Raw genomic sequence first — 57,671 nt, forward strand, 5'->3', positions numbered from 1 at the left:
CTAAATATTCTTCAGCTTTTTCGAGAGAAAGGATGTCGTCATAAGCTTTTAATGCCACATCCTGACCGTACTTGTTTTTAAGAGCAGTTGTTAGAAGACGATAGGCTAATCTAGCATTACGTGACAAGATTGGGCCATGGAAATAACTGCCATAGACATTTTTATAGTGGACACCTTCTGTCCCATCTTCTTTATTGTTACCATGACCATAAACAACTTTACCAAGTGGTTTTTCATCATCCGATAAAAAGGTGCGCCCTTGATGATTTTCAAACCCATAATAGGTTTCGTTAAATTCGTCATTGTGGATTTTAATATCACCAATAAAGCGATTATTTTTTTGATTCAAGGTGTAGTGGTTCATAACACCAATACCATCAATCTTTTCACCATTAGCTTGTATATAATATTGACCTAGCAGTTGAAAGCCACCACAGATGGCTAACAAGACTTTATCTTCTTGGATGAAGCGATCAATTTCTTTTGCCTTAGGCGGTAAGTCTTTAGCAACAATGGCTTGTTCATAATCTTGCCCACCACCAAAGAAGACAATATCATAATCATCAGCATTAAAAGAGTCTCCTAGAGAAACCACATCAAATGACATTTTCGCATCTAGTTTCTCACCAACATATTTTAACATGAGGATGTTTCCATTATCACCATAAGTATTAAGCAAATCACCATAAAGATGAGCAACTTTTAACTCATAACGAAACGCTTTATCACTAGGGGATTCAATTGTTCTATAAACCATTATTTCATCTCCTTTTGCACAGCTTTTTTATTGGCTAGAATTTCTCTAAACTCAAGCATAGCAGTATAGGTTGCAAGAATATAGGCATGTTCGGTTTCTTGATTTTCTAGTTTTGAAATCAACTCTTCAAGAGAAGACACAGAAGAAATGTTTTCTTCTGGGAAACCAGTCACGCGCAAGCGTCTTGCAATTTCAGACTCTCTAATTCCTCCAGTGAAAATTTGAGGGATGGTCATTTCTGTTATACTTTCAAAATCAGCATCCCAGATCCAACTGGTATCAATGCCATCAGCGTAGTTGGCATTGAGAAGAACAGAAAGTGTGAATGGATAAGGCGCTAATTTAATCATCTCTAAAGCTTGACTCGCACCAACTGGATTTTTAATCAAGACAAGCGTACAAGAAGTGTTGCCGATCTTGAAAGTTTCTTGACGACCAAAGACTGCCTTACTTTTTTCAAACCCTTTTTTAATCTTCTCAGCAGGAACATCTAAATATTCAGCCACAGCCACTGCAGCTAAAGCATTATAAATATTGTAAAGACCACCAACATTAATTTTATAGTCTTGATTGTCAATGACAAATTGAGAAGATGTATTTGTTATGTTTGTTAATTCTGTTAAAGAGTAATCCAGTTTGGGTCTCTTAAAGCCACAGTTTTGACAAATATAATCCCCCAGATTAGCATAGGTATTTAGGGTGAATTTTAAGATGTGTTGGCATCTAGGACATAAAATCCCTTCTGTATTGTAATGTGCTAATCTTGGCTCATGTTTTTGCGTGTCAAAACCATAGTATTTGATTGGATTAACAATTGTTTTAGAGTGAAACAGCGGGCTATCGCCATTAGCAATAATAGTTGCGTTTGGTGCCTTATTAGTACCATCAAGAATCATTTGATAGGTAGTGTAAATTTCACCATAACGGTCCATTTGATCACGGAAAATATTGGTAAAAACAAAAAGACTTGGTGTCAAATACTCAGTGATTCTAGGAAGGCTAGCCTCGTCAATTTCTAAAACAGCAATCTTCTTACCAGATTTCCCTTTTTTTGCACTCAAAAAGGTTGATGTTATGCCGGTAATCATATTAGCACCACTAGTATTTGTAACAACCTCACCAAAGGCTTCTTTTAATATTCCTACAGTTAAAGCCGTGGTCACTGTTTTACCATTGGTTCCAGTCACAACAATGACCTCATAATCACTAGCTAGTGTTTTTAAGATGTCTTTGTCAAAATGAAGAGCTATTTTACCAGGTAAAGTAGACCCTCTTCCCAATCTATTTAAAATATATTTACTTGTTTTTCCTGCAGTCAACGCTGCCAAAGTTTTTAGTTTCATTCCTATATTTTAACATAAAATTTAATTTTCCAATAAAGAAAAATACTTGAAAAAATGGTATAATGAAAAAGAATTTGAATTTAGATAAGATTGAGAGAATCGTTGATGAGTAGTTTATTTAATATAGATGCTAATTTTTTTAGAAGTCTTTTCGATAGTCCTCTAGCTATTATCGTCAATATAGTTGATATATTGATAGTCTCTTGGCTAATTTATCGTTTCATCAAGGCTTTAGCAGGGACCAAAGTAATGTCGTTAGTGCAAGGTGCTGTCTTGTTTGTCATTATTCGCTTTATTTCGGGATTGATTGGCTTTAGCACTCTTACTTATTTAATGAATCAAGTCATTACCTATGGTGTTATTGCTGGTGTTGTTATTTTTGCTCCTGAAATCCGTTCAGGTCTTGAGCGTTTTGGACGTACGCCACAATCGTTTATCCAAACCCAGACTCTAACGGATGAAGAAAAGTTAATTTCTGCTTTAATGAGGGCAGTCAAATATATGAGCCCTCGTAAAATTGGTGCGCTTATAGCCATTGAAAACACTCAAATACTAAGAGAATATATTTCAACAGGCATTCCTCTTGATGCTGATATTTCAAGCCAATTATTAATTAATATATTTATTCCAAACACACCATTACATGATGGTGCAGTTATCATTAGTGGTAATAAAATAGCGGCGGCTTCTTGTTATTTACCCTTGACGGATTCAAAGAACATTTCAAAAGAGTTTGGGACACGCCATAGAGCAGCCATTGGCCTTTCTGAACGATCAGATGCTCTTACTGTTATTATTTCTGAGGAAACTGGTGCTATCTCTATCGCCTATAAAGAAAGATTAGAACACGACCTTTCTTTAGATGAATTTGATAAAGAATTACATTCTATCTTTTCTCCAAAAGTTAAAAAGACTCGTTTCAACTGGAGAAAATTTTTAGGAGGTGAGAAATCATGAGTAAACGAATTTTTGTGAAGAAATTAAGTTTAATTTTAGTTTCAATTTTCTTTGCACTATTCTTGTTTTTAACAGCCAAATCAAGTAATTATAACAATACAACATCTCAGATTAACAGATTTACAGAAACTTACACACATACGTTAGAAAATATTCCAATAGATATCAAATATGATAGTGATGAGTATTTTATTAGTGGCTATTCTTATGAGGTTGAAGTCTATTTAACGTCAACGAATCGTGTTAAGCTTGATTCAGAAATTAATCCATCAACTAGAAGTTTTCAAGTGGTGGCTGATTTATCCAATCTAAGTGTTGGTCAAACAAAAGTTCCTTTGCAAATTAAAGACATGCCATCTGAAGTGACTGGACAAATTTCTCCAGCAACGATGGAAGTAACAATAGGCAAGAAACAAACTAAAAAGTTTGAAGTTATACCAACCATTAAAGATGAACAATTAGCAGAAGGCTATGAACTTAAAAATATTAAAGCTAATATCAAAGAGGTAGAGGTTACTAGTGATGAGGCAACTATTGATCAAATTGATCATGTGGTAGCTTCCTTCCCAGATGATTTTGAGTTATCTGATGACCTAGAAGAAGATGTTATTCTTCAAGCTGTGTCTGAAAATGGCACAATTCTACCAAGCATTATTGATCCAGTAAGTGCTAAACTATCGGTTGAGTTAAAACGATTAAGTAAGACAGTGCCTGTTGTTATTGAATTGACTGGTGAGCTTGATAGTAGTCTTAAAAATATTCGTTACGAACTAGAAAGTAGTGAAGCCTTAATTTTTGGTTCTCAAGAAGACTTAGACAACACAACTGAAATCAGAGTTCCTGTTGATATTTCAAATGTTAAGAAAAATACAATTAGGACAATTGAATTACTAGATGATAATGTTTCAGTTGTACCGGAAACGATGAAACTAACCTTGACGGTTGAGAAAAAATAGTTTTGCTAGAAGGAAAACAAAGAAGGAGGAGAGTGAGCAATCACTAGATTATTATGGGAAAATATTTTGGAACAGACGGTGTTCGTGGTGAAGCGAATGTTGAATTAACACCTGAATTAGCTTTTAAATTGGGACGATTTGGTGGTTATGTACTAAGCCAACACGAACAAGGGACACCAAAAGTCTTGGTAGCAAGAGACACACGTATTTCTGGTGAAATGCTTGAAGCGGCCTTGGTTGCTGGTCTTTTATCAGTTGGTATTGAGGTTTACAAACTTGGCGTTTTAGCAACGCCTGCTGTTTCTTACCTTGTAAGAACTGAAGGTGCTAGTGCTGGTGTTATGATTTCTGCCAGCCATAATCCTGCTTTAGATAATGGGATTAAGTTCTTTGGTAATGACGGCTTTAAATTAGACGATGAGAGAGAATTAGAAATCGAAGCCTTGTTGGATAAAGAAGACGATACTCTTCCACGTCCAAGTGCTGAAGGATTAGGGAAATTGGTTGATTTTCCTGAAGGCTTAAGAAAATATGAGAAGTTTCTAGTCTCTACTGGCGTAGATTTAAAAGAGATGAAAGTAGCACTAGATGCAGCCAATGGTTCAGCAAGTACGTCTGCAAGACAAATCTTCTTAGACTTAAATGCTGATATTACTATTATTGGAGAACAGCCAGATGGATTAAATATCAATGACGGTGTAGGCTCAACTCATCCAGAAGCTCTTCAAAAACTGGTTATTGAAAGTCAATCAGCTATTGGTTTAGCTTTTGATGGTGATAGTGATCGATTAATTGCTGTTGATGAAAAAGGTGAAATTGTTGACGGTGATAAAATCATGTACATCATTGGTAAATATCTTTTTGAAAAAGGTGAATTAGCCAAAAACACCATTGTGACAACGGTCATGTCAAATCTTGGTTTTCATAAAGCGCTTGATCGTGAAGACATCCATAAAGTCGTGACAGCTGTCGGTGACCGCTATGTTGTGGAAGAGATGAGAAAGTCAGGTTATAATCTTGGTGGTGAGCAATCTGGTCATGTTATTATCATGGATTACAATACAACAGGTGATGGTCAACTAACCGCCATTCAGTTAACCAAAGTGATGATGGAAACTGGCAAGTCACTGTCACAATTAGCTAGCGAGGTAACTATTTACCCTCAAAAATTAGTTAATATTCGTGTAGAAAATCAAATGAAGAATAAGGCTATGGAAGTGCCTGCTATTTCAGAAATTATCAAAAAGATGGAAGAAGAAATGGCTGGTAATGGTCGTATTCTTGTGCGTCCTAGTGGCACAGAACCACTATTACGTGTGATGGCTGAAGCGCCAACTCATGAAGAAGTGGATTATTATGTTGATACTATTGCAGAAGTTGTTAAAGCTGAAATAGGAATTTAGAAGAATGCATCGTTTAAGCGATGCATTTTTCACTCATTAGTTTCCTTAAAAGCCACTGATTAGCTATATAAGAAAAGATATTTGTTTTTTATCATTTAAAAATGTTAAAATAGTCCTATGCAAAATAAACCAACGTCAGCTTACGTACATATCCCTTTTTGTACACAAATTTGTTACTATTGTGATTTTTCTAAAGTCTTTATAAAGAATCAGCCTGTAGATGACTATCTAAAGGCTCTTACTCGTGAATTTGATTCTTATGGTATTAAAAAGTTAAAAACGCTCTATATTGGTGGGGGAACGCCAACTGCCATCGATGCTTATCAGCTGGATTATCTATTACAACACTTACAAAAGCATTTGGATCTTTCTCAGCTATCAGAGTTCACCATTGAAGCAAATCCTGGAGACCTTACAAAAGATAAGATTGCTGTTTTGAAAAATTCTTGCGTTAATCGTGTGTCCTTAGGTGTTCAAACCTTTAATAATAAACACTTGAAACAAATTGGTAGAGGACACAATGAAAGTCAAATCTATGAAAGTATTGATAGTTTAAAAGCAGCAGGTTTTGATAATATCTCGATTGACTTAATCTATGCACTTCCTAATCAAACCATGGATGATGTTAAGGAAAATGTTGCAAAAGCTCTCAAGCTTGACATTCCGCATCTTAGTCTTTATAGTTTGATTCTCGAAAACCACACCGTTTTTATGAATAAAATGCGTCGTGGTAAGTTACCATTGCCTACTGAGGATTTAGAAGCAGAAATGTTTGACTATATTATTGCTGAGATGGAAAATCATGGATTTGAACATTATGAAATCTCCAATTTTTCCAAACCCGGCTTTCAAAGTCAACATAATTTGATGTACTGGAATAATGATGAGTACTACGGCTGTGGGGCTGGTGCATCAGGTTACCTTGATGGGATTCGCTATAAAAATCATGGGCCAATTAGGCATTATTTAAACGCTGTTGAAGAAGGGTCAACAAGAGTCACAGAAGAAGTTCTCAGTCTAAAAGAAAAAATAGAGGAAGAACTCTTCTTAGGGCTTCGAAAAAAATCAGGGGTTTCAATAAAACGCTTTGAAGAAAAATTTAATCTTTCTTTTGAAGAACAGTATGGTGACGTTGTTTCAAAACTTTACCAAGATGGCTTGTTACAACGAACAGGCGATCGAGTTAGAATGACGAAAAAAGGACTATTTCTTGGAGATAGTGTTGCAGAAAAATTTATTTTGGAGTAATTTTATGGGGAAAAAATATAGTGTCTCTCTTCGTGTACCGTTTTATGACGTTGATCTTAACCAGAATATGAAATTATCACATCTCCTTGCAAGATGTCTCTATGTTTCTGGTCTCCAATCAAAAGAACTTGGTGTTTCTGATCAAAAAATATTTGCTGATTATCACTTGGTTTGGGTGATTACTGACTATGATATAACTATTAATCGTCTTCCTCATTACGATGAAGAAATTACCATTGAAACGCAAGCGCTCAGTTATAATCACTATTTTTGTTACCGCCAATTCAAAATTCTTGACCAAGATAGCAACCTTCTTTTAACAATTATGGGCAGTTTTGTCTTGATTGACTATAGAACAAGAAAATTGAGTTCTGTAGTAGACGAAATTGTAGCTCCTTATGAATCTGAGAGAACAAAAAAACGACTTAAGGGTCCTAAATATCCAAAACTTGATGAGAGCATAGAGACGCAACTGCCTATCACGTTTTTTGACTATGATTTGAATGGTCATGTGACTAATAGCCAATACCTCAATTGGGTCTATGATAGTCTTTCATTTGAATTTTTGAAAGAGCATACGCCAAAACAGATTAATCTACGCTTTTTAAAAGAAATTACTGGTGAAGGGGCGATTTCTTCAAAAGTTCAGTTTAATGACAATACGTCCTATCACGAAATACAATATCATGACGCTGTTCATGCCCAAGCTATTATCGAATGGAGAAAAAATGACTTATAAAGCTTATATCATCGATCTTGATGGCACAATCTATAAAGGTAAAAATCGAATTCCTGAAGGGGAAAAATTTGTTCACCACTTACAAGAACGACAAATCCCCTATCTTTTCTTGACCAATAATACAACAAGAACCCCTCAAATGATCAAAGACATGCTTTCTCAACAGTTCAATATCAACACAGGCTTAGAAACAATTTATACGGCCTCTTTAGCCACACTTGATTATATGAATGATTTAGGAAAAGAAAAAACAGCTTATGTTTTAGGTGAAGAAGGCTTAAAATCAGCCATTTATGATGCTGGTTATGTTGAAGATACAAAAAGTCCTGCCTATGTAGTGGTTGGCTTAGATAGAACACTCGATTATGAAAAGCTCTCAATTGCAACGTTAGCCATTTTAAACGGTGCAACCTTTATCGGTACAAATCCTGATTTGAATATTCCAACCGAAAAAGGTTTACAACCAGGTGCAGGAGCTCTTTTAGCCTTTTTAGAGGCAGCAACACGTGTTAATCCAACGATTATTGGTAAACCTGAAGCCATCATCATTGAAAAAGCTTTAGCAATTTTAGATGTTGACAAAAAAGACGCTATTGTTGTAGGCGATAATTATAAGACAGACATTCGTGCTGCTATTGATAACGGCATTGCAAGTCTTTTAGTGACAACTGGTTTTACCAAGCCTGAGGAGGTTAGGAGCTTACCTATCAAACCTGATTTTGTATTAAACAGTTTAGCGGAGTGGTCGTTTGATGAAAAATAAAATATTAAGCCTATTTTCAATCATCTGGCTACTATCACTAGCGATTTTAGTCACTATTTATTTGGTTTGGCTTAGCTACCCATTAGCGATTGACTATTTTAGTCTGGGAGATATCGTCGCTCTACCAGTTAAAAGAATTGCAAATAATTTTAATGATTTAATGTTTTTTTTGACCAATCCTCTAAAATTAGAATTACTGATGCCTGATTTTCCAACCTCTGAAAGTGGTCTTAAACACTTTTTTGATGTTAAATGGTTATTTCATCTCGCACAAGCAGTCGCTATCGTTTTAGCACTTCCAAGCTTATCGTTTTTTAAAGAAGCTTTTAAAAAACAAAGGTTATGGTATTATCAAAGATACTATTTATTTGCTCTTATTTTACCAGTGTTAGTAGCTGGTTTTGCTTTTTTTATCGGCTTTGACAATTTTTTTACACTCTTTCACACGCTTTTGTTTCCAGGGGATTCATCCTGGTTATTTAATCCACAAACAGATCCCGTGATTTTAATACTGCCAGAAGAGTTTTTCCTAGCTTGTTTTATCGTCTTTTTTATTCTCTATGAAGCTATCATGTGTCTTTTTTATTTGATGGCAAGACGTTCTCTTTTTAATAAGCTTTCCAAAAGGTCAAAGAATTGATTATAAGAATCTGGCTTTACTAGCCATCTACTTCCATGAAAGGACAGGACATGATTTATTTTGATAATGCGGCAACGACAATGCCTTATCCAGAGGTTTTAAAAACCTATCAAGACGTTGCCCAAAAAATTATTGGTAACCCATCTAGTTTACATCAACTAGGTTCTCAAGCTTCAAGAATTTTAGAGGCTGCAAGAAAACAAATCGCCGATTTAATTGGTAAGAAACCCGAAGAGATATTTTTCACATCAGGTGGAACAGAAAGTGATAACTGGGTGATTAAGGGAGTTGCTTTTGAGAAGATGAGTTTTGGAAAACATATTATCATCTCAAGCATTGAACATCCAGCAGTGACTGAATCAGCCAAAGCACTTGAAAAACTTGGTTTTGAGATTGATTATGCGCCTGTTAATAAACAAGGGTTTGTTATTGTTGAGCGTTTAGAAAAAATGATACGAACAGATACGATTTTAGTTTCTATTATGGCTGTTAATAATGAAATTGGCGCCATTCAGCCCATTCAAGAAATTGCTGAAGTTTTAACAGCTTGGCCAAAAATTTCTTTTCATGTGGATGCTGTTCAAGCTATCGGTAAAATAGATACAAGTGTCTTTCTACCTGAACGTGTTGACTATGCTAGCTTTTCTGGTCATAAATTCCATGCCATGCGTGGTGTTGGTTTTATTTATAAAAAAGATGGTAAGATGATCTCACCGCTCTTATCAGGAGGGGGACAAGAAAAACAATTACGAAGCACAACTGAAAATGTGCCTGCGATTGTTGCTATGGCAAAAGCTCTTCGTTTAGTCATGACACAAAGAGATACTGTCAATCAACGTTTAACACAAATGAAAGAGACTATTTACCAAGCATTGATAAAAAATAAAGATGTTGTTCTCTTTTCAGAAAATACGGATGACTTTTCACCCCATATCCTTACTTTTGGTATTAAAGGAATTAGAGGAGAAGTTTTGGTACATGCCTTTGAAGAACATGATATCTATCTCTCAACGACAAGCGCATGTTCATCACGTGCAGGTAAAATTGCAGGGACCTTAATCAGTATGGGAGTTGAAACCAGTTTAGCTCAGACAGCAGTAAGAATCAGTCTAAATGATAGTAATAATATGGCAGAAGTGGAACAGTTTTTAACAATTTTCAATCATATTTATGAAAAAATGGAAAAAGTGAGAGGTTAGAATGGAATATTCAGAAATTATGATTCGCTATGGGGAATTATCAACTAAAGGTAAAAACCGTATGCGTTTCATCAATAAATTAAAGCAAAACATTCAAGATGTGTTATCAATTTATCCCAAGGTCAAGGTCACTGCTGATCGTGATCGGGCTCATGTGTTTTTAAATGGGACAGACTACCAACCAGTAGCAGAGTCGCTCAAAGAAATCTTTGGTATTCAGGCTTTCTCACCTTCTTATAAGGTTAAAAAAGAAATGCCAGCAATCAAACAAGCTGTTCAAGATGTTATGACACACATCTATCAAGAAGGGATGACCTTTAAAATCACTAGTAAACGTAGTGATCATGAGTTTGAACTAGACAGTCGTGAGTTAAACCAAGTTTTAGGAGATGCTGTTTTTGACGTTATCCCTGATATCAAGGTTCAAATGAAAAAACCAGACATTGATTTGAAGGTTGAAATCAGAGATGAAGCAGCTTACTTATCTCATGAAAATATCAAAGGTGCAGGTGGCTTGCCTGTTGGGATTTCTGGTAAAGGCATGTTGATGCTATCTGGTGGGATTGATTCACCCGTTGCAGGTTACTTGGCACTTAAAAGAGGGGTGTCAATTGAAGTTATTCATTTTGCTAGCCCACCTTATACAAGTCCAGGTGCCCTAAGAAAAGCGCATGAATTGACGAGAAAGTTAACGAAATTTGGTGGGAATATTCAATTTATCGAGGTGCCATTAACTGAGATTCAAGAAGAGATAAAAAACAAGACACCAGAGGCTTACCTCATGACCTTAACCCGTCGTTTTATGATGCGAATTACTGATGCCATAAGAGAAAAACGTCGAGGGCTTGTTATCATCAACGGGGAAAGTCTAGGCCAAGTAGCCAGCCAAACGTTAGAGAGTATGCAGGCTATTAATGCTGTGACCTCAACACCAATTATTCGACCTGTTGTGACTATGGATAAGTTAGAAATCATTGAATTGGCTGAAAGAATTGATACTTTTGAAGTGTCTATTCAACCTTTTGAAGATTGCTGTACGATTTTTGCACCTGATCGTCCTAAGACAACTCCAAAAGTTAAAAAGGCTGAATTTTATGAAAATCGTCTAGATGTAGAAGGATTAGTGGCGCGTGCTGTAGCTAATATGAAAGTCATTGAAATCACTCCTCAAGTGGAAAAAGATGATCTGTCACAATTGATTGATGATTTTCTCTAAAAAGGAAACTAGGAAAAGTCTATTCTTTTTCTAGTTTTTATTTTTACTTATCAAGTATTGTAAAATAGAGTATAATAGTTGTAAGGAGAAAATGGTATGTTTAAATTAAAAAGAGAAACATTATTACTACTATTATCAGTTATATTGTTATTAGTCATTACCTTTTTAGGTGTCCTGCTTAATCGGTCACAGTTAACATCGCCAAAACCTGTTCCAGAGGCAGCGAAGAAAACCGATAACTCAGTGAAAACAGCTCGTGTTGTTGCTAACGGAGATATTTTGCTACACGATATTTTATACACTAGTGCTAAAAAAGCAGATGGTAGTTATGACTTTACACCTTACTTTGAGTATGCTAAAGATTGGATTGATGATGCCGATTTAGCTATTGGCGATTATGAGGGAACTATAAGTCCTGATTTTCCACTAGCAGGCTACCCTTTATTTAATGCTCCAAGTGAAATTGCTGAAAATTTAAAAAGTGTCGGCTATGATGTGGTTGACTTAGCTCATAATCATATTCTTGACTCACAACTAGCTGGTGCGCTTAACACAGTTGATGTTTTTCAAGACCAAGGGATAGACACAGTTGGTGTCTACAAAACAAATCGTGAAAAAGAACCCTTTCTAATCAAAGAAGTCAATGGTATTAAAATTGCTATCTTAGCTTATGCTTATGGCTATAATGGCATGGAAGCCAACTTGACTCAAGAGGAATACGAAAAACACTTGTCTGATTTGGATGAAGAAAAGATTCAAGCTGAAATTGAAGAAGCAGAAAAGAAAGCTGACGTCACTATTGTCATGCCTCAAATGGGTGTTGAGTATCAAAGAGAACCGACACAAGAACAAATTGATCTTTATCACAAAATGATTGATTGGGGAGCAGATGTTGTTTTTGGTGGTCACCCTCATGTGACTGAGCCATCTGAAGTACTTGAAAAAGAGGGAGAGAATAAATTAATCATCTATTCTATGGGCAATTTTATTTCTAACCAACGACTAGAAACGGTTGATGATATTTGGACTGAACGTGGTGTTTTAATGGATGTCACCTTTGAAAAAAAAGGAGATAAAACTGTGATTAAAACTGCAAAAGCTCATCCTACGCAAGTATGGTCTTGGGGTAAGGGAGAGTACGGCATAGAAGGTTATGAGTATCGTGATTATCGCGTTTTAATTTTAGAAGATTTTATCGCAGGTGGTAAAAACAGGGATACAATAGATGATACGATGAAAGAAAAAGTCGATATCGCCTATAAAGAAATGAATGAATTGGTGGATTTAAAATGGCCGAGCAATTAACTAAAAAGAAAGTCACCCTATTTTCAAAAGCCTCTAAAGACGTTAAAGAATTATACTTATCTGCTTTCCCGAAAGTTGAACGTTTTCCGTATATTCCTTTACTTTTAAATGCATATCGTCGTGATATCGAATTTACTTCTTATTACGATGATGAGAAATTTGTTGGCTTATCCTATATTGTTTTTTCAAAACACTTTGTTTTTCTCTTATTTTTGGCGGTTAACCCCTTGCATCGTAATCAATCCTATGGTAGTCGTTTATTAAATACGATAAAGGCCTCTTCCAAAGGACGCCCAGTAGTTTTAGCCATTGAAGAAATGGATGAGACTGCTTCCAACTACCAACAACGTTTAAATCGTCTTGCTTTTTATGAGAAAAATGACTATCATATGATTCCTCATTTTTATTACGAAATGGGTGAAAAGTATCAATTACTAGCTACTGAAAAAACAGTGGATATGGGTGAATTTAAAAAAATGCTGAGAAAAATATCATACGGTATTATTCCGATTGATATTGATTAAAAAATGAAGAATAATTGTTTAAAACACTTGTCAAAGAGTGAAAATAGTGATAGAATTGTAATGTTGACTAAATGCACATCCAGTGCAACCGCGCGACTATTGTTTTAAGTAGATCTTATCTCACAATACAAGGCGAGTCTTCACAAAAAATTATAGGAGGTGCATCATGAGCACATATGCAATCATTAAAACTGGTGGCAAACAAGTTAAAGTTGAAGTTGATCAAGCAATTTATATTGAAAAACTTGACGTTGAAGCAGGAGCAGAAGTTACTTTTGACGAAGTTGTTCTTGTTGGTGGCGAAAAAACAGTTGTTGGAACACCATTAGTATCTGGCGCAACAGTTGTTGGAACTGTTGAGAAACAAGGGAAACAAAAGAAAGTTGTTACTTTCAAGTATAAACCTAAAAAAGGTAGTCACCGTAAACAAGGTCACCGCCAACCATATACAAAGGTTGTTATTAAAGCCATTAACGCTTAAAAGGAATAACACATGATTAAAGCAACCATATCAAAATTATCTAATGGGCAACCTGTCCACATTAAAATAACAGGTCATGCTGGTAGTGGAGAATATGGGCATGACGTCATGTGTGCAGCCGTTTCGACCCTATCGATTAATTTTATCAATTCGTTAGAGCAACTGGCAGCCTATGTTCCAGACTATCGTATCAATGATGTTACGGGTGGTGAGATGATTATTGATTTTTCAAATCTCGATACCACAACTAATAAAGAAACTGTTCAGATTTTATTCGAATCGTTTCTACTTGGGATGACAACTATTTCTGAGGATTCACCAGAATATGTCAAAACAAGGGTTATGACAAACTAACAAAAGAGAGGAAATAGCATTATGTTAAAAATGAATCTTGCTAACTTACAACTTTTCGCCCACAAAAAAGGTGGAGGATCTACATCAAACGGACGTGATTCTCAATCTAAACGTTTAGGAGCTAAAGCAGCTGACGGTCAGACTGTTACTGGTGGCTCAATTCTTTATCGTCAACGCGGAACTCACATCTATCCAGGTGTGAACGTTGGTCGTGGTGGAGATGACACCCTTTTTGCAAAAGTTGAAGGTGTTGTTCGCTTCGAACGCAAAGGACGTGACAAAAAACAAGTTTCTGTCTATCCAATTGCAAAATAATTAGTGATTAATAAAACTTCTTCTATTATTAGAAGAAGTTTTTTAATGCTCGAAAAATCATAATTTTTTTCATCACTTATCTTATGGTATAATGTGGTAAGATATAAAAAATGATAGTTTCTAGGAAAGGTTTTTAGAATAGATAAATGAAGAAAACATATATCGTTATTATGGGTATTGCCCTTATTGTTTTAGACCAATTGAGTAAGTTATGGATTGTTTCTAATATTTCTCTTGGAGAAGTGAAGCCATTTTTACCGGGGCTATTTAGCTTAACGTATTTGCGTAATCATGGTGCTGCTTTTTCAATTCTTCAGAATCAACAATGGTTTTTCTTTGTGATAACCTTAGTTTTTCTAGGAGCTGCTAGTCGTTTCTTTTTGAAAACTAGAGAAGACCAAGTCATTACTCGAATAGGACTCTTATTAATTATAGCTGGTGGGATTGGTAATTTTATTGATCGTTTACGCTTAGGTTATGTGGTTGATATGATTCATCTTGACTTTATGGATTTTGCCATATTTAATGTTGCCGACTCCTATCTGACAATAGGTGTTCTTGTCCTTGTTTTAGCATTATGGAAAGAAAATTAAAATGAAATTAGTTATTAAAGAAGCTGGTAGCCGGCTAGACAAAGTATTAGCTGACTTCACAGAACTGTCGCGCGCCAAAGCCAATGAAGAAATAAAAAAAGGAGCTGTTCTTGTTAATGGTGAAAAAGTAAAACCAAAGTATGCCGTTAAAGTTGGTGATATAGTGAATTATGAAATACCTGAGGAGACTATTTTAGATTATGTAGCTGAAGATATCCCCATTGAAATCATTTATGAAGATGATGATGTGGCGGTGGTGAATAAACCTCAAGGAATGGTTGTCCATCCTTCTCACGGTCATCCATCAAAAACACTTGTTAACGCTTTGTTGTTTCATATTAAGAACTTATCAAGCATTAATGGGGTGATTAGACCAGGTATCGTTCATCGAATTGATAAAGATACTTCAGGCTTGTTAATGATTGCAAAAAATGATACTGCCCATCAGCTTTTGGCTAAAGAGCTTAAAGATAAGAAATCTTATCGTCACTATCTTGCCATTGTTCATGGCAATTTACCAAATGATCGAGGGATTATTGAGGCACCGATTGGCAGAAGTGATAAAGATCGAAAAAAACAAGCAGTTAAAACGGGTGGCAAGCCAGCTTTAACCAGATTTGAAGTTCTGGAACGCTTTGGCGATTATAGCTTAGTTTCCTTGACATTAGAAACAGGTCGTACTCATCAAATTAGAGTTCATATGGCTTACATAGGACATCCTATTGCAGGCGATCCCTTATATGGGCCAAGAAAAACCTTAAAAGGGCATGGACAGTTTCTTCATGCTAAAACGATTGGTTTTACCCATCCCAAAACTAATGAAACCATGACTTTTTCTGTTGAACCACCAGAAATTTTCCTAAAAACTTTGCAACAATTGAGAGAATCAAACGATTAGGTTTTTAACTTACTTATTAATTCTAATAAATCATAAAAAAAGACTTGTTAAAAGTACAATAATGTGGTATCCTTTTATAAAAATAAGATCCTTTAAAATTGTCCCGTGAGGCAATCAAGGTGAGCATAAAAAAAGCATTGGTATTCTTTTCCTTAGATTTTTTTCTGTGGTCTCCTTGTAAAAGGAGACTTTTTTAATAGAAAAAAGGAGAAATAAGGTGAAAAGCAAAAAAATTGTTGATGATCTGACAATGCAACGAGCCATTACTCGAATCACTTATGAAATCATTGAACGCAATAAAGTCTTAGACAATATTGTTCTCGCTGGGATTAAAACACGTGGTGTTTATATCGCTCAACGCATCCAAGAAAAATTGAAGCAACTTGAAGGGATTAGCCTTCCAGTTGGGGCAATTGACACCAAAGCATTTAGAGATGATATCAAAGTTGAAGAAGATACCACAAAAATGCCAGTTGATGTGACTGACAAAGAGATTATTTTAGTCGATGATGTCCTCTATACCGGTCGCACGATACGAGCAGCAATTGATAATCTAGTTAGTTTAGGACGTCCTTCAAGAATTGCTTTAGCAGTACTTGTCGATCGTGGGCATAGAGAATTACCGATACGAGCAGATTATGTCGGAAAGAATATTCCAACAAGTTCAAAAGAAGAAATCATTGTTAAAATGATTGAAATTGATGATGAAGATGCAATTATTTTAAATGACCCAAGTTAAAAAGGAGACAATAATGGAAGAAATTAGATATGACGTTCACGACATGCCAAAACCAAGCTTACTTGTAGGCTTATCCTTTCAACATCTTTTTGCGATGTTTGGAGCAACTGTACTCGTTCCAATTCTTGTTGGTATAGACCCAGCTGTTGCTCTTTTTTCAAGTGGACTTGGAACTTTAGCACACTTATCTGTGACAAAATATAAGATTCCTGCTTACATGGGTTCAAGTTTTGCTTATATTGGTGCCATGCAGACACTTTTAAAAACGGATGGTATTGGTGCAGTGGCACAAGGTGCGATTACTGGTGGACTAGTTTATTTTGCAGTAGCACTCATTGTTCAAAAATTAGGCAATGATTGGATTGATAAGATTTTGCCACCTGTAGTGGTGGGACCAATCGTTATGGTTATTGGTCTTAGTCTTGCCTCAGTTGCAGTTAATGACGTTATGTTAAAAGATGGCACTTACAATGTTAGTTATGTTGTTATTGGCTTATTTACCTTATTTGCTGTCATTCTCTTTAATATCTTTGGTAAGGGTATTATTGGTGTTATCCCAATCCTTTTAGGACTTATTTCAGGCTATTTATTCTCACTATTATTCGGTTTGGTGACGGGGCAAGAAATTGTTAGTTTTGCAGAAGTTCAGTCAGCAAATTGGTTTGGTTTACCTGCTTTCAATATTCCTTTTTTAAACTATAGTCTAAAATTCTACCCAAGTGCTATATTTACTATGGCCCCAATTGCCTTTGTCACAATGACTGAGCATTTTGGTCATGTGATGGTCTTAAATAGTCTAACTGGTAGAGATTATTTCAAAGAACCAGGTCTTGACAAAACCTTAGCAGGAGATGGACTTGCTCAAGTTCTTGCAGGATTGTTTGGTGCACCACCAGTAACTTCCTATGGTGAAAACATTGGTGTTATGGCACTGAATAAGATTTACTCGGTCTATGTTATTGCAGGTGCTGCTGTGTTTGCCATCCTTCTCAGTTTTATCGGTAAAATTTCTGCTCTAATTCATTCTATCCCAACACCGGTTGTTGGAGGAATTTCCCTAGCTCTTTTTGGTGTTATCGGTGCTAGTGGTCTTAAAATTTTAATCGAATCAAAAGTAGACTTAGATAACAAAAAGAATCTGTTTATTACTAGTGTTATTTTAATCTCTGGTATTGGTGGTTTAATCATTCAAACCCCATGGCTTCATATTCCTGGGGTAGCAGTGTCAACTATTTTGGGTATTCTTCTTTATCAAATATTGCCAGAAAACAACAGCTAATCTTTTTGAAAAATAAATAAAAACCCTTGAGCCAAAGTGCAAACTTGCCATTGACTCAAGGGTATTTTAATGATTCATGCTTGGCTTTTGATAAATAAAGCTTAAGACATCAACAAATAGAAAAATTGCAATGGTCACTAAAACGGCTGAAACAACTGAGCTAACGTTTAGTGGTGAGTTCCATAAGAAGTGAAGAAAGACTGGTAAGATAGTCCATGTGATGATTTTTTTCTTAGGAATGTCATTTGATTTGGTAACTAAAAGAAAAATACCAAGAGTGAATACAGAGGTGTAGAGATAGTGTGATGAAAGAGCACCAGACATTCTTGAAAGTGCTGTTCCTATACTAAAGTCAATATGTTCTGTCGCATCTGTTAGGATATAGGCAAAATCCTCAACAATTTGAAAGCCAAAACCAACAGTCAATCCTGTCATAAAAACAGTTTCTTTTTTAAAGGCTTTGAAGAAATAGATAATGGCAAATGTCATTAAAGCTTTGATGGATTCTTCCACAAATGGTGCCGTTAAAGCAGCCTCCCAATCTTGTAGGAAGTAACTGTCAAAACCGATTGATTGTAGTAACGAATAGACAAGCCCATTGCCAATACTTGATAACCAACCAGTGATTAAACCACCAGAAATGAGGGCAATGATAAGAAATTTATTAGGCGTTTTCAAGTGATTTTTTAAAAATCGAATGGCAAGAGACATTGGAAAAATGTAAATGCCAAGAAGTAGTGTGCTAAATAAAATAATCACTTGGTTAACGGCTGATCCATCGTAGTTAATGAGTGGAAATAGTTCAAAATCAATTCCGTAGACAATTAAAAAAAGCCAAATAGCAACTAGCAATTTTTGTTTTTTTGTTATAATAGGCATCAGTTTTCTCCTTAATAGATTAAGATACAGTTTAGCAATATCTTAGTTTTTTGTCAATCTGTCTAGGTCCAATTTTTTCACAAAAACATAACCATTTTTTATCAGTTTATGATTGACTTTTATTTTTAAAAAAAGTATACTTGTATTAAATAAACAATACAAAGGAGACAGATATGTCAAGAAAAAGTAAAGGCGGTTCTAAAAAGAAGAAAGTCCTTTTTATCTTATTACCAATTTTAGTTTTAGTAGTCATTTTAGCAGCCTATTTTTGGAGTAACTCTCAAAATCCTGTCGTTAATAATGATGAAAAGCCTCCTTATACACTTGCTGAAGTGACTGAAGGTTCAATTGCTTCAAGTACTTTATTATCTGGTACGGTAAAAGCTTTAAATGAACAATACGTTTATTATGATCCTTCTAAGGGCGAGGTTGCTTCTTTTGATGTCGCGGTTGGAAATACGGTAGAACCTGGACAAAAATTGCTACAATATGATATTACAGCAGCCCAAGCTGAATATGATCAAGCCGTTAGAGCCTTAAATAAAGTAGGTCGTCAAATTGAAGAGGTTAGGACAGGAGCAGCTAATGCACAAACCATCGAAGGTGTTGAAGGGCAAGAAAGTGGCTTAGCTGAAAGATCTGTTGAAAGTCAACTTAATGATTTATATGATGCTTATGCAGATGCGCAAGCAGTCGTTAACAAAGCCCAAGAAGCACTAAATCAAACCATTATTGTTAGTGATGTTAGTGGAACAGTCGTTGAGGTCAATACATCAGTTAACCCTTCCAAACAAGGTGGACAAGTTTTGATTCATATCGTTAGTGAAGGGCAATTACAAGTAGAAGGTAGTTTAACTGAATACGATTTAGCCAATATTAAAGTAGATCAAGAGGTTAAAATCACATCAAAAGTGTTCCCAGATCAATCCTTTACCGGGAAAATAAACTATGTTTCAAACTACCCAACAGAAAGCTCTGCTGGTGTTGGTGATCAACCATCAACGTCTTCAACTTATCCTTTTAAAGTTAATTTCACAAGTAATGCTGATAGTTTAAAACAAGGCTTCAAGGTGAGTATTGAAGTTATCAATAATGACAAGAATAAACTTGTTCCTGTGACTGCTATTGTCGCTGAAAAAGATAAAAACTATGTTTGGGTTTACGACAAAAAAACCAGTAAAATTTCAAAAGTTGCAGTAACTCTTGGAAAAGCTGATGCCATTTCCCAAGAAGTGACTGGTGGCCTTGAAGTTGGACAGGTCGTTGTTGACTATCCTTGGGATGACTTTAAAGAAGGTCAAACCATTGATGGCGACATCGCTGTACCATACGATGATGAAGTAGAGGAGCAGCCAAGTGAGTAAAGAAAATATCCTTATTAAATTACATAAGATTATAAAGAGTTACCACAATGGTGATCAAGAATTACAAGTTTTAAAGGGCATTGATTTAACAGTTGAAAAAGGTGATTTTTTAGCCATTATGGGGCCATCTGGTTCTGGGAAATCGACTTTGATGAATATGATTGGTTTATTAGATAGACCGACCTCAGGCGAATACGAATTAAATGGTCAATACGTTGATGATTTATCAGAAAAAAAACTAGCAGAGGTAAGAAATAAAGAGTTGGGTTTTGTCTTTCAACAATTCTTTTTACTCTCAAAATTAGATGCTGTTCAAAATGTTGAACTACCACTTATCTATGCGGGTGTTTCATCAACAAAACGTAAAAAAATGGCTGAATCATTACTTGAGAAGGTAGAACTTTCTGATCGAAAACGCCATTTGCCTTCGGAATTATCAGGTGGACAAAAGCAAAGAGTTGCTATTGCTCGTGCGCTCGTGAATAATCCTTCTTTGATTTTAGCTGATGAACCAACGGGTGCACTAGACACCAAAACGGGTGAGCAGATTATGGAATTATTGACAGAATTAAACAATGAAGGAAAAACCATCATCATGGTTACTCACGAGCCAGAAATTGCAGCATATGCGAAACATACCATTGTTCTTCGAGATGGTGAAATTGTTGAAGAGTGGTCGAAACAAGAAAAAGTGAAGGAGGAGTAAATTATGGAACATTGGAAATTTGCTCTGACTTCCATTTTAAGTCATAAAATGAGATCTCTTTTGACTATGCTTGGTATTATTATTGGTGTGACATCTGTTGTTATCATTATGGCACTTGGGGAAGGGATGAAACAACAAGTAACAAGCATTTTCACTTCTAAACAACAAGATCTCCAACTCTACTATGAACCAGATTCGTTTGATGAATTACAAGAAAATTTTCAAGACTATAAACCTCCTCAAGTTAAAGAAGAATGGTTACAACAAATAGTTGATGAAACTGAAGGTATTGATAATTACTATGTCACAAATTCGACTACTTCTGACATTAATTTTAAATCAAAAAAAGCAGAAAGCATTAATGTGACTGGTGTCAATCAGACTTATTTTGATGTGAAAGAATTAGAAATTGTAGCTGGTCGTTCTTTTCAAATGATTGACTTCCAAAAATTTTCTCGTATTATAATGATTGATACTAAACTGGCCGAAAAACTGTTTGGTGATCCAGAAAGTGCTTTAAATCAGGTTGTTTCTGTTGGTGAAAAAGCTTATCTGGTTGTTGGTGTCTATAAAGAGCAGGTTGATGAATCAGGAATTGTTATGGGGATTCCAACTGACGGAGCAGCTATTATGGCCAATACCCAATTATCTGCTGAGTTTAATGTAGAAGACGTTTCTATGATTTACATCCATGTGGATAATGTCCAAAATGGAACGGTGCTAGGTGAACAAGCCGGGCAAATGTTGACCAAATTATCGGGTGCTCAAAATGGTACTTACAAAACCTATAATTTAGAAGAAGTCTTAAATGATATTAATGACGCTTTTGGTGTCATGACAACAGTTATTGGTTCAATTGCTGGTATCTCTCTATTAGTCGGTGGTATCGGTGTTATGAATATTATGCTAGTTTCTGTGACAGAAAGAACTAGAGAAATTGGTCTTAGAAAAGCTTTAGGAGCAACCAGAGGCAATATATTAACCCAATTCCTGATTGAGTCTATGGTATTAACCATGCTTGGTGGCTTGATTGGTCTAATTATTGCTTACGCAGTGACAGCTATTATTGATCAGTCATTACCTGATATGCACCCAAGTGTTTCTTTAGCGGTGGCTATTGGAAGCATTCTTTTCTCAGCACTTATTGGTATTATTTTTGGAATTCTTCCAGCTAATAAGGCAAGTAAACTAGATCCAATTGAGGCTTTAAGATATGAATAACCTAACAAGAAAACAAAAAAAATATGATAAATTAAAAAAGTTTTTCCATGTCTTAGGAATTATTTCAATCATTTTTTCAATTGCTCTTGTTATCTATCTTGTTAAAGGACTTGATATTCTAAATAATCCAGATGCCTTGGCACAAATGATTAAAGACCATCTTTTTTGGGGCTCAATTGTATTTTTTATCATCCAGATTGTTCAAGTTGTTATTCCGATTATTCCTGGGGGAGTGACAACAGTTGTAGGCTTTATTGCATTTGGTCCAATTGTTGGTTTTATTCTCAACTATGTAGGTATTATTATTGGTAGTATCATTTTATTTGCGATTACAAGAACTTATGGACGTAAATTTATCTTATTATTTGCTAAGGAAAAACAATTAAAGTACTATGAAGAGAAATTATCATCGCCGACCTACGAATATTTTTTTATCTTGAATATGCTCTCACCTGTTTCACCAGCTGATATTCTTGTTATGGTGACAGGTTTGACTAAGATGAGTTATCGTAAATTTATAACGATTATTCTAATCACAAAACCTGTTTCAATAGTTGCTTATAGTTATTTCTGGATATACGGTGGTAGTCTATTTAAAAATTTTTTCTAAATTCAAAAAGGTGTCAAGATTTTTTCTTGACACCTTATTTTTTTATGCTATAATAAATAAAGATATTGATTAAAATATTAAAAACAAAAAAGAAAAGAGAGAAAAAATGGCAGTTAAAATTCGCTTAACTCGTATGGGTTCTAGAAAAAAACCTTTTTACCGTATTAACGTTGCTGACTCACGTGCACCACGTGATGGTCGTTTTATTGAAACAGTTGGAACATACAATCCACTTGTAGCAGAAAACCAAGTAACACTTAAAGAAGACCGTGTGCTTGATTGGTTATCTAAAGGTGCTCAACCTTCTGATACTGTTCGTAGCATTTTCTCAAAAGCTGGAATTATGAAAAAATTCCACGATTCTAAATTTACGAAGTAAGGCCTATGGATACAATAGAAAATCTTATTATTACAATTGTGAAACCTCTTATTTCACATCCTGATAATTTCTCTATCAAGATTGAAGATACTCCTGAGTTTTTAGAGTATCATCTTGATTTAGATCCAAATGATGTTGGTCGCATTATAGGCAGAAAAGGGCGTACAATTACTGCAATAAGATCAATTGTCTATTCTGTCCCAACACAAGGTAAAAAAGTTAGAATTGTTATCGATGAAAAGTAGTAGCTTGTCTACTGCTTTTTATTGTGATTAAATGCGTAATCATTATAAGATTATCCTATTAGTAGTTAATCTTGTTTATTACATTCTAAAATGATAGAATGAATAAAACAAGATAATTGGAGTAAGTATGAACTATTTTAATGTAGGTAAAATTGTAAACACACAAGGATTAAAAGGCGAAGTACGTGTATTAAGTGTGACTGATTTTGTCTCTGAAAGATACAAAGTAGGTAGTCAATTAGCACTTTTTGATAAGAAAGATCAGTTTGTTCAAACGCTTGAGGTGGCTAGCCATAGGCAACACAAAAATTTTGATATCCTTAAATTTAAAGGCCTTTATCACATCAATGAGGTTGAAAAATTTAGAGATTTTTCTTTAAAAATTGCTGAGGATTTATTAACACCTCTTGAGTCTGATGAATTTTACTATCATGAAATTATTGGCCTATCTGTTTATGAAAACAATCAATTAATTGGTGTGATTAAAGAAATTTTACAGCCTGGTGCTAATGATGTTTGGGTGGTTCAAAGAAAAGGTAAAAAAGACTTACTGCTACCATATATTCCTTCTGTTATTTTATCGGTTAACTTACCAGATAAAAGAGTAGATGTTGACATTTTAGAAGGGTTAGATGATGAAGATTGATATTTTAACCTTATTTCCTGAGATGTTTGCCCCTTTGGAACATTCAATAGTTGGTAAAGCTCAAGAAAAAGGTTTAGTTACTATTGATTATCATAATTTTAGAAACAATGCCGAAAAAGCGAGGCATGTTGATGATGAACCCTATGGTGGTGGTCAAGGAATGCTTCTAAGGGCTCAGCCTATTTTTGATACGATGGACACTATCGATACAGATAATGCGCGTGTTATTTTATTAGATCCTGCAGGACAAAGAATGTCTCAGTCCTATGCTGAGGAATTAGCTAAAGAAGGGAAGTTGATTTTCATTTGTGGCCACTATGAAGGATACGACGAAAGGATTAAAACACTGGTTACTGATGAAATTTCACTAGGAGATTTTGTTTTAACAGGTGGTGAATTAGCCGCAATGACCATTATTGATGCGACGGTTCGTTTGATTCCTGATGTGATTGGTAAAGAAGCTAGTCATCAAGAAGATAGTTTTTCTTCAGGTTTATTGGAGTATCCGCAGTATACTCGTCCTTACGAGTACAGAGGCATGACAGTTCCAGATATACTCATGAGCGGTCATCATGAAAATATCAGAAAGTGGCGCTTAAAAGAAAGTTTAAAAAAGACTTATCAAAGACGTCCTGATTTATTGGAGCATTATTCATTAACTGAAGAAGAAAAACAGATGTTAAAAGAAATTAAAGAAGACAAACTGTCATCAGACTAGTCTAGTAAAGAAATGTGAAGTTAAATACATTTGGTGGAGAAAAAATGACAACAAAAGAAAACATATATGATATTACCATTGTTGGTGGGGGTCCAGTTGGGCTTTTCACTGCATTCTATGCTGGATTACGTGGGGTTCGGGTTAAACTCATTGAAAGTTTATCAGAGCTAGGTGGTCAGCCAGCCATTTTATACCCAGAAAAAAAGATCTTTGATGTGCCGGCCTATCCAGCGATTCAAGGCAAGGACTTAGTCGCTAATCTTATTAAACAGTTAGATTTAGTAGCAGATAAAGTTACCGTCTGTCTAAAAGAAGAAGTTCAAACTTTTGAAAAAGAAGACGATATTTTTGTGATAAAAACGTCAAAAGCCAGTCACTATTCAAAAACAATCATTTTTGCTTGTGGTAATGGGGCCTTCTCAGCAAGAAAATTAGGATTAGAAGGTGAAGAGCACTATGAACAAAAAAATCTTTTTTATCATGTTAAATCCATTGAACAATTTAAAGACAGAAACATTGTCATTTGTGGCGGTGGAGATTCAGCTGTTGACTGGGCATTGGAGCTAGAAAAAATTGCTAGTCAAGTGACACTTGTTCATCGTCGTGACCAATTTAGGGCACATGAACATAGTGTAGAACTTCTAAAAAAATCATCAGTTAAAATAATGACTCCTTTCATTCCAGTGGGCTTTGAAGATAAAAATGGCAGTATTAGCCAACTCACTATTCAAAAAGTAAAAACAGATGAATTCGTTAGTCTTCCCCTCGATGACTTAATTGTTAGCTTTGGCTTTACAACATCAAATAAAAATCTTAAAAATTGGTCGATTGAGAGTCAAAGAACTAGTATCAAAGTCTCTTCAAGTTTTGAATCAAGCCAAAAAGGCGTTTTTGCTGTTGGTGATGCAGCAGTCTATGATGGCAAACTAGATTTGATTGCAACTGGTTTTGGTGAAGCACCTTTAGCTGTTAGCCAAGCTATTAAACTTATTTACCCTGATAGAGACAATCGTGTGGTTCACTCAACTAGTCTGATTAATGATTAATTGATGCGATTATATGATTTACAATATTAGGTAATAACTTTAAGAACTGCTTTTATTATGCTATAATAAACAGTAATTGTTAGTAAGGAGAAAAAGATGGAAATTGTTCGTCAAAAAGAATTTGTAAACCAATATCATTACGATGCTCGCAATTTAGAGTGGGAAAAAGAAAATGGTACGCCTGAAACAACAGTCGAAGTAAAATTTAAGTTAATTGAAAAAGATATGAAAAATAAACAAACTACTATTGTTTCAACCCTTCAATTCATTATTGTTCAAGAAGAGTTTGTTGTTAGCGGCATGATTTCTCAGCTAAATATGATTAAAGATCGTATCGTTAATCAACCAAATGAATTTTCGCAAGAAGAGGCTAAAGATTTGGCATCTCCTTTACTGGATGTTCTTAAAAGATTAACCTATGAGGTATCAGAGATTGCTCTTGATAGAGCTGGTTTAAATTTGGAGTTTTAATTAATGAAATTAGCTGTTATTACAGACTCGTCTGCTAATTTAGATGAGCATTTTAAGAAGAAAGATAATGTATTTGTCTTAGATATACCGGTTATTATTGATAACGAAACCTTTATAGAAGGCAAAAATTTAACTATTGATGAATTCTATGAAAAAATTGAAAAGGCTAAAGACTTTCCAACGACTAGTCAACCAAGTCTAGCTGATTTGGATGATGTATTGGCTTATCTTTCAAAGGAAAACTATACTCATGTGATTGGTCTATTTTTATCGAGTGGTATTTCTGGCTTCTATCAAAATATTCATTATTTAGTTGATGAGTATAGTCATTTAACGATTCGTTTTCCTGACACTAAAACATCTAGTTTTCCGCTTAGAATGCTTGTTGAAAATACCATTGCTTCTTATGAGGCTGGTCATTCATTTTCAGTTATTGAAGAGGATTTAATGCAACAAATTCCTGAGACGGGAGCATATGTTGTCGTGGATGACTTAAATCATCTCGTAAAAGGTGGACGTTTGTCAAATGGTTCTGCTTTAATTGGTAATCTTTTAAGCATTAAACCAATCATCTACTTTAATAATGGCACTTTAGAACTTTATGAAAGAGTTAGAACCGAGAAAAAAGCGCATAATCGTTTGATTGAAATTTTAAATGAAGCCACTTTACATGGTCATTTTGACGTTTCAATCGTTCACTCAGATGCTATAGAAAAGGCAGAAAAATTAAAAGAATTACTTTTAAATTCTAATTTTTCTGGCGAGGTGTCAGTAACTACTTTTAGTAGTGTCATTGCTGCTCATTTAGGAAAAGGCGCTGTTGCTATTGCATTTTCTCCAGTTTCTAAGTATAAATAAAAATTATTAGTAATAATCTTTTTATTGTAACGCATTTATTTAATCATTAAAAGATAGTTGGGAAAAATGATGAGATTAAAAACGTTGCCTTCTGAATTTCAGAAGGCTTTACCTATTTTATCTAAGATTAAAGAGTCTGGATATGAAGCCTATTTTGTCGGAGGCAGTGTTAGAGACGCTATCTTAGAGCGACCGATTCATGATGTTGACATCGCAACAAGTGCTTATCCTGAAGAAATTAAAAAAATTTTTTCTAGGACAGTTGATGTTGGTATTGAGCACGGTACAATTTTAGTGCTTGAAGAAGATGAAGAATATGAAATAACAACATTTAGAACTGAGGAAGCTTATGTTGACTATCGTAGGCCAAGTCAGGTTCATTTTGTGCGCTCTCTTAAAGAAGATTTGAAAAGAAGAGATTTTACTGTCAATGCTTTTGCATTAAATCATACATCAGAAGTCATTGATTTATTTGGTGGACTAAAAGATTTAGAGGAAAAAACGTTAAGAGCTGTTGGTGATGCCAAAGAGCGATTTAATGAAGATGCCTTACGAATCATGAGAGGACTTCGTTTTATGGCTAGTTTGGGCTTCTCCATTGAAGAGAAAACACTAGCAGCAATGATAGACAATACTTTCTTACTGGAAAGAATTTCTGTAGAACGGATTTTCATTGAACTCGATAAATTACTAATGGCCCCTTTTTGGCAAAAAGGCTTAGCACAACTAGTTTCAAGTAATGTCTATCAGTTTTTACCAGAATTAAAAAATAGTAAAAAACAGTTAGAGGTTATGCTTAATGATCTGCCTTTTCATTTTCACTTTGAGAGTTCTGAGCAGGCCTGGGCTTATTTATTGATTAGTCTTAACACAAAAACGATTAAACCCTTTCTTAAACAATGGAAAACGTCAAATGACTTCCAAAAAACTGTAGAGAATCTGGTAACTGTTTATCAAATTCGTCTTGAACGTGAGATTTCAAGACAAGATGTCTATCGTTTCGGTAAAGAAATCATTAAACAAGTAGAATCCTTGCGTGAAGCAAAAGGCTTATCATTTAACTACGACAAAATTGTTGAAATAGATCGTCAACTAACCATTCATAACAAAAGAGAAATTCTTGTAAATGGTAGTCAACTAATGGCATTGTATCAACTAGAACCAGGTCCAAAACTAGGAAAACTCTTAAGTGAGATTGAAAGTCAAATGGTTGCTGGCCATTTGGATAATACTGAAGACGCTATTTTAAGCTTTGTTGAAAGGAGATTAGCAGGTGAGTGATTTTTTAGTTGATAACCTTACAAAAACAATTGGCGATAAAACGGTTTTTAAAGAAATCTCTTTTATGATTCACCCTCTTGATCGGATAGGGATTATTGGAGTCAATGGCACAGGAAAAACGACACTTTTAGAAGTTCTCTCAAGGAACTTGGGTTTTGATGGCGACACCTCACCTTTTTCACATGCTAATGGTTATCAAATCGCTTATCTCAAACAAAATCCTGTATTTGAAGAGTCGAAAACCATTCTTGATACGGTGTTATCAGCTGATTTAAAAGAAATGAGATTGATTAAAGAATATGAATCCCTTATGATGGACTATTCTGAGGCTAATCAAGAACGTTTGGAAAAAGTAATGGTTGAAATGACCGCTAGTGATGCCTGGTCAATTGAAAGCGATGTTAAAACGGTTTTGTCAAAACTTGGCATTAACAATCTCACGCAAACCATTAATAATCTCTCAGGGGGACTGAGAAGAAGGGTTCAGCTGGCTCAAGTACTGTTATCAAACAGTGACCTGTTATTACTAGATGAGCCGACAAACCATCTTGATATTGATACCATTTCTTGGTTGACAGATTATCTAAAAAATAGTCGAAAAACAGTTCTTTTTATTACCCATGATCGTTATTTTCTAGATGCGATAGCTACTCGTATTTTTGAATTAGCCAATGCCAAGTTAACGGAGTATCAAGGGAATTATCAAGATTATGTTCGCTTAAAAGCAGAACAAGACGAAAGAGAAGTAAGTACTCTTCACAAGAAAAAGCAACTCTACAAGCAAGAACTGGCTTGGATGCGTACGCAACCACAAGCGAGAGCGACAAAACAACAAGCACGAATTAATCGTTTTGAAAAACTTGAAAAAGAAGTTAAAAACGATTTAACATCAGATAGCCTAGAAATTAATTTTGATACGAGTCGTATTGGGAAAAAAGTTATTTCCTTTGAGAATGTCTCTTTTTCCTATCCCGATAAACCGATTATTAACGACTTTAATTTATTAATCCAAAATAAAGATAGGATTGGTATTGTTGGTGACAATGGTGTTGGGAAATCAACCCTTCTTAACTTGATTTCAGGTGACCTTGTACCAAATTCGGGTAATCTTTCTATTGGTGAAACGGTGAGAATTGGTTACTTTTCTCAGCAGATTAAAGGGATGAATGAGAATAAACGCCTTATTAATTATCTTCAAGAAGTTGCTGATGAAGTGAAAACAAAGGTTGGTGTGACAAGTGTTAGTGAACTGTTAGAGCAGTTTTTATTCCCAAGATCTAGTCATGGCACCTTGATTTCAAAATTATCTGGAGGTGAAAAGAAGCGTTTGTACCTCCTAAAACTATTAATTGAAAAACCAAATGTTCTCTTACTAGACGAGCCGACCAATGATTTAGATATTGCAACCTTAACTGTTCTTGAACGCTTTTTACAAGGTTTTAGTGGCCCAGTTATTACTGTCAGTCATGACCGTTACTTTCTTGATAAAGTGGCAACTAAGATTTTGGCTTTCGAAGAAAATACCATCAAAACGTTTTTTGGTAACTATACTGATTATCTAGATGAGAAAGCTTTTCAGAATCGTTTAAGAGAAGACAACTCAAAAGAGACTAAAGTAAAAACTGTATCTGATACAGCTACAAATAAAGAGAAAAAGCGTCTATCGTACTTTGAAAAACAAGAATGGGAAAGTATTGAAGAAATCATTGAAGAACTAGAAACAAGTATCACTGAGATAGAAAAACAAATGCTTGAAGCATCTAGTGATTATAGTCAACTCGCTAGTCTTCAAAAAGAGTTAGATGAAAAAAATGAGTTATTATTAGAAAAATATGAACGCTATGAGTATCTTAGTCAGTTCGACCAATAACAAGCTTATGGTTAATCGCTCAATTCTGATTATTTCAGCCCACTTAGTGGGCTTTTTTGCTATAATAATAACTAAGAAAGTTAGAGATAGGTGACCAAATGAAATTATTATACACCGATATTTATAATGATATGTCTGACGTTTTAGCCAAACAAGCGCATGATTATGCGTTGAAAGGGAAAAGAGTTTTTTATATTGCACCAAACTCTCTTTCCTTTGAGAAGGAACGTCGTGTACTGAGTTTACTACCTGAACAGGCTTCTTTTGCTATTACGATTACGCGCTTTGCCCAAATGGCACGTTATTTTACGCTTAACACCACTGTTAGATCAACAAGCCTTGATGATATCGGTCTTTTTATGCTTTTTCAAAAGGTCTTGTCTCATTTTAATCAAGAAGACTTACCGATTTATGGCCTACTAAAAAAAGATCCCAATTTTATAGAACAATTAGTTACTCTTTATCAAGAATTCAAATCAGCCAATATGAGTTTTTATGAGTTAACTGAGATCGATAATCTTAAATTCAAAGACTTGATTGCTATTTTTACTGAATTGGAAAAAGAGCTTCAAGAAAATCAATTTGAAATGTTATCACCAATCACTCACTTCTCTAATCAAGTCCTATCGGGTTTTCTTGATGATGCTTTAAAAGATGTTGTTCTCATTATTGATGGCTTTACAAGATTTTCGGCAGAAGAAGAATTTCTTGTTCAGTTATTAGAGGAAAAGACAAGTGAGATTGTTATTGGCACTTACGCTAGTAAAAAGGCTTATCGTTTGAACTATTCAGAAGGAAACATTTATCAAGCTGGGGTTGATTTTTTAAGACATTTAGCTTCTGTTTTTTTAGTCAAACCTGCTTACATAGCGAATGAATCAAACACTTTTTTTGCAAACCTTTCAAAAACTGTTGAAAGTTACCATGATTTTTCTAATACACCTCTAACTCTTGAAGTTCCTGAGGAGTCCCCTCTTACTATTTGGGAAGTCTCCCACCAAAAAGAAGAAATTGAACAAGTAGCCAAAGCCATTCGTGCGAAACTTCATGCGGGCTACCGCTATAAGGATATACTGGTTCTTTTAGGTGATGTGGATAGTTACTATCTCTCCATTAAAACTATTTTTGACAAGTATCAGATTCCTTTCTATCTTTCAAAACCTGAGTCGATGAGTCATCATCCTCTTGTTCATTTTGTCGATGCTCTTGAGCGATTAAAACGTTATCGTTTTCAAGCTGAGGATTTACTTAATCTTCTTAAATCAGGCTTGTATGGTCAATTTTCACAAATGGAAATAGATCTTTTTGAGCAGTATATCAATTATGCCGATATCAAGGGGAAAGCTGCTTTTTCACGTTCCTTTACTTATGATAATGGTGGTCAGTTTGACCTTTCTCAGTTAAATGATATTAGAGAAAGAGTCATGGCACCTCTTTTAACCTTCTTTAATAGCCAAAGTAGGACCGCAAAAGGATTATTGAATAATCTGATTAAACTATTAACTGATCTTGAGCTAAACAGCCATCTAGAAAAGATTGCACTGTCATCAAGCCAAGAAGAAGCTGAAAAACATGAAGAAGTCTGGAAGACCTTCCTTCATATTTTAGAGCAATTCCAAACCATCTTTAAAGATGAAAAATTAAGTCAGTCAGAGTTTTTAGGCTTTCTTAGAACAGGGATGTTGTCAGCTAATTATCGTATCGTACCAGCTACTTTAGATGTTGTTAATGTGAAGTCCTACGATTTAATTGAACCACACACCAACCAATTCATTTTTGCCATTGGTCTTAGTCAATCCCATTTCCCTAAAGTGTCTAAAAATACAAGTTTGTTAACAGACGAAGAACGACTTATTATTAATCAAACAACCACAAAAATCGCCCGTTTTGATATTGCTAGTCAAGAAATGCATAAGAAAAATCACTTGGTAGCACTTTCTTTGATGAATGCTGCAACAAAAGAATTGGTCTTATCTAGCCCAAGTGTGATTAATGATAATCAAGAATTGATGTCACCTTACTTGCAACTTCTTAAAAAGATTGGTCTTCCAGTCATTGAAAAAAATAAAGAAACAACAGCTATCAATCCGGATGATCTAGGTAGCTATAGCGGTCTTTTAAGTCGCCTTGTTGATTTTTACCAAGATGACATTCAAAAAGAAAGTTTTAGCAAAGAAGAAGCAACCTTTTGGTCTGTTGCTGTGCGTGTTTTAAAACAAAAACTGGCAACTGATGGCCTTTTCTTACCTACTCCTCAGGAAGATTTAGCGGTTACTCCTTTGGCAGAGGAAACTTTAGCTGTTCAATTTCCAAAAGATAAGCCTCTGCAATTATCAGCTTCTGCACTAACAGATTTTTATGAGAATGAATACAAGTACTTCTTGAAGTATGTGCTTGGTTTGAAAGAACCTGCCTCTATTCATCCTGACGCCAGTCAACATGGGAACTTTCTTCATCGAATTTTTGAATTGTTTATGGATGATAAGAGTTCAGATAATTTTGATAGGAAACTTTCTTTGGCGATTGAAAAAGCAAGCCTTGAACCAATTTTTCTCTCCCTTTACCAACAAGATGCCCAAAGTCAGTTTTCAAAAACGATGCTAAGGACGATTGCTCAAGCAACAGCAACAATTTTAAAAAATAATCCTGCTATAGAAGTTGTCGCAGAAGAACTCGTTTTTGGTAATGACAACCAAAATACTCTTGACTTAGGAGATGGTAGAAACCTTAATATCAAAGGAAAAATTGATCGGCTTGATTACCTATCAGCAACTGACAGTTATGGTGTCGTTGATTATAAATCAAGTGATAAAAAATTTCAGTTAGCTGATTTTTATAATCGTCTAAGCCCTCAACTCATCACTTATATAGCGGCTTTAAGAAATACAAAAGAGTTTTCAAAAATGAACAATATTTTTGGAGCCATGTACCTGCATATGAAGAACCCGATTATTGCTCTTGACAAAACAAAATCAGTTGATGATGTCTTGTCCCAATCCTTACAAGAATTAAAGTACAAAGGATTATTTTTAGAAGACAATACTCAAGGATTAAATCATCTTTATGCTAGTAAGCGTTCAACTTTTTCTAATGAGGCGTTAGAGCTAATGCTAGCTTACAATGAAAAACTATACAAAGAAGCGGCTAAGAAAATTTTATCAGGTCATTTTGCCATTAATCCATACACCAAAGATAATAAATCAGTCACAGGTGAACAGTTTAAGGCTATCACTCGTTTTGAGGCCAATCAGCATCTATCAAACGCTCGCCAATTAAAAAGCTTCCCACGTGCTGAGCAACAAAAAATTATTCTAGAACAAATGAAAGGAGAGATTGAGCAATGACACACCATCCTTTTTTAACAAAAGCTGAAATAACGGCTCTTCAAAAAGAAGAAATGCTTTCAGACAAAACACAAAAAAGAACAAAAGAACAAATTGAAGCCATTTACAGTCATGGCCAAAATATTTTAGTCTCAGCCTCTGCTGGTTCTGGAAAAACATTTGTTATGGTTGAGCGCATTATTGATAAATTAAAAAGAGGAGTGGGGATTGATGAACTCTTCATTTCAACCTTTACGGTTAAGGCAGCTAGTGAGCTAAAAGAACGTTTAGAACAGAAATTGACCCAAGAGATTAAAGAAACAACTGATAATGCTATCAGACGCCACTTGTCACTACAAATTGCTGCCTTACAACACGCTGATATTGGTACTATGGATGCTTTCACTCAAAAAGTAGTGAGTCAATATGGTTATTTACTTGGTATTTCCCCTCAATTTCGTATTCTTCAAGACAAAAGCGAACAAGATATCATTAAACATGATGTTTTTGATCATTTATTTGATCGCTATATGAGCAGTGAAAAAGCAGAACTATTTTCAAAGGTGGTCATTAATTTTTCAGGTCAAAGAAAAGATGCCAAGGCTTTTTACCAGGTGGTTGATACCATTCATCAATTTATCCAATCAACTAGTGATCCACTAAATTGGTTAGAAACAACTTTTGATCAGGGAGCAAAAAAATATGTGACAAGTCATGATTTGCCTTCTACGATGATTGAAAAATTCCTTCAAGAAATGCAAAATGTGGCCAATCAGCTTGAAGAGTTAACACAACTTCCCGATTACAAACAAACCACTAAACAAGGAAGTCCCACAGCGACTTATAAAAAACACCAAAAGATTTACACGTTTCTAAGAGAAACTGCTCAGGAACTTGAAGGTGCTTTTGAGACTGTTAACATCTCCCAGCTTGCTTTAAATCTTGAAGAATTATTACCAGCAGGAAACGATGTCACTGTTGCTGGGCAAAAATATAGCCTGTATGGGCAACTACATCAGTTAATCAATCAATTCAAGCATATTGAAACCATTGTTTACTACCAAAAACAAGCACTGCCATTAATTGACCTCTTAAAAGACTTCATGGCAGATTTTCATCAAGAATATCTGGCACGAAAAAAACAAGAAAATGCTTTTGAATTTGCTGACATTGGGCATTTTGCTATTCAAATTTTAGAAGAAAACAACGCCGTTAGGCAAGCATTTCAAACGAAATATCATGAAGTAATGGTTGATGAGTACCAAGACACCAATCATAGTCAGGAAAAAATGCTTGAGCTTTTATCATCAGGTCACAATCGTTTCATGGTGGGTGATATTAAACAATCGATTTATCGTTTTCGTCAAGCGGATCCACAAATTTTTAATCAGAAATTTAAAGATTATCAAGATAATCCCGAAAATGGGTGTCTTATTTTACTTAAAGAAAATTTCCGTAGTCAGATTGAAGTATTAGATGCAACAAATGCTATCTTCAAACGTTTAATGGATGAAGAAGTAGGCGATATTGATTATAATGATACTCATAGTCTTGTCGCTGGTAGTGATAGGCAACTCACAACTGATAGTGACAATAAGACAGAGTTCCTTATTTATAATACTGATAGTGTCCAAGATGAGACTGACACTGAAGATGAGCTGACCACTTTTGAAGTTGAGCTCGTGGCAAAAGAGATAATTAAGCTTCACAAAGAGAAAAAAGTTTCTTTTAACGATATCACACTTCTTGTCTCCTCAAGAACACGTAACAATGCCATTATTAGAACCTTTGAACAACATGGCATTCCCTTAGTATCAGATGGCGGGGAACAACACTATCTTCAATCTGTTGAGGTTATGGTGATGTTGGAGACACTAAGAGTGATTGATAATCCTTTAAATGATTATGCTTTGGTTGCTCTTTTACGATCACCAATGTTTTCCTTTGATGAGGATGAAATGACGAGGTTATCTCTTCAAGTTAACAATAAAAAAGAAAAGGCCTATTTGTATGAAAAACTATTATTGACCCTTGATAAAAAAGGGAGTCATCCTGAACTGATTAGGACTAAGGATTATGAGAAAGTTAGTCGTTTTTACAAGCAGCTCGAAAAATGGCGTACATATGCAAAAACGCATAGCCTATATGATTTAATTTGGAAAATTTATCAGGAACGTCATTATTATGATTATGTTGGTCTTTTACCAAATGGTGAGCAAAGACAAGCTAATCTCTATGCGCTTGCAACTAGGGCTGATCAGTTTGAAACAACAGGCTTTAAAGGATTGTCTCGTTTCATCAGAATGATTAATAAAATTATTGAGACTGAAAATGATTTGGCTGATGTAGAAGTGGTTGCTCCAAAAGAAGCGGTTAGCCTTATGACCATCCATAAAAGTAAAGGGCTCCAATTTCCTTATGTTTTTCTACTAAATATGGACAAACGTTTTGATAAGAGAGACGAAACAGCCCCAATGATTTTAAGTCGGGACCATGGTATCGGTATTAAATTATTAGTTGATATGAAAGAAGCATTTGCTGATAAGAGTAAGCTTCCTCATGTCTTAGTGTCAATGAAGACCCTAGCATACCAACAAAATCAGCAAGAGCTCACTCTAGCTAGTTTATCCGAGCAGATGCGGTTACTCTATGTCGCAATGACTCGTGCCGAGAAAAAACTGTATCTGGTTGGAAAAGGCAGTCAAGAAAAATTATCAAATCGCTACGATGGCCAAGAGAAATTTGGTAAGTTGACAACTGCTAGTCGAGAACGTCTTGCTAGTTTTCAAGACTGGGTATTAGCAGTCAAAGAAGCCTTCCCAAATACCTTAACAACTTTTTCTGTGAGATACGTTGATCAATCAGAACTTAGCCCAGATAAAATTGGTAAACTAGATCAAACAAATCCTATTCCAACTGAGGATTTGACAGACAACAGACAAAGTGATGATATCAAACGGGCTCTTGAAATCATGGAAAACGTTGATAAGCTAAACAAGCAATACCAAGCCGCGATAGAGCTACCAATGGTTAAAACGCCTAGTCAACTAAAAGCATTTTATGAACCTGTTATGGAAAAAAATGAGATGGCCGTTATGGAAACATACCAAGCGCCATTTGATTTTAGCTTTCCTGATTTTACCAACCAACAAAAAGTCTCACCAACACAAATTGGTTCAGCAGTTCATGAATTGATGCAGCGTTTGCCAATCACTAATCAGGTGACAACTGAAATGATTAAAGAGACGCTTTCTTATGTTGATGCTTCAAATGCGGTGAAAGAAAAAATTGATCTTTCAAAAATTCTTAGCTTTTTTAACACAGAGCTTGGACAACTCATTCTTGAAAATACTGACAAGTTGTATCGCGAAGCTCCCTTTGCCATGTTAGAAATAGATCCCTTAAGTCAAGAACCATTTGTCATCAGAGGAATCATTGATGGGTTTATCAAATTGGATGATAAAATTATTCTCTTTGACTATAAAACTGATCATTATAAAGACGCAGCAGTGATAAAACAACGGTATCAACAACAAATGAGTCTATACGCTAAGGCTTTAGAAAAGTCTTATCAAGTTGAAACAGTTGAAAAATATTTAGTTTTATTGGGTGGAAAAGAGCTGGAAGTCGTGAAATACTAAAAAGAAGTTGCTAATGCAACTTCTTTTTTTAAAGTTTTAATTCGGAATAAAACAAATCAAGTGATTTAGCGACTGATTCATTGGTTAGTAAGCCCTGATAGATATTAACACCTTTAAAAAGTGCTTGATTATCTTTTATTGCTTGTTGGACGCCTTTATTAGCAATTTCAATCGCATAAGGAAGCGTAACGTTAGTTAAAGCGATAGTGGAGGTTCTTGGTACTGCACCAGGCATATTAGCAACAGCATAGTGTGTGACTCCATTAACCACATAAACAGGTTCATCGTGTGTTGTGGAATGATCTGCAGTCTCGATGATTCCTCCTTGGTCAACGGCAACGTCAATCACAACAGATCCTTTTTTCATTGAAGCAATCATCTCACTTGTGACTAATTTTGGAGCGCGTGCACCTGGAATTAAGACTGCACCGATAAGAAGATCGGCGTCTTTAACTTCTTTAGCAATATTAAGTGGGTTAGACATTAAGGTTTGGATACTGTTACCAAATTGTGTGTTGAGTTCAGCTAAGCGTTTAGGATTAACATCTAAGATGGTGACATCTGCTCCTAAACCAACAGCCATTTGCGCGGCATTTGTTCCAACAACGCCACCACCTATGATGACAACTTTTCCTTTTTTTACACCTGGAACACCACCAATTAAGATCCCTAAACCATCATTGATTTTAGTAAGATAATGCGTTCCAATTTGTACAGCCATACGGCCAGCAACCTCACTCATTGGATTGAGAAGAGGTAAGAGTCCATCTTTTTCAACTGTTTCATAAGCAATAGCAATAATATTGCTCTCTAAAAGTGCTTTTGTCAATTCAGGAGCAGGGGCCAAGTGAAGATAGGTAAAGAGAATGAGACCTTCCTTGAAAAATTCAAATTCTTCTTTAAGAGGTTCTTTCACTTTAATCACAAGGTCAACATCCCAAGCTTCCTTGGCAGATTGAACAATTTTTGCTCCCTGTTCAAGGTATTCTTCATCGCTAAAGCCAGAGCCAATACCAGCAGTTGTTTCGATGACTACTTCGTGGCCATGTTGTTTTAATGAGAGGACCCCAGCTGGTGTTAGTCCGACGCGGTTTTCATGTGTTTTAATTTCTTTAGGAACACCAATAATCATATGATCATCCTTTCTTATTTTTCTCTATGTCAATATTTTACACTTTCTCTATTATCCGTCAACTAAAAATAAGTTCGCTTAACTGAACTAAGCAGATTTATTGAAGAGAATATTGAAAAGTGAAGCCATGTTAAAAGCAATAGTTTGCAGTTTGAAAAGTTGCTATATCTCTTAAAAAAAGGTATACTGCTAAGTGACTATTTTAATGAATGAGGAGAAAATTTTGTCAGATAAAATAAGAGTACTACTATACTATAAATACACACCAATTGAGAACGCGCAAGAATACGCAAAAGAGCATCTTGCTTTTTGTAAAAGCATTGGCTTAAAAGGACGTATTATTATCTCTGATGAAGGAATTAATGGAACAGTTTCAGGGGATTACGAAACTACTCAAAAATATATGGACTATGTTCACAGTGATGAACGTTTTGCTGATTTGTGGTTTAAGTATGATGAAGAAAGAACTGATGCTTTTAAAAAGATATTTGTCCGCTACAAACGTGAAATTGTGCATCTAGGTCTTGAAGATGATGTTGATCCCCTTCAATTAACAGGGAAATATTTATCTCCAAAGGAGTTCAAGGAAGCTATTCTTGATGAGGATACTGTGGTTATTGATGCTCGTAATGATTATGAGTATGATCTTGGTCATTTTCGTGGTGCCGTTAGACCAGAAATCAGAAATTTTAGAGAATTACCCAAATGGATTAGAGACAACAAAGAAAAATTCATGGATAAAAAAATCGTTACTTACTGTACAGGTGGTGTTCGCTGTGAAAAATTCTCGGGCTGGTTATTACGTGAAGGCTTTGAAGAAGTAGGCCAATTGCATGGTGGTATTACTACTTATGGTAAGGATCCTGAAGTTAAGGGTGAACTATGGGATGGTCAAATGTATGTTTTTGACGAACGTATTGCTGTTCCTATCAATCAAGTAGATCCTAAAATTGTTGGTGTTGATTGGTTTGATGGGACACCTTGTGAACGTTATGTGAATTGTGGCAACCCATTTTGTAATCGCCAACTATTGACTTCTAAAGAAAATGAAGACAAGTACTTACGTGGGTGCTCTAAGGAATGCCGTCGTCATGAAAAAAATCGCTATATTACTGAAAATGGCTTAACTAGACAAGAGTGGGAAGAAGCTCTTAATAAGATTGGTGAGTCATTAGAAGTTAGTGCTTAATCGTTTTAAAGAAACAAAAAAAGCAGGATTCAGATGAATCCTGCTTTTTCAAGTTATTTCATTAGCGTGAGACACGTCTACGTGCAGCTTTTTTACGATTTTCTTCAATAAATGCAGCCTTTTTTTCTTCTGGTTCAATAACGGTTTTTTTAACAGCAAATACTGCACCAGCAACTGCTAAAGCAGTACCAGTAACACCAGTTGCCACGCCCTTCAAGAAACTATATTTTTTTGACATAGGGATTCTCCTTTTTCTTATGTTATAATATATACTAACGAAAAAAGCTTAAAAATTCAAGGAAAAGGTATGAAAACAAAAATTATTGTTATTCTTGGTCCAACCGCTATCGGAAAAACAGCTCTAGGAATTAAACTTGCCAAAAAATATAAGGGTGAGATTATTAGCGGTGATAGCCAACAGGTCTATCGACAGCTGAATATTGGTACAGCAAAAGTGACTAAAAAAGAACAAGAAGAAGTGAAACACTACTTAATTGATGAGGTTGATGCGTCTGATAATTATTCTGTTTTTGACTTTGTGACAGCTGCCAAAAAAGCTATTCAGTCAATTTCAGAAAAAGGCAAAATACCAATCATTGTCGGTGGGACAGGTCTCTATCTTCAAAGTTTACTTGAAGGGTATCATCTAGGTGGTGAGATCAATCAACAAGAATTGAGTGAGTATCGTCGCTATTTATCAGAGTTTAGTGATGATCAGCTATTTTCAATGGTTGAAAAGGAAAATCTATCCATTCGAGAATTGAATCGTAGGAGAGCCATCAGAGCATTAGAAATTGCTAAGTTTGGACAAGACCTAGAAAATCAACCTCCTCAATATGATGCCTTACTTATTGGGCTTAATGATGAACGTGAAAAACTCTATGAGCGGATAAATCAGCGAGTCGATCAGATGATGTCTCAAGGGTTGTTAGAAGAAGCTAAGTGGCTTTATGATACCTATCCAAATGTTCAAGCAACCAAAGGAATTGGTTATAAGGAATTCTTTCCTTACTTTGAAGGAAAAGAATCGTTAGATGATGCTGTTAATCATTTAAAACAAAATACAAGAAGATTTGCAAAACGTCAATTAACCTGGTTTAAGAATCGTATGAATGTTTCTTTTTTTCAAGTGAATGACAACAATGTCTTTGAACGTATAGAGCAAGAAGTAGAAGACTTTATAAATCAGAAAGAGGCCCCTTAATGCCTCTTTTTAGTTAGGAAATCATCCGCTTTTTATGGTATAATAAAAAGATGATTAAAAGACAGGAGGCAACTAATGATTGAAACCAAGAAAGAGCAAGAACGAGTGATATTATTAGGAGTGTCCTTGCCTGATGAGAAAAATTTTGAGATGTCGATGCTTGAGCTAGAACAATTAGCACAGACAGCCGGTGGACTTGTTATTGAACGTCACTTTCAAAAAAGAGAAAGATACGATACTAGCACCTTTATTGGAAAAGGCAAACTTGAAGAGATTAAGCAAATAATTGATGCTCAAGAAATCGACACTGTGATTGTTAATAATCGCCTAACACCAAGACAAAATATTAATCTTGAAACAAAACTTGGAGTTAAAGTGATTGATCGTATGCAATTGATTTTAGACATCTTTGCTATGAGAGCAAGAAGCCATGAGGGAAAGTTACAAGTGCAGCTTGCCCAACTAAAATATTTATTACCGAGATTAGTTGGCCAAGGAATTATGTTGAGTCGTCAAGCTGGTGGAATAGGAAGTCGTGGACCAGGGGAGAGTCAATTGGAATTAAACCGCCGGTCCATTAGAAATCAGATTACTGACATTGAACGAAAGTTAAAAACAGTTTCCAAGAACCGCCAAACAATTAGGGAAAAACGGGTTCGGTCAACGTCATTTGATATCGGCTTGATTGGCTATACCAATGCTGGTAAATCTACTATCATGAATCTTTTAACTGAAAATAATCACTACGAGGCAGATGAGTTGTTTGCGACCCTAGATGCAACAACAAAACAAATTTACCTTAAAGACAGATTCCAAGCCACATTGACTGATACGGTTGGGTTTATCCAAGATTTGCCAACAGAGCTAGTTGCTGCATTTAAATCAACTCTAGAAGAAAGTCGTCAAGTAGACTTATTACTTCATGTCATTGATGCCAGTGACCCCAATTATCTTGAACAAGAAACAATTGTCTTAGAGTTATTAAAAGAGCTTGATATGGCTAATATTCCGAGACTAGCCATTTATAATAAAATGGATTTAGTCGATAATTTCGTGCCAAATCTTCATCCAAGCGTTATGGTTTGTGCTAAATCAGCTAAAGCTGCTCAAACAATTCGATCTGTCATTATTAGTGAAATCAAAAAACATTTTCAACCCTTTGAACTGACAATTTCATTAGAACAAAACCATCAGATCTTTGAGCTAAGTCAATTAGCACTAATTGACGAAATAAGTTTAGCAGAAGATAAGCAACAAATTAAAGGGTATATCTCGGAAAAAAATAAATGGAAAATTGAGGCACTCTATCATGGATTATCTTAAATTGGCAATGACTTATGGTGGTTTTACCAGTCTTGATCATAATTACTTAAAGCAAGTCTTTAACCACTTAGATGAAAAAGACATTATTTCCTTTATTACGCCACCACCAAGTGTGATCAATGCTTATTTTTCTGAAATTTATCAAAAACAATCGCCTAAGGCGGCTACTGATTATTATTTTCAACTAAGCAAAGCACTTCATTTGTTTAATGAACATCCAAGCTTTGAAGAGAAAACCCCTTTTGTGCGCTTAAATCTATCAGGAGAAGCTTATGGTTTTTCTTATGAAAACGAGAAGGAAATTGCCCAAGTTTTTAGTGAACAACCGACAGAGATTACTGAGAAATTACTATTAAAGATTGCCCAAATCTTCCCTCACTATAAAGTGTTTGTGGAAAATAATATGATTAAAATGATGGCAAAAGAATTTGATGAAACAGATGCAAAGCTCGTTTCTCAAACAGAATTCTTAGTTACTGATATTAAGCAATTGAAAGATAATGTTATTGAAATTGCAAGTTTTAATGAAGATGAGTTGTTAGAAGCTGCTCAAGCTTATTCAGGAAAAAGATATTACCAATTTAACCAAAGACAGGCAATTGTTTATATTGACACCAATTATTAGTAAAAATTAGAAAGTATAGAGATGTATGGAAATTCAATTTTTAGGTACAAGTGCTGGTCAGCCCTCAAAAGCAAGAAACGTTTCTAGTCTTGTTTTAAAGTTACTCGATGAAATAAATGAGATTTGGATGTTTGATTGTGGTGAAGGCACTCAAAGACAAATTTTAGAAACAACGATTAAACCGAGAAAAGTAAGGAAAATTTTTATCAGTCACTTGCATGGCGATCATGTTCTTGGTCTTCCAGGTTTTTTATCGAGTCGTGCTTTTCAAGCAAACGATGAGCAAACAGATATCGATATTTTTGGTCCAGTGGGTATTAGAAGTTATGTTCTATCTAGCTTACGTGTGACAGGTTCTCGTCTCCCTTACCGGATTCACTTCCATGAATTAGAGGAAAAACAATTAGGTAAGATATTTGAATCTGAAAAATTTATCGTTTTTGCCGAAAAACTTGATCATAGTATTCTTAGCATAGGGTACCGCGTTATGCAAAAAGATTTAGAAGGCACACTAGATGCGGAAGGTCTAAAAAAAGCAGGTGTTCCTTTTGGACCATTATTTGGACAAATTAAAAACGGGAACAATGTCACACTTGCTAATGGTGAAATCATTTATGCTAAGGACTATCTATCAGCTCCTAAAAAGGGAAAAGTGATTACTATTTTAGGCGATACAAGAAAAACCGATGCCAGCATTCGATTAGCCTTAGGCGCTGATGTTTTAGTCCATGAGTCAACCTACGGTAAGGGTGATGAACAAATTGCTAGAAATCATGCCCACTCAACCAATATGCAAGCTGCCCAAGTGGCTAAAGCAGCTGGTGTCAAACAATTATTATTGAATCACGTGAGTGCTCGTTTTTTATCAAAGGACATTCGTCAATTAGAAAAAGATGCCAAAACGATTTTCGAAAACACCCATGTGGTTAAGGATTTAGAAGAGATTAGAATCAAATGAATAAAACACAATCAAGAGTTATTGTCATCACAGGTGCCAGCGGTGGATTAGCACAAGCTATTGTTCATCAATTACCGACTAGTGACAAATTGATTTTACTAAGCCGTCAGAAAGAAAAACTCCATCAAATTTATGGTGAATCGAATCACCTTTTTTTCAAGTCCCCTAATATTCGTGATGACCATGCTATTAAGGCGATTGTAGAAGAGATTTATCAAGAGTTTGGTCAAGTTGATGTTATGATAAACAATGCAGGCTTTGGTGAATTTAAAAACTTTAACGCTTTTGAAACTAATGAAACAAGAGAAATGTTTGATGTTAATACTATTGCGACCATTCAATTTTCGAGATTAGTCGGTGAAAAAATGGCTCAAAAAAAGCACGGCCATATTATCAATATTGCCAGTATGGCGGGGCTTATTGCGTCAAACAAATCAAGCGTTTACTCCGCAACAAAGTTTGCTGTGATTGGTTTTTCAAATGCGCTTCGACTTGAACTTGCTAACGATAAAGTCTATGTGACTACTGTTAATCCAGGGCCAATTGAGACCAATTTTTTTGATAGAGCAGATCCAGATGGTAGTTATTTAAAAACGGTGGAAAAATTTACTCTAAAACCTGATAAAGTGGCTTCAAAAATCATTAAAATCATGGGAACCAATAAACGTGAGCTAAATCTACCATTCCTTTTAAACATTGCTCATAAATGTTATGTCTTGTTCCCTAAACTATCTGATATGTTAGCAAGGAAGGTTTTTAATTTTAAATGATCACACCTAAATATAATTGGCTATTACCACAAGAAGAGTCTTTGAATGATACTAGTAAGCTTTTTAAAAAAGAAGGTCTTAGTTTATTAGCTGGTCAAATTCTCTATCGTAGAGGAGTTAACACTCAAGAAGCATTAAGAGACTTTCTATCAACAGATATCTCACAGCTGCATGATCCCTACTTATTAAACGATATGAAAAAGGCAGTTGATCGGATTCGTCAAGCTGTTGAAACCAATGAAAAGATTTTGGTTTATGGTGATTATGACGCAGATGGGATGACTGCTGCCTCAATTTTAAAAGAAACCTTCGAAGCCATGGGTGCTGAAAGTTTGATTTATTTGCCTAATCGTTTTGTTGATGGTTATGGCCCAAATAAAAGCATTTATCAGTATTATATCGAACAAGAACAAGTCACACTTATTGTGACAGTTGATAATGGCGTATCTGGTCATGAAGCTATCTCTTATGCTAACGAGGTGGGAGTTGATGTTATTGTGACGGATCATCATAGCATGCCACCTGAACTTCCTGACGCCTATGCTATTATCCATCCAGAACATAAAGGTGCAGACTATCCTTTTAAATACTTAGCAGGCTGTGGGGTGGCTTTTAAACTGGCTTGTGCCCTTTTGGAAACTATTCCAGCCGAATTGTTAGACTTAGTAGCGATTGGAACCATTGCTGATATGGTCAGCCTAACTGGTGAAAACCGAACCCTCGTTAAAATGGGTTTAAGTGTTCTAAAAGATACTGAGCGTTTAGGGTTGTTAGAATTGCTTAACTTAGCTAATGTTGAAAGAGACAGTATCACCGAAGAAACGATTGGCTTTGTTTTAGCACCTCAATTAAACGCTTTAGGAAGACTGGATGATCCAAATCCTGCTATTGAGTTACTTACTGGTTTTGATGAAGAAGAAACCCAGCAAATTGCTCTAATGATTCAAGAAAAAAATGAAGAGCGAAAAATCCTAGTACAATCTATTTTTGATGAAGCGATGCAAATGGTTGATCCTTCAAAGCCTATTCAAATTTTAGCAAAAGAAGGCTGGCATCCTGGAGTGCTTGGGATTGTTGCCGGACGGATTTTAGAAAAAATTAGCCAACCAGTTATTGTTCTCACCATTGATGGAGACACAGCAAAAGGAAGTGGTAGAAGTCCTGATAGTTTTAATCTCTTTGAAGTATTAAACAAGCAAGGTGATTTATTTATTGCCTTTGGTGGCCATAGTGGTGCGGCCGGCATGACGATTGCAGTCAGTCAACTAGAGTCTTTAACAAAAGCAATAATAGATGATATCTATGACAATAACCTTCAATCCTCTCAAAAAAATACACTTGATATTGATGGCGAGTTAGATCTTGCCAGTATTGATTTTCCCTTGTTGAAAAGTTTTGACCAATTAGCCCCTTTTGGCATGGATAACAAAAAACCAACTTTTTTGATTAAAGATTTTGTAGTCAAATCTGTTAGAACAATGGGAGCTGGGAATAGTCACCTTAAACTAAGAATTACTCAGGCCAATGTTGACTGTGATGTGGTTGCCTTTCAATTAGGTCATTTAGCACAAGAATTTCAGCAACTACAAAATATTGAGATGGTTGTGACATTATCCGTTAACAAATGGAATGGCAACACCACCATTCAGTTGATGCTTGTTGATGCAAGAGTTGAAGGGGTTCAACTAATTGATATAAGGGCTAAAAAAGCTTATTTGCCTTCTGATGTTCCAAGTATTAATGAAACACCTGATAGTAAGATAGTGCTTGTTGCTGACATTCCTGAGCAGGAAGAGACTCTAAAAGATTTGTTTATCAAGCATGATTATGAGGCAATTTATTTTAAAAATACGATTAAAAATCCTTATTACCTGACAGGGTATGGCACACGAGAACAGTTTGCTCACCTCTACAAAACAATTTTCCAGTTTGAAAGCTTTGACATTCGTCATAAACTTAATCAATTGTCAGAATACTTAACAATTCCTAAGATATTACTGATTAAAATGATACAAATATTTGAGGAACTTGACTTTGTCACTATTTCAGATGGCGTGATGACTGTTAACAAAACAGCTCGAAAACGTGGCATTGCTGAAAGTAAGATCTATCAAGAGTTGAAAAAAACAGTCAAGTTTCAGGAACTAATGGCTTTAGGAAGTCCTGAAGAAATTTATTACTATTTGAGAGGAAAGTAACATGAGACTATGGCACGAAGCATTAATTGCTAAACTACCAAGGCAACAACTCTTAGGTCAACATAGGGAATGCGCAGCACTAAGAGGTGCTGGTTGGGGAAAGAAACACGCAACAGTAAACTATGTCTTTACTCACAGTCCTTATAAATTGTTTCAATACCATCAGTTGATTATGACAGAGATGCAAAAAAGAGGCTATAAGCCTGATCTTCTTTGGTGTGATCCATTATATAGAGGAAAAAACGTCCCATCTTATGATAGCTTAGATGAAGTGGCACTAAGTCATCCCATTTATCCTGAGCATGATGCGACTTATCTTGACGAGTGTTTAAAAAACCTTGAAAGCAAAGATATTTTTTTATAACTTGCTAAATTTACCATTTACGCATTTCGTGGTATAATATAGCGTAAACTATTTTTTGGCAACTGCCCTAGAAAGATTTAAAATGAATTTAAAAGATTATATTGCAACAATTAAAGATTACCCAAAAGAAGGTATTGAATTTAGAGATATTAGTCCCTTAATGGCTGATGGCAATGCTTATAGCTATGCTATTCGCGACATTGTTCAGTACGCTACTGACAAAAAAATTGACATGATTGTTGGGCCAGAAGCGCGTGGTTTCATTGTTGGTTGTCCAGTTGCTTTTGAACTTGGTATTGGTTTTGCACCAGTTCGTAAACCTGGCAAATTACCTCGTGAAGTCATTTCAGCTGACTACGAAAAAGAATATGGTATTGATACTTTAACCATGCATGCTGACGCTATTAAACCAGGACAAAGAGTTTTAATTGTGGATGACTTATTAGCCACTGGTGGTACTGTTAAAGCTACCATCGAACTCGTTGAAAAAATGGGTGGTGTTGTTGCAGGGTGCGCCTTTTTGATTGAATTAGACGAATTAAAAGGACGTCAAGCCATTGGTGATTACGATTATAAAGTATTGATGCATTTTTAATCACTGAAAAAGAAGTTGTTTGCTTAAAAGTAAAGGATTGTGTTGTCATGAGTTTTTCAAAAGCCTTTGATTCTGGTACATTGGTGCTACCAAGTGAGTTATTATTTCATTTTCATGAGATTTTTGAAAATGTTGATGATTATTTAGTCTGGCAATTTTTCTATCTGCAAAATACATCAAAAATTGAAGAAATTGCTCCAAGTCATATCGCTAAAGCTATTGGTAAAACCGTTCTTGATGTCAATCGTTCTATTTCCAGTTTAAAAAATGCTGAACTATTAGAGATTAGAACGATTGAACTTGCTGGAGATAGTGAAATTATTTTTGATGCTAGTCCGGCTTTAAAGAAACTAGACGAGCTCTTTCAAACACAAGATGTTTCTTTGCTTGAATCAGATAGCCAAGAACCGACTAACATTATCAAACCACTAGTTGAGAGTTTTGAAAAAGAACTTGGTCGTATGCTTAGTCCTTTTGAATTAGAAGATTTAACCAAATTGGTCAATGAAGACAAGACTGATCCTGAGATTATTCTTGCTGCTTTAAAAGAGGCAGTGTTTAACGGCAAAACCAATTGGAAATACATTCAAGCTATTCTTAGAAATTGGCGTAGAGAAGGAATAACCACTCTTCGTCAAGTAGAAGAAAAAAGAAGAGCAAGAGAAGAAGCAGACCCTAAAAATGTTGCCATTTCAGATGATTTTAAAACTGCTTTAAATTTATGGAGTGATTAATGAGAATTGGTAGAGAACGCTTAAAGAAAGTTTTAGCCATTATTGGTGAGCTTTTTCCCAATGCTCATGGTGAACTAACCTATAATACCCCTTTTCAATTATTAGTAGCAGTCATCTTGTCTGCACAAACAACTGATAAAGCTGTTAATAAGGTAACTCCAAATTTATGGGAACGTTACCCTGAGATTACTGATTTAGCACAGGCAGATATTACTGAAGTTGAAAGTTATATCAAACATATAGGTTTATACAAAACAAAAGCAAAAAATATTGTTAAAACTGCTCAGCTGGTTTTAGAAAAGTTTGATGGAAAGCTTCCTAAAACACACAAAGAATTAGAAAGCTTACCTGGTGTTGGTCGAAAAACAGCTAATGTTACTCTGGCTGAAATATACAAAATACCTGCCATTGCTGTTGACACCCATGTCGCAAGAATCGCTAAAAGATTGAATATTTCGTCTCCTACAGCAGATGTTGTAGAAATTGAGCAAGACTTGATGAAAAAAGTTCCAAAAAAAGATTGGATTGTTACTCACCATCGCTTAATCTTTTTTGGTCGCTATCATTGTCTTGCTAAAAACCCTAAATGTGACATCTGTCCTGTTCAACAATATTGCAAGTATTATAAGGAAACTTATGGAAGAAATTAATCTCTCAAAACGCTTAAAAGAAGTCGCAAGCTTGGTACCTGTAGGTAGCAAGCTTCTTGATGTTGGAAGTGATCATGCTTACTTACCTATTTACCTTATCCAGCAGCAAAAAATAAGAAGTGCTATTGCTGGTGAAGTGGTTCAAGGTCCCTTTGAATCAGCTTTGTCAAATGTTAAAGCCAATCATTTAGAAGGTTTTATAAGCGTTAAATTGGCTAATGGTTTAGATGCTCTTGAGATTACTGAACAAGTGTCAGTTATTACTATTTGTGGCATGGGAGGTCGTTTAATTTCTAGCATTCTAGAAAATGGTAAAGAAAAACTGGCTTCTATCACACAATTAATCTTACAACCAAACAATCGTGAAGAGGAATTGAGAAATTGGTTGGTTAATCATCAATTCACAATTATTGCTGAGAAGATTATTGAAGAAAATGGTAAAATTTATGAAATTATGGTAGCTAGACCAGGTCATTCACATTTAAACGAACAAGAAAAACAATTTGGCCCTTTTCTTTCTCTCGAAAAATCGCCTATTTTTAAGAAAAAATGGCAAAAAGAGCAAAGAAAGTTGTTACTTGCTCTTGATCAAATTCCTCAAAGCTATCAAAGTGAAAGAGAGCAACTCTCTAAAAAAATTGAAATGATTAAGGAGATATTGGATGAAAGCTAAAGCCATTATTAATCGCTATGAAGTATTTTGCCCACAAGAATTGTCCCTTGAAGGTGATATTTCTGGTCTACAGATTGGTCGTTTAGACAAAGAAGTTTCTAAAGTAATGATAGCTCTTGACGTTAGAGAAACAACTGTTGCTGAAGCCATCGAAAAAAAGGTCGACCTATTGATTGTTAAACATGCGCCAATTTTTAAACCCTTAACCAATTTAATTGCCAGCCCTAAAAATAACATCTATCTTGATTTGATTAAACATGATATTGCTGTGTATGTCAGTCACACTAATATTGATGTTGTTGAAGATGGCTTAAATGATTGGTTTTGTGAGTTGTTAGATATTCATGATACTAGCTATCTAAGTGAGACTAAAGAGGGCTATGGGATTGGACGCGTCGGTGAAATTACGCCAATCTCTTTTGAAGACTTAGCTAGAAAAGTATCTCATGTTTTTGACTTGGATAGTGTGCGTTTAGTCAGTTATGATCATGATAATCAGATGATTTCACGTGTGGCCATTTGCGGTGGAAGTGCCCAAAATTTCTATCAAGAAGCCATCGCTAAAGGGGCACAAGTTTATATTACAGGTGATATCTACTATCACACAGCTCAAGAAATGTTAACGGAAGGTCTTTTAGCCATTGATCCTGGACATCATATAGAAGTCTTGTTTGTTAAAAAATTACATGAAAAATTTGAAGCTTGGAAGAAAGAAAACGATTGGGCAGTAGATTTTATTGAAAGTCAAGCCAATACTAATCCGTTTTATCATCTCTAGGAGTTAACTATGAAAATTGCTATTATTGGTGGAGGGATAGTCGGCTCAACAGCTGCCTACTATCTCGCTAAAGAAAAAGATATGACCGTTGTTTTATTTGACGATGGCAATGGTCAAGCAACAAAGGCTGCAGCTGGTATTATTAGTCCTTGGTTTTCTAAAAGACGCAATAAAGCTTGGTACAAAATGGCACGTCTGGGGGCAGACTTTTACCAAAAATTACTAAAAGACCTTGAAAATGATGGTTTTGAAAACGACTTCTATCAACAATCAGGAGTCTTTTTATTTAAGAAAAAAGAAGAAAAACTTGAGGAACTTTTTGAATTGGCTAAGACTCGAAAACAAGAAGCGCCCTTAATTGGGGAAATAGCCTTAAAATCCTATGAGTCTCTAAAAGACAACTACCCTAATTTATCTGGATTTGAAAGAACGTTATTTGCTTCAGGAGCTGCAAGAGTTGATGGCGATAAACTGGTCAAAAGACTTCAATCAATTAGTCAGCTGACTCTTATTCGAAAAAAAGTCGGTTTGAAGAAAACAGACAATCATCAATACCTCATTGATGGTATGGTATTTGACAAGGTTATTTTAGCTAGTGGGGCTTGGTTACCTTCTATTCTTGAACCGCTTGGGTATCAGGTTGATGTTAGACCTCAAAAAGGACAACTAAAAGATTATTATTTTTCAAAAAATGTTTTCAATCATTATCCTGTCTTAATGCCAGAAGGTGAAGCTGATATTATTCCATTTTCCGACGATAAAGTTAGCGTTGGGGCCAGCCATGAAAACGAAATGGGCTATGATTTATCAGAAGATAAAAGTATTCTTGACGCTATTGAAAAAGAAGCTCTCCCGTACTTTACTGCGTTAGAACAAGCTGATGCCATTCACACAAGAGTTGGGACAAGAGCCTATACTAGTGATTATTCTCCCTTTTTTGGCCAAGTCCCAATGTTGCCAAATGTTTATGCTGCAAGTGGGCTTGGATCATCAGGTTTGACAACAGGTCCTTTAATTGCCTATCAATTGGTTCAGTTAGTTCTTGATAACCCCTTGGCCTTGAAAGCGACTGACTATCCTATTGCAAATTACATTCAAAAACAGAAAGCTGATGACACAATGCATAAAAAATGATAGAATATAGGATGAATAAACGACAAAGGAGTCTATTATGAAAGGTATTATCTTAGCAGGCGGATCTGGGACACGTTTGTATCCACTAACAAGAGCTGCTTCAAAGCAACTCATGCCAATCTACGACAAACCTATGATTTATTATCCGCTATCTACCCTAATGCTAGCTGGTATAAAAGAAATTCTCATTATTTCAACACCTGTTGATCTTCCTCGATTTGAAGAATTACTAGGTGATGGCTCAGAATTTGGTATTTCACTATCATATGCTGTTCAACCAAGTCCAGATGGACTAGCACAGGCCTTTATTATTGGTGAAGACTTTATTGGCGATGATAATGTTGCTCTAATCTTAGGTGACAATATCTATCACGGCGCTGGTTTAACAAAAATGCTTCAAAGAGCAGCGGCAAAAGAAAATGGTGCAACTGTTTTTGGTTATCAGGTCAAGGACCCAGAAAGATTTGGTGTTGTTGAATTTGATAATGAGATGAATGCAATTTCTATTGAAGAAAAACCTGAAAAACCTAGATCTAATTATGCTGTGACAGGCCTTTATTTCTACGATAATGATGTTGTTGAGATTGCTAAAGGGATTAAACCATCTGAAAGAGGCGAGCTAGAAATTACTGATGTTAATAAGGCTTATCTTGAACGTGGTGATTTATCTGTAGAACTTATGGGCCGTGGCTTTGCTTGGTTGGATACTGGGACCCATGAGAGTCTCCTAGAGGCTGCTCAATATATTGAAACGGTACAACGTCTACAAAATGTTCAAGTGGCTAACCTAGAAGAAATTGCTTACCGTATGGGTTACATTTCAAAAGAACAAGTCCGTGCACTTGCGCAACCGCTTAAGAAAAATGAGTATGGTAAATACTTACTACGTTTGATTGGAGAAGCTTAATGTCAGAAGATTTTTTTGGTAAAACCTTATCAGCAAAAAAAATAGACAGTATTCCGGGCCTCATTGAGTTTGATATCCCTGTCCATGGTGATAATCGAGGCTGGTTTAAAGAGAATTTTCAAAAGGAAAAAATGCTACCACTTGGTTTCCCAGAAAGCTTTTTCAAATACGGAAAATTACAAAACAATGTCTCTTTTTCAAGAAAACATGTTCTTCGTGGCTTACATGCTGAACCTTGGGATAAGTATATTTCTGTGGCTGACGATGGTAAAGTTTTAGGCACATGGGTTGATCTTCGTGAAGGTGACACGTTTGGTCATGTTTATCAAACAGTCATTGATGCTTCAAAAGGGATCTTTGTTCCACGTGGTGTTGCCAATGGTTTTCAAGTTTTATCTGAGACAGTTTCATACAGTTATTTAGTCAATGACTACTGGGCACTAGAACTAAAACCAAAATATGCTTTTGTTAACTATGCTGATCCTAGTCTTGCTATTTCATGGGAGAATTTAGAAGAAGCTGAAGTATCTGAGGCTGATAAAAATCATCCGATGCTAAAGGATGTTAAGCCTTTGAAAAAAGAAGATTTACAATAGTATTGAAATTACTAAGGAGAATTTAAAAACATGTCAGAATTCAAAAATATCATTGTGACGGGGGGCGCAGGATTTATCGGCTCAAACTTTGTTCACTATGTTTATAACAATCATCCAGATGTTCACGTTACCGTTTTAGATAAATTAACCTATGCAGGTAACGAGAACAATATTAAGTCAATCCTTGGCGATCGTGTCGAGTTGGTTGTGGGTGATATTTCAGATAAGGAATTGGTCGATAAACTAGCTAGTAAGGCGGATGCTATTGTTCACTATGCAGCTGAAAGCCACAATGACAATTCACTTAATGACCCAAGTCCATTTGTTTATACAAACTTTATTGGTACTTACACTCTTCTTGAAGCAGCTCGTAAATATGATATTCGTTTCCATCATGTTTCAACAGATGAAGTTTATGGTGATTTGCCACTTCGCGAAGACTTACCAGGTCATGGAGAAGGGCCAGGTGAAAAATTCACAGCTGAAACCAACTACAATCCAAGTTCACCGTATTCATCAACCAAAGCGGCATCTGATTTGATTGTTAAGGCATGGGTTCGCTCTTTTGGTGTTAAGGCCACCATTTCAAACTGTTCAAATAACTATGGTCCTTACCAACACATCGAAAAATTTATTCCACGTCAAATTACTAATATCTTAAGTGGTATCAAGCCTAAATTATACGGTGAAGGAAAAAATGTTCGTGATTGGATTCATACCAATGATCACTCAACTGGTGTTTGGGCTATTTTAACCAAAGGTCGTATCGGTGAGACTTACTTGATTGGTGCTGATGGTGAAAAAAATAATAAGGAAGTCTTGGAATTAATTCTTGAAAAGATGGGACAACCTAAAGATGCCTATGACCATGTCACTGACCGAGCAGGGCACGACTTACGTTATGCCATTGATTCAACAAAATTACGTGAAGAACTTGGCTGGACACCAGAATTTACTAACTTTAGCCAAGGTCTCGAAGAAACGATAAAATGGTACACTGATAACGAAGATTGGTGGAAAGCTGAAAAAGAAGCAGTTGAAGCAAAATACGCTAAAACACAAAAAGTGATTAAATAATAATAAAACCTGTCAATGACTAATTGATGGGTTTTAAAAATCAATAAAATATTAATCTTAAGACTCAGTTTTAAATTATTGATTTTTTTAACCAAAAAACTAAAAATCTACCATAAAAAGCTTGACCAGTCTAAGGATTTCAAGTATAATGACTAAGAACGTGAAAATGTTACTTTGAAATTGAGGGGAGTGAAAATAATGTCAAAAACAGTAGTGCGTAAGAATGAATCACTTGACGATGCTCTTCGTCGTTTCAAACGTTCTGTTACTAAAGCTGGTACTCTTCAAGAATCACGTAAACGTGAATTCTATGAAAAACCTTCTGTTAAGCGTAAACGTAAATCAGAAGCAGCTCGTAAACGTAAGAAATTCTAATAAATGATTAAGCTTTGCTTACATCAGTAAACAAGATTACTAAGTTACAAAATCCTTAGTAGTCTTTTTTTATCAAAAGACTGATTACTTAATCATACTTATATGAATAGAAATAAAAGATTCAAGGATAGTAAAATGAATTATAATGAAGCTGTTTCATGGATACATGGTAGACTTAGATTTGGTATTAAACCAGGTATTAAGAGGATGAAATGGGTCTTAAATGAACTTGGGAATCCTCAAAATTTTGTGAAAGGTATTCATGTTGTTGGAACAAATGGCAAAGGGTCAACCGTTAACTATTTAAAAGATATTTTTAGTGATGCTGGCTATAAGGTGGGGACCTTCGTCTCACCTGCCCTAGAAAACTTTAGAGAGAGAATTAGTATTAATGGTCAAATGATTCCAGAAGCTGATTTTCTAAAACTTGTGACTATTGTTAAGCCAATCGTTGAGCGACTTCCTAAAGAAACTGATCTTGAAAATGCAACTGAATTTGAAGTTATCACTGTTTTAATGTTTCTTTATTTTGGCAAAATTAATCCTGTTGATATTGCAATCATTGAAGCAGGACTTGGAGGATTACATGATTCAACTAATGTATTTAACCCTTTAGCAGTTATTGCCACTTCAATAGGCTTAGATCATCAAAACATTTTAGGTCAAAGTTACCAAGAAATTGCGCAACACAAGGTGGGAGTTTTAAAAGATAAGGTACCTTTTATTTTCGCCTCAGAATTACCTGAAGTTAAAACTGTTTTTTATCAAAAAGCAAAAGAAACAAATAGCCCTGTTTACGAGTTAAACAAAGACTTTAAGGCTTTTGGTACCAGTACTTCCTTTGACTTTTCGTGGAAAAATCAAGAAATCACATCGATTTCACTAGCTATGAGTGGTCAACATCAGGTTTATAATGCTAGTTTGGCCATTATGTCTTCTTTATTATTAAAAGATCATTATTTAAAAATTAATGAATCAGGCATTAAAGAGAGTTTAAAAAATAGCCGTTGGGCTGGAAGAACAGAAGTAGTAGGTAAGTCTATTCTAATTGATGGTGCTCATAACAATGAAAGTGTTTCTGCACTCATTTCTGTCCTTAAGGAAAGCTATCAGGATAGAAAAATTCACGTCTTGTTTGCTGCGATTGATACAAAACCAGTTGACAGTATGCTTAAACAACTGTCTGTTTTTGAAGATATTACTGTCACAAGTTTTAAATTTTACAATGCCATAGCTCTTGATGACTACCCTTCTAACTATCAAAGAGTCAAAGATTATCAAACTTGGTTAGAGAGAGTAAAATCGGCAAAAGAAGATGATTTGTTTGTTATTACCGGTTCACTCTATTTTATCTCGCAAGTTAGACATTTTTTAATGACTGGAAATGATGATTTAGAGATTTAACCCTTAAAACTCAAAATGTCACCTATCGTCAAAGAGATTAAAGTCTGATATAATGATAGTTAGTAACATTTACAATTAACAAAACGAAAAAGAGATCATTATGAAACAAAAAATACAAGAAGCTTTAAAGGGTATCGATATTCGGTTTGACGAACCTCTAAAAAAATATACCTATACTAAAGTTGGTGGAGAAGCTGATTATTTAGCATTTCCAAGAAACCAAATAGAGCTAGAAAAAATTGTTCGCTTCGCAAATACTCATTCCATTCCTTACCAAGTCTTGGGTAATGCTAGCAATATCATTGTTCGAGATGGTGGTATTCGTGGGTTTGTGATTATGTTTGACCGTTTAAATCTTGTGACTGTTAGTGGTTACGTGATTGAAGCAGAAGCGGGAGCGAACCTTATTGAAACGACTAAAATTGCCAAATTTCATAGTTTGACAGGATTTGAATTTGCTTGTGGTATTCCAGGAAGCGTTGGTGGTGCTGTCTTTATGAATGCCGGCGCCTATGGTGGTGAAATCGCTCATATTTTACTATCAGTTAAGGTCTTAACAAAAGAGGGCGACAAAAAAACGATTCAGGCATCTGATTTAAATTTTGGCTATCGTTCTTCAGTGATTCAACAAAATGGCTATATTGTTGTTTCTGCTAAGTTTGCCCTAGCTCCTGGCGATTTCAATCAAATTGACAATGAAATGAAACGTTTAACCCACCTTCGTCAGTTAAAACAACCTTTGGAATACCCATCTTGTGGCTCTGTTTTTAAAAGACCACCAGGTTATTATGCCGGTCAATTAATCATGGAAGCTGGTTTGAAAGGTCATCGTATAGGCGGTGTTGAAGTTAGTAAGAAACATGCTGGTTTTATGGTTAACGTTTCAGAGGGGACCGCAAAAGACTATGAAGATTTAATTCACTATGTTATCGATCATGTAAAAGATAACTCTGGTGTTACATTAGAACCCGAGGTACGAATTATCGGGGAAAAAGAAAAAATTATGGAGGATTTATGACCGTTGACTCATTCAATTATAGAATTCAAAAATGTTAGTAAAACATTCGAAGACAGCCAAACTCAAGTTTTAAAAAATATCAATTTTGAACTTGAGGAAGGCAAATTCTACACCTTATTAGGCGCATCAGGAAGTGGTAAATCAACCATTTTGAATATTATTGCAGGTTTACTTGATGCCACTAGTGGAGATGTTTATTTAGATGGTGAGCGTATTAATGATGTTCCAACTAATAAAAGGAATGTTCATACCGTGTTTCAAAATTACGCTTTGTTCCCTCACATGTCAGTTTTTGATAATGTGGCCTTTCCTTTAAAGGTCAAAAAAGTCGAAAAAGATGAGATTAAAAAACGTGTTTTAGAAGTTCTAAAGATGGTTCGGTTAGAAGGATTTGAAAATCGTTCAATAAAAAAACTATCTGGTGGTCAAAGACAACGTGTTGCAATTGCAAGAGCTATTATTAATGAGCCAAAAGTAGTTCTTTTAGATGAACCTTTATCAGCGCTTGATTTGAAGCTTCGTACTGAAATGCAGTATGAACTACGTGAACTACAACAACGTTTGGGCATCACTTTTGTCTTTGTCACTCATGATCAAGAGGAAGCTCTTGCGATGAGTGATTGGATTTTTGTAATGAATGATGGTGAGATTATTCAATCAGGAACACCGGTTGATATTTATGATGAGCCAATTAATCACTTTGTCGCAACTTTTATTGGTGAATCAAACATTATTCCTGGTATTATGGTTGAGGACTATTTGGTTGAGTTTAATGGTAAGCGGTTTGAAGCTGTTGATGGTGGTATGAGACCTAATGAACCTGTTGAAGTCGTTATTCGCCCTGAAGACTTGCAAATCACTCTACCTGAAGAAGGTAAATTGCAAGTTAAAGTTGATACTCAACTATTTCGTGGTGTTCATTATGAGATTATTGCCTATGATGAACTTGATAACGAATGGATGATTCACTCGACCAGAAAGGCTATCGAAGGGGAAATCA

59 protein-coding genes and 1 other annotated feature (2 of these 60 cut by a window edge) are annotated in these 57,671 nt (G+C 35.3%); of the genes, 54 read left to right on the top strand and 5 right to left on the bottom strand.

The window, feature by feature from the left end:
• A protein-coding gene (gene gatD / locus JHK62_RS01800) for a lipid II isoglutaminyl synthase subunit GatD (protein ID WP_199574969.1) crosses the window boundary here: on the bottom strand, positions 1 to 757 show its 5' portion. The gene continues 32 nt to the left of window position 1, outside the view; only the first 757 of its 789 coding nucleotides appear in the window; it begins with the start codon at positions 755 to 757; the stop codon falls past the left edge of the window.
• Complete coding sequence (murT, locus tag JHK62_RS01805; RefSeq protein WP_199574970.1) at positions 757 to 2,100, bottom strand: lipid II isoglutaminyl synthase subunit MurT; 1,344 nt, start codon at positions 2,098 to 2,100, stop codon at positions 757 to 759. The genes gatD and murT overlap by 1 nt, the downstream gene beginning before the upstream one ends.
• A gap of 105 nt (positions 2,101 to 2,205) precedes the next feature.
• On the opposite strand from murT, the gene cdaA reads away from it, so the two are divergent.
• From cdaA to JHK62_RS01895, 18 genes are all read left to right on the top strand, one after another.
• A complete protein-coding gene (gene cdaA / locus JHK62_RS01810) occupies positions 2,206 to 3,057 on the top strand; it encodes a diadenylate cyclase CdaA (RefSeq protein ID WP_199574971.1) in 852 nt (283 codons plus the stop codon).
• On the top strand, positions 3,054 to 4,013 hold the full coding sequence (locus tag JHK62_RS01815; protein WP_199574972.1) for a CdaR family protein: 960 nt from the start codon (positions 3,054 to 3,056) through the stop codon (positions 4,011 to 4,013). The genes cdaA and JHK62_RS01815 overlap by 4 nt, the downstream gene beginning before the upstream one ends.
• 53 nt (positions 4,014 to 4,066) lie before the next feature.
• The gene (gene glmM, locus JHK62_RS01820) at positions 4,067 to 5,416 is read left to right on the top strand and encodes a phosphoglucosamine mutase (RefSeq protein ID WP_199574973.1); all 1,350 of its coding nucleotides are present in this window, start codon (positions 4,067 to 4,069) and stop codon (positions 5,414 to 5,416) included.
• A 117-nt stretch (positions 5,417 to 5,533) separates the two neighbouring features.
• Positions 5,534 to 6,664, top strand: coding sequence for a radical SAM family heme chaperone HemW (gene hemW / locus JHK62_RS01825; protein WP_199574974.1), 1,131 nt, complete (start codon positions 5,534 to 5,536; stop codon positions 6,662 to 6,664).
• 4 nt (positions 6,665 to 6,668) lie between these two features.
• On the top strand, positions 6,669 to 7,403 hold the full coding sequence (locus tag JHK62_RS01830) for an acyl-ACP thioesterase domain-containing protein (protein ID WP_199574975.1): 735 nt from the start codon (positions 6,669 to 6,671) through the stop codon (positions 7,401 to 7,403).
• Positions 7,393 to 8,166 carry a TIGR01457 family HAD-type hydrolase gene (locus tag JHK62_RS01835; RefSeq protein WP_199574976.1) on the top strand — a complete coding sequence of 258 codons (774 nt, stop codon included), beginning with the start codon at positions 7,393 to 7,395 and terminating at the stop codon, positions 8,164 to 8,166. The genes JHK62_RS01830 and JHK62_RS01835 overlap by 11 nt, the downstream gene beginning before the upstream one ends.
• Complete coding sequence (locus JHK62_RS01840) at positions 8,156 to 8,806, top strand: TIGR01906 family membrane protein (protein WP_199574977.1); 651 nt, start codon at positions 8,156 to 8,158, stop codon at positions 8,804 to 8,806. Before JHK62_RS01835 ends, JHK62_RS01840 begins: the two co-directional genes overlap by 11 nt.
• A gap of 50 nt (positions 8,807 to 8,856) precedes the next feature.
• Entirely contained in the window at positions 8,857 to 10,005 is a 1,149-nt protein-coding gene (locus JHK62_RS01845; RefSeq protein WP_199574978.1) for a cysteine desulfurase family protein, read from the top strand.
• Between the two features lies 1 nt (position 10,006).
• Positions 10,007 to 11,221, top strand: a complete 1,215-nt coding sequence (gene thiI, locus JHK62_RS01850; protein WP_199574979.1) for a tRNA uracil 4-sulfurtransferase ThiI — start codon at positions 10,007 to 10,009, stop codon at positions 11,219 to 11,221.
• A gap of 96 nt (positions 11,222 to 11,317) precedes the next feature.
• The gene (locus JHK62_RS01855; protein ID WP_199574980.1) at positions 11,318 to 12,526 is read left to right on the top strand and encodes a CapA family protein; all 1,209 of its coding nucleotides are present in this window, start codon (positions 11,318 to 11,320) and stop codon (positions 12,524 to 12,526) included.
• Complete coding sequence (locus tag JHK62_RS01860) at positions 12,511 to 13,050, top strand: GNAT family N-acetyltransferase (protein WP_199574981.1); 540 nt, start codon at positions 12,511 to 12,513, stop codon at positions 13,048 to 13,050. The genes JHK62_RS01855 and JHK62_RS01860 overlap by 16 nt, the downstream gene beginning before the upstream one ends.
• A 76-nt stretch (positions 13,051 to 13,126) precedes the next feature.
• Positions 13,127 to 13,200 (top strand) — a sequence feature (ribosomal protein L21 leader region).
• A gap of 16 nt (positions 13,201 to 13,216) precedes the next feature.
• A complete protein-coding gene (gene rplU, locus JHK62_RS01865) occupies positions 13,217 to 13,531 on the top strand; it encodes a 50S ribosomal protein L21 (RefSeq protein ID WP_199574982.1) in 315 nt (104 codons plus the stop codon).
• Between the two features lie 12 nt (positions 13,532 to 13,543).
• Positions 13,544 to 13,885: a ribosomal-processing cysteine protease Prp gene (locus tag JHK62_RS01870; protein ID WP_199574983.1), complete on the top strand. Its 342-nt coding sequence runs from the start codon at positions 13,544 to 13,546 to the stop codon at positions 13,883 to 13,885.
• 21 nt (positions 13,886 to 13,906) lie between these two features.
• Positions 13,907 to 14,200, top strand: coding sequence for a 50S ribosomal protein L27 (rpmA, locus tag JHK62_RS01875; RefSeq protein WP_018369751.1), 294 nt, complete (start codon positions 13,907 to 13,909; stop codon positions 14,198 to 14,200).
• 146 nt (positions 14,201 to 14,346) lie between these two features.
• Complete coding sequence (lspA, locus tag JHK62_RS01880; RefSeq protein WP_199574984.1) at positions 14,347 to 14,793, top strand: signal peptidase II; 447 nt, start codon at positions 14,347 to 14,349, stop codon at positions 14,791 to 14,793.
• A 1-nt stretch (position 14,794) separates the two neighbouring features.
• On the top strand, positions 14,795 to 15,691 hold the full coding sequence (locus JHK62_RS01885; protein ID WP_199574985.1) for an RluA family pseudouridine synthase: 897 nt from the start codon (positions 14,795 to 14,797) through the stop codon (positions 15,689 to 15,691).
• 217 nt (positions 15,692 to 15,908) lie between these two features.
• Complete coding sequence (gene pyrR, locus JHK62_RS01890; protein WP_199574986.1) at positions 15,909 to 16,430, top strand: bifunctional pyr operon transcriptional regulator/uracil phosphoribosyltransferase PyrR; 522 nt, start codon at positions 15,909 to 15,911, stop codon at positions 16,428 to 16,430.
• A 13-nt stretch (positions 16,431 to 16,443) separates the two neighbouring features.
• Complete coding sequence (locus JHK62_RS01895) at positions 16,444 to 17,709, top strand: uracil-xanthine permease family protein (protein WP_213087388.1); 1,266 nt, start codon at positions 16,444 to 16,446, stop codon at positions 17,707 to 17,709.
• Positions 17,710 to 17,775: 66 nt separating this feature from the next.
• Here JHK62_RS01895 and JHK62_RS01900 read toward each other — a convergent pair whose 3' ends face one another.
• Positions 17,776 to 18,588 carry a PrsW family intramembrane metalloprotease gene (locus JHK62_RS01900; protein WP_199574987.1) on the bottom strand — a complete coding sequence of 271 codons (813 nt, stop codon included), beginning with the start codon at positions 18,586 to 18,588 and terminating at the stop codon, positions 17,776 to 17,778.
• Between the two features lie 173 nt (positions 18,589 to 18,761).
• Here JHK62_RS01900 and JHK62_RS01905 point away from each other — a divergent pair, with 173 nt between their 5' ends.
• From JHK62_RS01905 to addA, 15 genes are all read left to right on the top strand, one after another.
• On the top strand, positions 18,762 to 19,952 hold the full coding sequence (locus JHK62_RS01905) for an efflux RND transporter periplasmic adaptor subunit (protein WP_199574988.1): 1,191 nt from the start codon (positions 18,762 to 18,764) through the stop codon (positions 19,950 to 19,952).
• Complete coding sequence (locus tag JHK62_RS01910; RefSeq protein ID WP_199574989.1) at positions 19,945 to 20,658, top strand: ATP-binding cassette domain-containing protein; 714 nt, start codon at positions 19,945 to 19,947, stop codon at positions 20,656 to 20,658. The genes JHK62_RS01905 and JHK62_RS01910 overlap by 8 nt, the downstream gene beginning before the upstream one ends.
• A 3-nt stretch (positions 20,659 to 20,661) precedes the next feature.
• Positions 20,662 to 21,879, top strand: coding sequence for an ABC transporter permease (locus tag JHK62_RS01915; RefSeq protein ID WP_199574990.1), 1,218 nt, complete (start codon positions 20,662 to 20,664; stop codon positions 21,877 to 21,879).
• Positions 21,872 to 22,489: a TVP38/TMEM64 family protein gene (locus JHK62_RS01920; RefSeq protein ID WP_199574991.1), complete on the top strand. Its 618-nt coding sequence runs from the start codon at positions 21,872 to 21,874 to the stop codon at positions 22,487 to 22,489. The genes JHK62_RS01915 and JHK62_RS01920 overlap by 8 nt, the downstream gene beginning before the upstream one ends.
• Positions 22,490 to 22,595: 106 nt before the next feature.
• On the top strand, positions 22,596 to 22,868 hold the full coding sequence (rpsP, locus tag JHK62_RS01925) for a 30S ribosomal protein S16 (RefSeq protein ID WP_199574992.1): 273 nt from the start codon (positions 22,596 to 22,598) through the stop codon (positions 22,866 to 22,868).
• Positions 22,869 to 22,873: 5 nt separating this feature from the next.
• Positions 22,874 to 23,113: a KH domain-containing protein gene (locus JHK62_RS01930; protein WP_199574993.1), complete on the top strand. Its 240-nt coding sequence runs from the start codon at positions 22,874 to 22,876 to the stop codon at positions 23,111 to 23,113.
• Positions 23,114 to 23,240: 127 nt separating this feature from the next.
• Positions 23,241 to 23,759, top strand: coding sequence for a ribosome maturation factor RimM (rimM, locus tag JHK62_RS01935; RefSeq protein ID WP_199574994.1), 519 nt, complete (start codon positions 23,241 to 23,243; stop codon positions 23,757 to 23,759).
• Positions 23,749 to 24,477, top strand: a complete 729-nt coding sequence (trmD, locus tag JHK62_RS01940) for a tRNA (guanosine(37)-N1)-methyltransferase TrmD (RefSeq protein ID WP_199575239.1) — start codon at positions 23,749 to 23,751, stop codon at positions 24,475 to 24,477. Before rimM ends, trmD begins: the two co-directional genes overlap by 11 nt.
• A gap of 44 nt (positions 24,478 to 24,521) precedes the next feature.
• On the top strand, positions 24,522 to 25,523 hold the full coding sequence (locus tag JHK62_RS01945; RefSeq protein WP_199574995.1) for an NAD(P)/FAD-dependent oxidoreductase: 1,002 nt from the start codon (positions 24,522 to 24,524) through the stop codon (positions 25,521 to 25,523).
• 96 nt (positions 25,524 to 25,619) lie between these two features.
• Entirely contained in the window at positions 25,620 to 25,994 is a 375-nt protein-coding gene (locus JHK62_RS01950; protein ID WP_199574996.1) for a DUF1149 family protein, read from the top strand.
• Between the two features lie 3 nt (positions 25,995 to 25,997).
• On the top strand, positions 25,998 to 26,852 hold the full coding sequence (locus tag JHK62_RS01955) for a DegV family protein (protein WP_199574997.1): 855 nt from the start codon (positions 25,998 to 26,000) through the stop codon (positions 26,850 to 26,852).
• Between the two features lie 69 nt (positions 26,853 to 26,921).
• Positions 26,922 to 28,133, top strand: a complete 1,212-nt coding sequence (locus tag JHK62_RS01960) for a CCA tRNA nucleotidyltransferase (RefSeq protein WP_199575240.1) — start codon at positions 26,922 to 26,924, stop codon at positions 28,131 to 28,133.
• Positions 28,126 to 30,003, top strand: coding sequence for an ATP-binding cassette domain-containing protein (locus tag JHK62_RS01965; protein ID WP_199574998.1), 1,878 nt, complete (start codon positions 28,126 to 28,128; stop codon positions 30,001 to 30,003). The genes JHK62_RS01960 and JHK62_RS01965 overlap by 8 nt, the downstream gene beginning before the upstream one ends.
• Positions 30,004 to 30,101: 98 nt before the next feature.
• Positions 30,102 to 33,347 (top strand): ATP-dependent nuclease subunit B, encoded by a 3,246-nt coding sequence (gene rexB / locus JHK62_RS01970; protein ID WP_199574999.1) that lies wholly within the window; start codon positions 30,102 to 30,104, stop codon positions 33,345 to 33,347.
• Positions 33,344 to 36,967, top strand: a complete 3,624-nt coding sequence (addA, locus tag JHK62_RS01975; RefSeq protein WP_199575000.1) for a helicase-exonuclease AddAB subunit AddA — start codon at positions 33,344 to 33,346, stop codon at positions 36,965 to 36,967. Before rexB ends, addA begins: the two co-directional genes overlap by 4 nt.
• A 28-nt stretch (positions 36,968 to 36,995) precedes the next feature.
• Here addA and ald read toward each other — a convergent pair whose 3' ends face one another.
• Entirely contained in the window at positions 36,996 to 38,099 is a 1,104-nt protein-coding gene (gene ald / locus JHK62_RS01980; protein ID WP_199575001.1) for an alanine dehydrogenase, read from the bottom strand.
• Between the two features lie 223 nt (positions 38,100 to 38,322).
• Here ald and trhO point away from each other — a divergent pair, with 223 nt between their 5' ends.
• On the top strand, positions 38,323 to 39,288 hold the full coding sequence (trhO, locus tag JHK62_RS01985) for an oxygen-dependent tRNA uridine(34) hydroxylase TrhO (protein WP_199575002.1): 966 nt from the start codon (positions 38,323 to 38,325) through the stop codon (positions 39,286 to 39,288).
• 61 nt (positions 39,289 to 39,349) lie between these two features.
• On the opposite strand, the gene JHK62_RS01990 is transcribed toward trhO, so the two are convergent.
• The gene (locus tag JHK62_RS01990) at positions 39,350 to 39,526 is read right to left on the bottom strand and encodes a DUF3042 family protein (protein ID WP_199575003.1); all 177 of its coding nucleotides are present in this window, start codon (positions 39,524 to 39,526) and stop codon (positions 39,350 to 39,352) included.
• 69 nt (positions 39,527 to 39,595) lie between these two features.
• Between JHK62_RS01990 and miaA the strand changes: the two genes are divergently transcribed.
• The 20 genes from miaA to JHK62_RS02090 all read left to right on the top strand — a co-directional run.
• Positions 39,596 to 40,492, top strand: coding sequence for a tRNA (adenosine(37)-N6)-dimethylallyltransferase MiaA (gene miaA, locus JHK62_RS01995; RefSeq protein ID WP_199575004.1), 897 nt, complete (start codon positions 39,596 to 39,598; stop codon positions 40,490 to 40,492).
• Positions 40,493 to 40,567: 75 nt separating this feature from the next.
• Entirely contained in the window at positions 40,568 to 41,815 is a 1,248-nt protein-coding gene (gene hflX, locus JHK62_RS02000) for a GTPase HflX (protein ID WP_199575005.1), read from the top strand.
• Positions 41,802 to 42,440 (top strand): cystathionine beta-lyase, encoded by a 639-nt coding sequence (locus JHK62_RS02005; RefSeq protein ID WP_199575006.1) that lies wholly within the window; start codon positions 41,802 to 41,804, stop codon positions 42,438 to 42,440. The genes hflX and JHK62_RS02005 overlap by 14 nt, the downstream gene beginning before the upstream one ends.
• Positions 42,441 to 42,465: 25 nt before the next feature.
• Entirely contained in the window at positions 42,466 to 43,398 is a 933-nt protein-coding gene (rnz, locus tag JHK62_RS02010; RefSeq protein WP_199575007.1) for a ribonuclease Z, read from the top strand.
• Positions 43,395 to 44,168 (top strand): SDR family NAD(P)-dependent oxidoreductase, encoded by a 774-nt coding sequence (locus JHK62_RS02015; RefSeq protein ID WP_199575008.1) that lies wholly within the window; start codon positions 43,395 to 43,397, stop codon positions 44,166 to 44,168. The genes rnz and JHK62_RS02015 overlap by 4 nt, the downstream gene beginning before the upstream one ends.
• Positions 44,165 to 46,366 carry a single-stranded-DNA-specific exonuclease RecJ gene (gene recJ, locus JHK62_RS02020; RefSeq protein ID WP_199575009.1) on the top strand — a complete coding sequence of 734 codons (2,202 nt, stop codon included), beginning with the start codon at positions 44,165 to 44,167 and terminating at the stop codon, positions 46,364 to 46,366. The genes JHK62_RS02015 and recJ overlap by 4 nt, the downstream gene beginning before the upstream one ends.
• 1 nt (position 46,367) lies before the next feature.
• Positions 46,368 to 46,730, top strand: a complete 363-nt coding sequence (locus JHK62_RS02025) for a TIGR02328 family protein (protein WP_199575010.1) — start codon at positions 46,368 to 46,370, stop codon at positions 46,728 to 46,730.
• 82 nt (positions 46,731 to 46,812) lie between these two features.
• Positions 46,813 to 47,325 carry an adenine phosphoribosyltransferase gene (locus tag JHK62_RS02030; protein ID WP_199575011.1) on the top strand — a complete coding sequence of 171 codons (513 nt, stop codon included), beginning with the start codon at positions 46,813 to 46,815 and terminating at the stop codon, positions 47,323 to 47,325.
• Between the two features lie 47 nt (positions 47,326 to 47,372).
• The gene (locus tag JHK62_RS02035; protein ID WP_199575012.1) at positions 47,373 to 48,059 is read left to right on the top strand and encodes a DnaD domain-containing protein; all 687 of its coding nucleotides are present in this window, start codon (positions 47,373 to 47,375) and stop codon (positions 48,057 to 48,059) included.
• Positions 48,059 to 48,709: an endonuclease III gene (gene nth / locus JHK62_RS02040; protein ID WP_199575013.1), complete on the top strand. Its 651-nt coding sequence runs from the start codon at positions 48,059 to 48,061 to the stop codon at positions 48,707 to 48,709. The genes JHK62_RS02035 and nth overlap by 1 nt, the downstream gene beginning before the upstream one ends.
• Positions 48,696 to 49,382, top strand: coding sequence for a tRNA (adenine(22)-N(1))-methyltransferase (locus JHK62_RS02045; RefSeq protein WP_199575014.1), 687 nt, complete (start codon positions 48,696 to 48,698; stop codon positions 49,380 to 49,382). The genes nth and JHK62_RS02045 overlap by 14 nt, the downstream gene beginning before the upstream one ends.
• A complete protein-coding gene (locus JHK62_RS02050) occupies positions 49,372 to 50,160 on the top strand; it encodes a Nif3-like dinuclear metal center hexameric protein (protein WP_199575015.1) in 789 nt (262 codons plus the stop codon). The genes JHK62_RS02045 and JHK62_RS02050 overlap by 11 nt, the downstream gene beginning before the upstream one ends.
• 9 nt (positions 50,161 to 50,169) lie before the next feature.
• Entirely contained in the window at positions 50,170 to 51,294 is a 1,125-nt protein-coding gene (locus tag JHK62_RS02055) for an NAD(P)/FAD-dependent oxidoreductase (protein ID WP_199575016.1), read from the top strand.
• Positions 51,295 to 51,331: 37 nt separating this feature from the next.
• The gene (gene rfbA, locus JHK62_RS02060) at positions 51,332 to 52,201 is read left to right on the top strand and encodes a glucose-1-phosphate thymidylyltransferase RfbA (protein ID WP_199575017.1); all 870 of its coding nucleotides are present in this window, start codon (positions 51,332 to 51,334) and stop codon (positions 52,199 to 52,201) included.
• Positions 52,201 to 52,797: a dTDP-4-dehydrorhamnose 3,5-epimerase family protein gene (locus JHK62_RS02065; RefSeq protein WP_199575018.1), complete on the top strand. Its 597-nt coding sequence runs from the start codon at positions 52,201 to 52,203 to the stop codon at positions 52,795 to 52,797. The genes rfbA and JHK62_RS02065 overlap by 1 nt, the downstream gene beginning before the upstream one ends.
• Positions 52,798 to 52,827: 30 nt before the next feature.
• Positions 52,828 to 53,874, top strand: a complete 1,047-nt coding sequence (gene rfbB, locus JHK62_RS02070) for a dTDP-glucose 4,6-dehydratase (RefSeq protein ID WP_199575019.1) — start codon at positions 52,828 to 52,830, stop codon at positions 53,872 to 53,874.
• 198 nt (positions 53,875 to 54,072) lie between these two features.
• Positions 54,073 to 54,249, top strand: coding sequence for a 30S ribosomal protein S21 (rpsU, locus tag JHK62_RS02075; RefSeq protein WP_000048058.1), 177 nt, complete (start codon positions 54,073 to 54,075; stop codon positions 54,247 to 54,249).
• 135 nt (positions 54,250 to 54,384) lie between these two features.
• A complete protein-coding gene (locus tag JHK62_RS02080) occupies positions 54,385 to 55,653 on the top strand; it encodes a bifunctional folylpolyglutamate synthase/dihydrofolate synthase (RefSeq protein ID WP_199575020.1) in 1,269 nt (422 codons plus the stop codon).
• A gap of 100 nt (positions 55,654 to 55,753) precedes the next feature.
• Positions 55,754 to 56,671, top strand: coding sequence for a UDP-N-acetylmuramate dehydrogenase (murB, locus tag JHK62_RS02085; RefSeq protein WP_199575021.1), 918 nt, complete (start codon positions 55,754 to 55,756; stop codon positions 56,669 to 56,671).
• A gap of 3 nt (positions 56,672 to 56,674) precedes the next feature.
• Positions 56,675 to 57,671: the 5' portion of an ABC transporter ATP-binding protein gene (locus JHK62_RS02090; RefSeq protein WP_199575022.1), read on the top strand. It continues 158 nt past the right edge of the window; the window shows 997 of its 1,155 coding nt (coding positions 1-997); it begins with the start codon at positions 56,675 to 56,677; the stop codon falls past the right edge of the window.

It is taken from the genome of Streptococcus pacificus (assembly GCF_016481305.1).
In the GTDB taxonomy this organism is placed as follows: domain Bacteria; phylum Bacillota; class Bacilli; order Lactobacillales; family Streptococcaceae; genus Streptococcus; species Streptococcus pacificus.

Excerpts from the sequence above, each read along its gene's own strand:
- JHK62_RS01860 (WP_199574981.1), top strand. The coding sequence starts at position 12,511 with ATGGCCGAGCAATTAACTAAAAAGAAAGTCACCCTATTTTCAAAAGCC.
- rplU (WP_199574982.1), top strand. The coding sequence starts at position 13,217 with ATGAGCACATATGCAATCATTAAAACTGGTGGCAAACAAGTTAAAGTT.
- lspA (WP_199574984.1), top strand. The coding sequence starts at position 14,347 with ATGAAGAAAACATATATCGTTATTATGGGTATTGCCCTTATTGTTTTA.
- JHK62_RS02035 (WP_199575012.1), top strand. The coding sequence starts at position 47,373 with ATGAGTTTTTCAAAAGCCTTTGATTCTGGTACATTGGTGCTACCAAGT.
- JHK62_RS02045 (WP_199575014.1), top strand. The coding sequence starts at position 48,696 with ATGGAAGAAATTAATCTCTCAAAACGCTTAAAAGAAGTCGCAAGCTTG.
- rpsP (WP_199574992.1), top strand. The coding sequence starts at position 22,596 with ATGGCAGTTAAAATTCGCTTAACTCGTATGGGTTCTAGAAAAAAACCT.
- murB (WP_199575021.1), top strand. The coding sequence starts at position 55,754 with ATGAAACAAAAAATACAAGAAGCTTTAAAGGGTATCGATATTCGGTTT.
- cdaA (WP_199574971.1), top strand. The coding sequence starts at position 2,206 with ATGAGTAGTTTATTTAATATAGATGCTAATTTTTTTAGAAGTCTTTTC.
- trmD (WP_199575239.1), top strand. The coding sequence starts at position 23,749 with ATGAAGATTGATATTTTAACCTTATTTCCTGAGATGTTTGCCCCTTTG.
- glmM (WP_199574973.1), top strand. The coding sequence starts at position 4,067 with ATGGGAAAATATTTTGGAACAGACGGTGTTCGTGGTGAAGCGAATGTT.
- recJ (WP_199575009.1), top strand. The coding sequence starts at position 44,165 with ATGATCACACCTAAATATAATTGGCTATTACCACAAGAAGAGTCTTTG.
- JHK62_RS01830 (WP_199574975.1), top strand. The coding sequence starts at position 6,669 with ATGGGGAAAAAATATAGTGTCTCTCTTCGTGTACCGTTTTATGACGTT.
- JHK62_RS01930 (WP_199574993.1), top strand. The coding sequence starts at position 22,874 with ATGGATACAATAGAAAATCTTATTATTACAATTGTGAAACCTCTTATT.
- murT (WP_199574970.1), bottom strand. The coding sequence starts at position 2,100 with ATGAAACTAAAAACTTTGGCAGCGTTGACTGCAGGAAAAACAAGTAAA.
- JHK62_RS01960 (WP_199575240.1), top strand. The coding sequence starts at position 26,922 with ATGAGATTAAAAACGTTGCCTTCTGAATTTCAGAAGGCTTTACCTATT.
- rimM (WP_199574994.1), top strand. The coding sequence starts at position 23,241 with ATGAACTATTTTAATGTAGGTAAAATTGTAAACACACAAGGATTAAAA.
- rfbB (WP_199575019.1), top strand. The coding sequence starts at position 52,828 with ATGTCAGAATTCAAAAATATCATTGTGACGGGGGGCGCAGGATTTATC.
- rfbA (WP_199575017.1), top strand. The coding sequence starts at position 51,332 with ATGAAAGGTATTATCTTAGCAGGCGGATCTGGGACACGTTTGTATCCA.
- JHK62_RS01905 (WP_199574988.1), top strand. The coding sequence starts at position 18,762 with ATGTCAAGAAAAAGTAAAGGCGGTTCTAAAAAGAAGAAAGTCCTTTTT.
- JHK62_RS01920 (WP_199574991.1), top strand. The coding sequence starts at position 21,872 with ATGAATAACCTAACAAGAAAACAAAAAAAATATGATAAATTAAAAAAG.
- JHK62_RS02050 (WP_199575015.1), top strand. The coding sequence starts at position 49,372 with ATGAAAGCTAAAGCCATTATTAATCGCTATGAAGTATTTTGCCCACAA.
- JHK62_RS01900 (WP_199574987.1), bottom strand. The coding sequence starts at position 18,588 with ATGCCTATTATAACAAAAAAACAAAAATTGCTAGTTGCTATTTGGCTT.
- JHK62_RS01915 (WP_199574990.1), top strand. The coding sequence starts at position 20,662 with ATGGAACATTGGAAATTTGCTCTGACTTCCATTTTAAGTCATAAAATG.
- hflX (WP_199575005.1), top strand. The coding sequence starts at position 40,568 with ATGATTGAAACCAAGAAAGAGCAAGAACGAGTGATATTATTAGGAGTG.
- JHK62_RS01845 (WP_199574978.1), top strand. The coding sequence starts at position 8,857 with ATGATTTATTTTGATAATGCGGCAACGACAATGCCTTATCCAGAGGTT.
- rpsU (WP_000048058.1), top strand. The coding sequence starts at position 54,073 with ATGTCAAAAACAGTAGTGCGTAAGAATGAATCACTTGACGATGCTCTT.
- JHK62_RS01835 (WP_199574976.1), top strand. The coding sequence starts at position 7,393 with ATGACTTATAAAGCTTATATCATCGATCTTGATGGCACAATCTATAAA.
- JHK62_RS02055 (WP_199575016.1), top strand. The coding sequence starts at position 50,170 with ATGAAAATTGCTATTATTGGTGGAGGGATAGTCGGCTCAACAGCTGCC.
- ald (WP_199575001.1), bottom strand. The coding sequence starts at position 38,099 with ATGATTATTGGTGTTCCTAAAGAAATTAAAACACATGAAAACCGCGTC.
- JHK62_RS01895 (WP_213087388.1), top strand. The coding sequence starts at position 16,444 with ATGGAAGAAATTAGATATGACGTTCACGACATGCCAAAACCAAGCTTA.
- nth (WP_199575013.1), top strand. The coding sequence starts at position 48,059 with ATGAGAATTGGTAGAGAACGCTTAAAGAAAGTTTTAGCCATTATTGGT.
- thiI (WP_199574979.1), top strand. The coding sequence starts at position 10,007 with ATGGAATATTCAGAAATTATGATTCGCTATGGGGAATTATCAACTAAA.
- JHK62_RS01870 (WP_199574983.1), top strand. The coding sequence starts at position 13,544 with ATGATTAAAGCAACCATATCAAAATTATCTAATGGGCAACCTGTCCAC.
- JHK62_RS02080 (WP_199575020.1), top strand. The coding sequence starts at position 54,385 with ATGAATTATAATGAAGCTGTTTCATGGATACATGGTAGACTTAGATTT.
- JHK62_RS01950 (WP_199574996.1), top strand. The coding sequence starts at position 25,620 with ATGGAAATTGTTCGTCAAAAAGAATTTGTAAACCAATATCATTACGAT.
- JHK62_RS02015 (WP_199575008.1), top strand. The coding sequence starts at position 43,395 with ATGAATAAAACACAATCAAGAGTTATTGTCATCACAGGTGCCAGCGGT.
- JHK62_RS01990 (WP_199575003.1), bottom strand. The coding sequence starts at position 39,526 with ATGTCAAAAAAATATAGTTTCTTGAAGGGCGTGGCAACTGGTGTTACT.
- addA (WP_199575000.1), top strand. The coding sequence starts at position 33,344 with ATGACACACCATCCTTTTTTAACAAAAGCTGAAATAACGGCTCTTCAA.
- rexB (WP_199574999.1), top strand. The coding sequence starts at position 30,102 with ATGAAATTATTATACACCGATATTTATAATGATATGTCTGACGTTTTA.
- JHK62_RS02005 (WP_199575006.1), top strand. The coding sequence starts at position 41,802 with ATGGATTATCTTAAATTGGCAATGACTTATGGTGGTTTTACCAGTCTT.
- JHK62_RS02030 (WP_199575011.1), top strand. The coding sequence starts at position 46,813 with ATGAATTTAAAAGATTATATTGCAACAATTAAAGATTACCCAAAAGAA.
- miaA (WP_199575004.1), top strand. The coding sequence starts at position 39,596 with ATGAAAACAAAAATTATTGTTATTCTTGGTCCAACCGCTATCGGAAAA.
- JHK62_RS02065 (WP_199575018.1), top strand. The coding sequence starts at position 52,201 with ATGTCAGAAGATTTTTTTGGTAAAACCTTATCAGCAAAAAAAATAGAC.
- hemW (WP_199574974.1), top strand. The coding sequence starts at position 5,534 with ATGCAAAATAAACCAACGTCAGCTTACGTACATATCCCTTTTTGTACA.
- JHK62_RS01885 (WP_199574985.1), top strand. The coding sequence starts at position 14,795 with ATGAAATTAGTTATTAAAGAAGCTGGTAGCCGGCTAGACAAAGTATTA.
- JHK62_RS01955 (WP_199574997.1), top strand. The coding sequence starts at position 25,998 with ATGAAATTAGCTGTTATTACAGACTCGTCTGCTAATTTAGATGAGCAT.
- JHK62_RS01815 (WP_199574972.1), top strand. The coding sequence starts at position 3,054 with ATGAGTAAACGAATTTTTGTGAAGAAATTAAGTTTAATTTTAGTTTCA.
- JHK62_RS01840 (WP_199574977.1), top strand. The coding sequence starts at position 8,156 with ATGAAAAATAAAATATTAAGCCTATTTTCAATCATCTGGCTACTATCA.
- JHK62_RS01945 (WP_199574995.1), top strand. The coding sequence starts at position 24,522 with ATGACAACAAAAGAAAACATATATGATATTACCATTGTTGGTGGGGGT.
- rpmA (WP_018369751.1), top strand. The coding sequence starts at position 13,907 with ATGTTAAAAATGAATCTTGCTAACTTACAACTTTTCGCCCACAAAAAA.
- JHK62_RS01855 (WP_199574980.1), top strand. The coding sequence starts at position 11,318 with ATGTTTAAATTAAAAAGAGAAACATTATTACTACTATTATCAGTTATA.
- rnz (WP_199575007.1), top strand. The coding sequence starts at position 42,466 with ATGGAAATTCAATTTTTAGGTACAAGTGCTGGTCAGCCCTCAAAAGCA.
- JHK62_RS02025 (WP_199575010.1), top strand. The coding sequence starts at position 46,368 with ATGAGACTATGGCACGAAGCATTAATTGCTAAACTACCAAGGCAACAA.